The sequence below is a fragment of the Pseudoxanthomonas gei genome (assembly GCF_010119615.1).
GTDB lineage: Bacteria > Pseudomonadota > Gammaproteobacteria > Xanthomonadales > Xanthomonadaceae > Pseudoxanthomonas_A > Pseudoxanthomonas_A gei.
On sequence record NZ_QOVG01000002.1, the window covers coordinates 400,613 to 458,283 of the forward strand.

A 57,671-nucleotide genomic window follows, 5' to 3' on the forward strand; every position below is an offset into this window, starting at 1 on the left:
AACGCTGGACACCCTGCGCAATCCCGCATTCCTGGCCCGTCGACAACAGCACACAAGCTTCAATGCCAGCGTCGCCTTGCAGGTACCGGCCGAAGCGGGCATCGAGGCCGGCATGGCCGCGTTCCAGAACGAAGCCAACTGGTATTTCCTGGGTGTGCGGCGCAAGGGGACAGGGTTGGAACTGTTCCTGGAAAAGAGCAGTCGCGAGGGCAGGCAGGTCGTGGCGACCCGGGGCCTGCCCGCGATGGATTCCTTGAAGTTCAAGGTCGAGGGAAACGAAGGCGACTACTCATTCGGCTTCGACGCCGGGCACGGTTGGCAGTGGTTGAGCCAGCACCAGGACGGGACGGTGCTCAGCACCGATATGGCAGGTGGATTCATAGGTGCCGTCATCGGGCCGCATGCCCGCATCGCGTCCGGTAAATGACTGGCTTAAACATGCGATCCGGAAAGTAGCAGGTCACCCCTTGGCCAATCCTGCAGCGAGCGCCTCAAGACCTGTGAACCGCGGACAATAAGACCTCCGGCGATGAGCAAGGCGTCGCTTCAGCGCACGGGGTTGGGCTGGTCGCTGCCGCCATGCAGGTTGTCTGTCTGCCCGGCGATGTATTTCCGCAGCCACCGCAGCGCGGGGCGCTCGCTGCCGTCTTCGCGCACCAGGTTGGCGCCCTGCTTCATGCGCCAGAGGCCCGGCCGGAAACCCCACAAGGTGATGCCATGCACACCCGGATGTTCCCAGAAAACGGGGAAGATCCGCTGGTAATCCCGCAGCTGCGCTTCGTCGGTGGGACCGTCGACGTCCAGCTCGGTTACGTAAATCGGCAGGCCGCTCGAGGCCAGGCGATCAAGGTTGGCGCGGTGCGTCGACATCGGAGTCTCGGTGGTGGTGGCGAAGGCATGGCCCTGCACGCCTATTGCATCCACCAGTTTCTCCTTCATCAGCAATTCGATGATGCCCAGGTACCGCGTTGTATCGGCATCGCTGTTGGTGATGCTGTAATCGTTGATCATCAGCCTTGCGTGCGGGAAATGCTTGCGCGCCAGGCGGAAGGACTCGAGCACCCACTCCCAGCCACTGGCGCCGTTCCCGCCCAGCGCTTCCAGGTAGTGTCCGCCGCCCTCATCGTCCTTGGCAGGAGGATCATGCAGCGGTTCGTTGACCACTTCGACGAAATCCAGTTCCGGGTAGCGCGCCGCAACGGCAGCGAACCACTCCTCGATCTCTTCGCGCTGCTCCTGCGGGGGTAGCTGCTCGATCCACTCCGGCTGCTGGTTGCCCCAGACCATGACATGCATCTGGAACGGCATGGCATGGTGTTGCGCGAACTCATAGGCCTGGTCCAGTGCGCTCCAGTCCATGATGTCGCGCCGCACTTCAACATTTCCCCACTTGCCGCCGTTTTCCGGCGTGACCTTGTTCCAGTAGTCGGCGAACCCGTGTACCTGCTCCGCGCTGTAGGCGCTGCCCAGGAATTTGCCATTACCGTCAGCCAGCGGCGCGCCATAGACGTGGGTGGCAAACAACAGCGCGGCCACCGTGCTGGTCAGGATCTGTTTTTTTTTCATGTCGGGTTTCCCGTCAGTGTGTCGGTTGCAGGCAAGGAGAGTGGGTTCGCGGCGCGATGCGCTTCGACACCTGGCCCCTGTAAGGCTCTATGGCACTCGCTGTCATCGGACGCTTGGGTTGGCGGCAAAATATTTCCCTTCGTTTCGTAACGGCGTAACACGCGCTGGCATTGCCTTGGAACCGTCCTAGATCCATGTTGCTGCGCAGCGTGCAGCCCCGCAATGATAGCGCTAACATTTTCTCCGGGATGCGCAGTATCGGGGCAATATCGTGTGCAAGTACAGTCGCTTGGCGGGGACCGGACACGCGGACGAAGTCAGCTGAAGGGAGTGTTGCCGGTGAGGGCAGAAGCAGCCAGGATCCTGTCCACGAGTGTTGGCCTCGGCCTGCAGTTGCGCAGGGTAGGCGATGTTCCATCTCCCAGGTTTTCAAGGCCCGCATCGGTGCTCCCACACCGTGCGGGCATCCATAGCGCGCCAGGCCCAGCGGCCCGGTTGAACCTCCTTGCAGGAATGAACCGGTGCCCATGAATACAGTTGCTGAAACCCTGTCGGCCAGGGAAAAGATCGGCTACAGCCTGGGCGACCTGGCGGCCAACCTGATCTTCCAGACCTTCATCACCTTCCTCGCCTTCTTCTACACCGACGTATACCGGATACCGGCCAGCACCGCGGCCAAGATAATTTTTACCGGTGGACTGCTCGGCGCATTCGTCTTCACCCCAGTGGTCGGCCTGATCGCCGATCGTACCCGCACGCGCTGGGGCAAGTTCCGGCCGTGGATCCTGTGGACCGCAATCCCCTTCGGCGTGCTTTCGCTGCTGGCCTTCAGCACGCCCGACCTGGGCCCACAGGGCAAGGTCTTGTACGCAATGGCCACCTACACCCTGCTGGTCATGGTCTACGCCGCCAATAACCTGCCGTATTCGGCGCTGAGCGGCGTGCTGACCGGCAACATGGCCCAGCGCAACAGCCTGTCCTCATATCGCTTCGTGGCGGTGATGGTCGCGCAGTTCGTCATCCAGGTGCTGCTGCTGCCGCTGGTGCTGATCCTGGGCGGCGGCGACAAGGTGCAGGGTTTCCACAACACCATGGCGCTGTTCGCGGTGGTGGGCACGGTGTTCTTTCTGATCACCTTTTTCACCACCCGCGAGCGCATCGTTCCCGCGGCCGGGCAGAAGTCCAGCATCCGCGAGGACCTGACCGACCTCACCCGCAACAAGCCCTGGCTGTTGATCCTGGCGCTGACCATCCTGGTGTTCATCAACCTTGCCCTGAAAGGCGGCATGTACGTCTACTACTTCAAGTACTACCTTGATGCGGGGCAACTGGCGCAGTTTCTTGAGAACGTCGGTTTCAACCGCTTCATCGCCGGACTGAACGCGGCACTGACCGGCGTCGGGTTGAGCGGGTTCCAATGGCCGAAGGACCCGCCGACTTCGGCCTTCAGCCTGTTCAATGCCGGCGGCATCATCTTCATGATCATCGGCATCGGCTTCTCCAAGCGGCTCGCCGACCGCTTCGGCAAGCGCGACGTGTTCGGCGCCGCTCTGTTCGTCTCCACCCTGTGCCTGCTGGCGTTCTGGTTCTATTCGCCGTCTTCCATCGGCCTGGTGGTCGTGACCTACATCCTGCATGGTTTCTTCTACGGCATCACCATCCCGTTGCTGTGGGCGATGGTCGCCGACGTAGCCGACTGGTCGGAGTGGAAGAACAACCGCCGCGCCACTGCGATCACCTTTTCGGCGGTGCTGTGCGGATTGAAGATCGGATTGAGCATTGGCGGGTCGCTGGTGGCCGGCATCCTGGCGTATTACGGCTACAGCCCTGACCTGGCCGCGCAGTCACCCGAGGCGGTGCATGGCATCAAGCTGGCGATCAGCGTGTACTGCTCGATACCCTTCCTGGTCTGCGTGGCCCTGCTGTTTCTGTACGAAATAGACAAGACCATGGAATCGCGCATAGAGCAGGAGCTTGGCGCGCGCCGGGCGCAGGCCGCCGCGTGATTTGCCGACGGCTTTCCGTGATGGAGGCAACCCATGTCCGATGAATTCTCCCGTGCCCAGCTCAAGGCCCTGGCCGAGAAAGCCATCTCGCAACCACTGGTCTGCCATATCTATACTGCCGACCCCTCGGCCCATGTGTTCGGGGGAAAGGTCTATATCTATCCATCGCATGACATCGATGCCGGCATTGCCTTCAACGATGAAGGCGATCACTTCGGCATGCAGGACTACCATGTCTTGCGCATGGATTCACCCGAGGGCCAAGCGGTCGATTGCGGCGTTGCCCTGCATATCAGGGATGTGCCCTGGGCCGAACGGCAGATGTGGGCGCCTGACATCGCGCAGCGCGATGGCCGCTACTACTTCTACTTCCCTGCCAAGCGCGCGGACGGCATTTTCCAGATCGGAGTCGCCGTGGGCGATGATCCCGAAGGCCCGTTCGTGCCGGAACCACTGCCCATCGAAGGTAGCTACTCGATAGACCCGGCCGCCTTCGTTGACGACGATGGCAGCTGCTACCTTTATTTCGGTGGCATCTGGGGCGGGCAGCTGCAGAAGTACCGTGACAACCTGCATGACCCCTCGCACCTCGAGCCCACCGACGGAGAGCCCGCGCTCGGGCCGCGCGTCGCGCAACTGGGTGCGGACATGAAGCAGTTCGCCGAAGCGCCTCGTGAAGTCAGTATCGTCGACGAAAGCGGGCAACCGCTGCGCGCCGACGACCACGCGCGGCGGTACTTCGAAGGTCCGTGGATGCACAAGCATCAGGGCCGCTATTACCTGTCCTATTCGACTGGCAATACCCACCTGCTGTGTTATGCCATTGGCGACAATCCTTACGGGCCATTCGTGTACCAAGGCGTGGTGCTGCAGCCGGTGGTCGGCTGGACGACGCACCACTCCATCTGTGAATTCCAGGGTCGCTGGTACCTGTTCTATCACGACTCACTTCTGTCCGGCGGGGCGGCCCATCTGCGCTCGGTCAAAGTGACGGAGCTCCACTACGACGACCAGGGCAGGATCCGGACCATCGATCCCTATGGCGGCTGAGTCCAGGCCGGCACCCGCTACGGATGCAATGGCCCCGCTCGACACCGGGCCGCTCATCGAGATCCGTCGTGGGTCGCTGGTTGTGGCCATCGCACCTCAGGCAGGCGGGCGCATTGCGCAGATCCGCCGCCAGGGCGTGGATCATCTGGTCGGCCATGGCGAATCCACCGCGGCCGTCATCGCCTGGGGAAGCTTCCCGATGGTTCCGTGGGCCGGGCGCATTCGCGAAGGCCGCTTCGGCTTCCAGGGCCGGTCGTATCAACTCCTGCGCAACCTGGGCTCCCACGCCATCCACGGTGTCGGCTTCGCAATGCCCTGGAGTGTGACCAGACAGGAAGCCGCATTTGTCGAACTGGCGCTGAGCCTGCCGCAGGATGAGTCCTGGCCTTTCGGTGGAAGCGCACAACAGCGCCTGGCCGTGACCGCAGACCGGCTGGAGATGACCTTGTCGGTGCGGGCAGGGCGCTTGCCCATGCCTGCCGTCATTGGCTGGCATCCCTGGTTCCGCAAGCCCGATCGCATGTCGTTCTCGCCAGCGCATATGTTCCCGCGCGATGAGCAGGGCATTGCGACCCTGCCGTTGCAGGAACCGCTCCCCGGACCCTGGGACGATTGCTTCATCAACCACGACCCGGTGTTGCTCGAGCTTTCAGGACAGCAATTGCGCCTGAGCTCCGATTGCCAGCACTGGGTCGTCTACGATGCCACTGCCGCCGCGACCTGCATCGAACCACAGAGCGGCTCTCCCGATGCCTTCAACCTGGCGCCTGCGACCCTGGAGCCCGGGACGGCCATCGAACGGAAGTTCCTGATCGAATGGCTGTAAGGCCGACAGCCGCGGCAGGCGTTTCATGGAAAAAGTCCGATCAGGTTTCAGGCAAGGCTGGCGTTTCCAGGCTCCGGCCAGCGACGAGGATTGCCGGGGCCTACTCGACCTGCTGCGGAAGCAGGACGAGCTTTCCAATGGCCTGCCTTGCCAGCAGGGCATCAAGCGCTTGCGATGCCTGGGACAACGGGTAGCGCTTTGAAATCAGCGGATGGATGCTGCGTTCTCGCAACCAGGTGAACAGCAGCGCCATGTTCTCCGCGTTCAGGGCCGGCTCGCGCCGCACGAAATCGCCCCAGAACACCCCGACCAGCGCGCTGCCCTTCAGCAGCAGCAGGTTGGCCGGAATCTTCGGGATCTCGCCAGCGGCAAAGCCCACCACCAGGTAACGCCCGCGCCAGCCCACGCTGCGGAATGCAGGCTCGGCAAGATCGCCGCCGACCGGGTCGTAGACCACGTCGACGCCGCGGCCTTCGGTGATTGCCTTGATCCGTTCGCGCAGATCCTCGCTGGCATAGTCGATTGTCTCGTCGGCACCCGCCGCACGCGCCGCCGCCAGCTTCGCGGCCGATGAAGCGGCGGCAATCACGCGCATGCCGAGCAGTTTGCCGATCTCCACCGCGGCCAGTCCCACGCCACCGCCGGCGCCCAGCACCAGCAAGGTTTCGCCGGGCTGCGCCTGGGCGCGATCCTTCAACGCATGCAGCGAAGTGCCGTAAGTCAGCACGAAGCTGCCGGCCAGTTCCAGGTCCTCATCGCTGATGTTGGCGGGCAGCGGAATCGTATTGGCTGCATCGACCACGACTTCCTGCGCATAGGCACCATGGGAAGTGATGCCGACGACAAGATCGCCCACCTGCAGGCCTTTTACCTCGCTGCCGACGGCAATGATCTCGCCCGACAGCTCGCCGCCCGGGGAGAAGGGAAATTCCGGCTTGAACTGGTACTTGCCCGCCACCATCAACGCATCGGGAAAATTGACCGCGGCGACGCGAGTTCGCACCAGTACCTGCTTGGGTCCGGGCACGGGCGAGGGCAGGTCACGCAGTTGCAGCGACGAGGGAGTTCCCCAGGCTTCACAGACGATGGCTTTCATGACGGCTCCGACAGTTCGTTGATGTTGCGTAATCGCGATTCCGGGTTCAGAACTTGCCTTCGGTCATGGCATGGACCTTGTCGCGCAGCGCCACCAGGCGTGGCCCGAAATCGTTGACGAGCTTTTCCCGGGTCATCACCGACACGCGTCCGCTGCAGTTGAAGGCCAGCACGCGGCTGCCGTCGGCCGACACCATCGGCACGCCGATGGCGAACACCTCCGGGTTCCAGTCGCCCATCGAGAAGCAGAATCCGTAGTGCTCGTAATCCTTGCGCGCCTTGACGATGCCGTCGCGCAGCTTGGGCCAGTAGCCCGGCTCGCATTCCTGTTCCAGGCGCCTGAGGTGATTTTCGAACACGTCGATCGGCCGGGTGGCCAGGTCGGCGCGGCCCAACGCGGTTGAGCCGTGCGGCACGCGCGCGCCTGCGGCCAGGTTCATCTGGAAGGTCGGGTCGCCCTGGCACACCTCCATCAGCACCATGCGGTCGCGGTCGCGATCGCCGGTGGCCAGCATCACCGCCGATTGGGTGTAGTCGGCCAGTTCGCGCATCAACGGCCGCGCGATCGCCACGACGTCATTGCCCTTCATGAAGGCATGGCCCAGCGACAGCACCGCCGTGCCCAAGGAATATTTTTCCTGGGCGGCCGAGTAGTTGAGATAGCCCAGCGCCGCCAGGGTGAAGGTGAAACGCGACACCGTGGCCTTGGGAAGGCCGGTCTCTCGAGAAATGTCCTGGTTGCCCAGGTACTGCGCTCCCTGCTCGAAGCAGCGCAGGATCGAAAACGCGCGCGAGACCGAGGTGACGAACAGCGGATGCGATGCGTCGATGGGATGGTTGAAGGTTTCGAGGCTGCGTTTCGGGTTGCCCATGGTGTGTTCCGTATCAGTGGCGCTGCCCAGGCGCGTGCCTGGGTCGGCCGGTAAGGCTCAGGCGGGCGCCTGCACTGCGTGCCTGGCCAGTTCCAGCCGCGCGATGGTGCCGCGATGCACTTCGTCAGGACCATCGGCGATGCGCAGCGTGCGCACGCCTGCATACATGGCCGCCAGCGGGAAATCCGCGGTGACGCCCGCGCCTCCGTGGGCCTGGATGGACCAGTCGATGATCCGGCAGGCGATGTTGGGCGCGACCACCTTGATCATCGCGATCTCCGCGCGCGCGCCCTTGTTGCCTACCGTGTCCATCATGTAGGCCGCCTTGAGCGTCAGCAGGCGCGCCTGCTCGATCATGCAGCGCGACTCGGCGATGCGTTCGTGCCACACCGACTGGTCGGCTACCCGCTTGCCGAACGCCACGCGCGATTGCAGGCGCTGGCACATCAGTTCCAGCGCACGCTCGGCCACGCCTATGGAGCGCATGCAGTGATGGATGCGTCCCGGCCCCAGCCGCCCCTGCGCGATTTCAAAACCCCGGCCTTCGCCCAGCAACAGGTTGGCGGCAGGCACGCGCACCTCGTGCAGCGCGATTTCCATGTGTCCATGCGGTGCGTCGTCGTAGCCGAATACCGGCAGGTGCCTTATCACCTCAATGCCCGGGGTATTGGCGGGCACCAGCAGCATCGATTGCTGCTGGTGGGTTGCGGCGGCCGGATCGGTCTTGCCCATCACGATGTAGAGCGCGCAGCGCGGATCACCGGCGCCGGAGGCAAACCATTTGCGCCCGTTGATCACGTACTCGTCGCCCTCGCGGCGCATCGAGCACTGGATGCTGGTGGCATCCGAAGAAGCGACTGCCGGTTCGGTCATCAGGAAGGCCGAGCGGATGTCGCCCGCCAGCAGCGGTTCCAGCCATTGCTGTTTTTGCGCTTCGCTGCCGTAGCGCTCGATGGTTTCCATGTTGCCGGTGTCGGGTGCCGAGCAATTGAACACCTCTGGCGCCCACATCACCCGCCCCATGATTTCGCACAGCGGGGCGTACTCCAGGTTGGACAGGCCTTGGGGCGCGCGTTCGGACCTGGGCAGGAACAGGTTCCACAGTCCAAGCGCGCGCGCCTTCGGCTTCAGCTGTTCGACGACCTGGAGCGGCAGCCAGGGAGTGCCGGCTGCATGGTTGCGTCCAAGCTCCTCCAGGTACCGCGGCTCTGCCGGCGAAATGGATTCGTCGAAGAAGCGCTGCAGCCGCGTGCGCAGGTCGTCGACTTTGGCGCTGTAGGAAAAATCCATCATCACTCCCATCTGCCGCAAACTGGAAGTTCCATTATCCGGAACCTGATTCTGATAGCTAGCTTTCATCCTAGGTCGCACCATCAGGTCTGGCAAGCCCGAAATATGAGCTTGTTGCGTGCGTGGCAGTGCAAGTACGATGGTTGGGCGACATTGCACAAGTTCCAATGTGCGGAACTATAGGGATGGTTTCTGATGCCGAAGCTGCACGTGCTGCTGAAGAAGGAAGAAGTCGATTCCGCGCGCCTTGAGGGCAAGGTCGTGATCGTCCTGGACGTGCTGTTCGGGACCTCCACCATCGTCCACGCGTTTGCGCAGGGAATCGTGTCCCTCTGGCCGGCGCGCGATGCCGCCGAGGCCCACCGCATCGCTGCAAACCTCGACCAGCCGATGCTTGCCGGCGAGTTCCTGGCCGCCACCCTGCCGGGCTTCGCCCCGCCCACGCCGCTGGCATTGGCGGCCTGCGGCCTGCGTGGTGCCACTGTGGTGTACGCGACCACCAATGGCACGGCGGCCCTGGCCAACAGTTCCAATGCAGCCTTCGTCTATGTGGGCGCACTTTTGAACGGCGCCGCCCTGGTGGCACGCGTCACGCTCCTGCACCCCGACGCGCAGGTGCTGATCGTGTGTTCCGGATCGATGGAGCGCTTCAACCTGGAGGATTTCTACGGCGCCGGCCACCTGGTCGCCCACTTCGAGCGCCGCGGCAACTACGAGTTCACCGATGCGGCGCAAGCGGCGCTGTTGCTCTACCACGGCTGCGCCGCCCGCACCGCCCTGGGCGCATCCAGGGTGGGGCAAATGATGCTGGCGCAGGGTCTGCAGCATGAAGTCGATTGCGCCGCCCGGCTCGACGTGCTGGAGGTGGTGCCGGAGCTGCGCGACGGCTGCGTGCGGCTGGCGGCATGACCACTTTCGTCCTTCTGCAGTCACCCATGCAATCCCGTTCGCTACTTCCCGTTCGTCCAATCCCGTTTGCACCTGCCACAGGAACTGCACATGTCAGTCAGTCATGAAACCCGCGACGGCGTCGCCATCGTCACCCTGCAGAACCCGCCGGTGAATGGACTGGGCCTGGCGACGCGCCGCGGCCTGGTCGAAGCACTGGCGCATGCGCTTGCAGATGCCTCGGTAGAAGCCATCGTGGTCACCGGCGGTGCGCGTGCGTTTTCCGGGGGCGCCGACATTCGCGAATTAAACCGGCCCGAATCCGGCATGGAGCCCACCCTTCCCACCGTGATTGCCGCATTCGAGAACAGCAGCAAGCCGGTGGTCGCCGCGATCGAGGGGCTGGCGCTGGGCGGTGGCCTGGAACTGGCGCTGGGCATGCATCACCGCGTTGCCGGTAGCCGCGCGCAGATCGGGCTGCCGGAAGTGAAACTCGGCCTGCTGCCGGGTGCCGGGGGCACCCAGCGTCTGCCGCGCGCGGTCGGGCTGGAGACCGCGGTGAACATGATCATCTCCGGCGCACCCGTCGCTGCAGGCAAGCTGGCACAAAGCCGGTTGTTCGATCGCGTAGTGGATACCGACGTCGTGCAGGCAGCCATCGAAGTGGCCAAGGAAGCCGCCGCGTCCGGCGAACTGCACAAGGTGCGCGACTGGACGGTCGAGCACCCCGAAGCGGCCGTATTCCTTGCATCGGCGCGCACGGCGGTCGCGGCGGCATCGGCCCACTATCCGGCGCCACTCAGATGCCTGGATGCAATCGAGGCTGCGGTGAACCTGCCCTTCGACCAGGGCATCGAGACCGAACGGGCGGCTTTCGCCGATCTGATCCAGACCCCCGAGTCGAAGGCACTGCGTCATGCCTTCTTCTCCGAGCGCGCAGCGGGCAAGATTGCCGATGTCGGTGCGGATGTGGCGGTGCGCGAGGTCAAGCAGGTCGGCGTGGTCGGCGCCGGCACCATGGGCGCGGGCATCAGCATGAACTTCCTCAACGCCGGGATTCCGGTGACCTTGCTGGAAACCAGCCAGGACGCGCTGGATCGTGGCCTGGCCACCATCCGCAGGAACTACGAGGGCAGCGCGAAGAAGGGCAAGTTGACCGCCGAACAGGTGGAGCAGCGCATGGGCCTGCTGACGCCGACGCTCGAGTATGCAGACCTGAAGCACGCCGACCTGATCGTCGAGGCGGTGTTCGAGGAATACAGCGTCAAGGAATCTGTGTTCAGCCAGCTCGATGCGGTTGCCAGGCCAGGCGCCATCCTGGCCAGCAATACCTCCACCCTGGATGTGGATCGCATCGCCGCGTTCACCGGGCGTCCGCAGGACGTGCTGGGCCTGCATTTCTTCAGCCCGGCCAATGTGATGAAGCTGCTGGAAGTGGTGCGCGGCAAGGCCACGGCAAAGGACGTGCTGGCGACCGTGATGGCGCTGTCGAAGAAGATCGGCAAGACCGCCGTGGTGTCCGGCGTGTGCGATGGCTTCATCGGCAACCGCATGATCGAGCAGTACAGCAGGCAGGCAGGCTTCCTGCTCGACGAAGGCGCGCTGCCGCAGCAGATCGACCGGGCCATGGAAGCCTTCGGCTTCGCCATGGGCCCGTTCCGCATGGGCGACCTGGCCGGCAACGACATCGGTTGGGCGATCCGCAAGCGGCGTTACGTGGAAAAGCCGCACATGACCTATTCGAAGACCGCCGACCTGCTCTGCGAACTGGGCCGCTACGGCCAGAAGACCGGCGCGGGCTGGTACGACTACAGGCCTGGTGATCGCACCGCGCATCCATCGCAGTTGGTCAACGAGTTGATCGAAAGGCATTCCACCGATATCGGCCTGGTGCGCCGTGCGATCAGCGACGGGGAAATTGTCGAGCGGCTGGTCTACGCACTGGTGAACGAAGGCGCGCAGCTCCTGCAAGAGGACATCGCATCCAAGGCCTCGGACATCGACATCGTCTACCTGGCCGGGTACGGCTTCCCGGTCTGGCGTGGCGGCCCCATGTTTTACGCCGATACAGTCGGCTTGGACAAAGTGGTGGCCGCGATGCGCCGCTATGGCAAAGGCCATGAGGGCGCGGCGTGGGAACCGGCACCGCTGCTGCTGCAACTGGCAGAGGCCGGCAGGACATTCAACCCATGAGTGCGGCGCTGCATTGCAATCGGACACAACGGTCGGTCTCCACTTGGCCCAGGACGTCGCACAGGGCTGGATCGCAAGACAGAAACCCGCGCCTGCCCATTTCATCGAACCGCTAAATTCAGCCCCGGAGCCCGCATGGATCTCGATTTCAACCAGGAAGAACAGGCGTTCCGCGACGAGGTCCGGCAGTTCCTCGCCCGTGAACTGCCTGCCGACATCCGCGAGCGCATGAGCCGCGACGATGCCAGCCAGATCAAGCAGGACATCGTGCGCTGGCAGAAGATCCTGCACGCCAAGGGCTGGGGTGCCCCGGGATGGCCACTGGAGTTCGGCGGCACCGGCTGGAGCAAGACCCGCCAGTACCTCTTCGAGAACGAATGCGCGATGGCCGACGCGCCTGCGCAACTGGCCTTCGGCATCAAGATGGTCGCGCCGGTGATCATGCGTTACGGCAGCGCCGAACAGCAGCAGCGGTTCCTGCCGCGCATCCTGGCGGCCGAGGACTGGTGGTGCCAGGGCTATTCGGAAACCGGCTCGGGTTCGGACCTGGCCTCGTTGAAGATGAAGGCACGGCGCGACGGCGACGAGTACGTGCTCGACGGCCACAAGGTCTGGAACACCCTGGGCCAGTTCGCCGACTGGATCTTCTGTCTGGTGCGCACCGACCCGGAAGCCAAGCCGCAGAAGGGCATTTCCTTCCTGCTGGTGGACATGAAATCGCCGGGCATCAGCGTGCGGCCGACGCGGTTGCTCGACGGCACCTTCGAAGTCAACGAGATCCGTTTCGATGAGGTGCGTGTGCCCGTCGCCAATCGCATCGGTGAGGAAAACCAGGGCTGGACCTATGCCAAGTTCCTGCTCGGCCACGAACGCACCAACATCGCCGGCATCGGTGCATCCAGGCGCGAGCTGCTTCGGCTCAAGCAGGATGCCGCCGCGGTGCTCAAGGAGGGCCGCAGCCTGCTGCAGGATCCGGTGTTCGGCAACAAGGTCGCGCAGGTGGAAATCGAGTTGACCGCCCTGGAGATCACCAACATGCGGGTGATCTTCGCCGAAGCGGCCAAGCAGGCGCCAGGACCGGAAGCCTCGATGCTGAAGATCCGCGGCACCGAGATCGCCCAGCGCATCTCCGAACTTCAGGTGGAACTGCTGGACGCCGATGCGCTGCGCTTCGAGCATGGCCATGACGCCTCGCGCGCCACGGCGGCCTATCTCAACCTGCGCAAGCTCAGCATCTTCGGCGGATCCAACGAGATCCAGCGCAACATCATCGCCCACATGATCCTCGGGCTTTAGTCACACGCATCAGGAGCTGGCCATGGACTTTGCCTTCAATGACGAACAGCAGATGCTGCTGGACACCACGCGCCGCTTCATCGCCGGGCGCTACAGCTTCGAACAGCGCAACCAGGTGCTGGGCTCGGCGGACGGATGGTCGCGCGAGGTGTGGGCGCAACTGGCCGACCTGGGCTTGCTGGCCATCAACATCCCTGAAGAACAGGGCGGCATCGGTGCCGGGCCGCTGGGAACCATGCTGGTCGGCAATGCCATCGGTGAAGGCCTGCTGCTGGAGCCATTCTGGTCCAGCGCAGTGGTCGCCACGCACGCCATCGGGACGCTGGCTTCGTCGGCACAGCGCGCTGCACTGCTGCCGGCATTGGCCAGTGGCGAGTCGATCGCGGTACTGGCCCATGACGAAGCGGGTACCCGCTTTGACGCAATGAACGTCGAGATGACCGCGGTTGCCCGAGGCGATGGTTGGGAACTGCAGGGCAGGAAGTGCGCCGTCTACCATGCGTCCGCCGCCAACGTTTTGCTGGTGTCGGCGAAAGTGGGCAGCGAACTGGGGGTGTTCATGGTGCCGTCCGATGCCACGGGAATGCAGCTCAGCGCGTTCACCACCGTGGACGGGCAGGCTGCGGCGGACGTGGCGTTCGACCAGGTGATGCTGGGTGCCGAAGCGCGGCTCGGTGGCGATGCACATGAGACATTGCCGGCGGTACTCGACTACGCACTGGCGGCGCTGTGTGCAGAAGCGTTCGGCGCCATGGACCGCATCCTCGCCGCCACCATCGCCTACAGCCGCGCGCGGGTGCAGTTCGGCGCGCCGATCGGCAGCTTCCAGGCTCTGCAGCACCGCATGGCCGACATGTTCATGCACCTGGAGCAGGCCCGCTCCATGTCCTACCTGGCCGCATCGCAATGCCTCAATCCCGATGCGCAGGCACGTGGCCAGGCGCTGTCCGCGGCCAAGGCGCTGATGGGCCAGGCCGCGCGATTCATCGGCCAGCAGTCGGTGCAGTTGCACGGCGGCATGGGCATGACCGACGAGCTGGATGTCAGCCATTATTTCAAGCGCCTGCTGGCGTTTGAATTGCGCTGTGGCAGCAGCGACCAGCATCTGGAAAATTACCGCTCCGGACTGCGTGCCGCCTGACTGGAAAGCCGTTGCGCAGGCCTTCGATGACGCCCGCTTTCGCGCAGTTGGTCTATCCTCGGCGCCTGGTGCAGGAGCAGGTCCATGAGCGAGCGCAAGGTTCCGGGAGTCGACGATTACCAGGGTCCCGCCGGTGGCTGGGGTTCGCTCGCTGCGGTGGCGCGCGTGCTGAAGGGGCAGATGGCGGTGGGTCGCGAGACCGCGGCGCTGCGACGGGTCAACCAGCCGGCAGGCTTCGATTGCCCGGGCTGTGCCTGGCCTGATCCCAGGCACACCTCATCCTTCGAGTTCTGCGAGAACGGCGCCAAGGCGGTGTCGTGGGAAGCGACCGGCAAGCGCGCCACGCCCGGGTTCTTCGCCGCCCACACCTTGTCCGAATTGTGGGAGTGGAGCGACCACGCGCTGGAGGGCGAAGGCCGGCTCACCCATCCGATGGCCTATGACCCGGCCAGCGACCGCTACCTGCCGACCAGCTGGGAAGACGCCTTTCAAGCCATTGGCGCCGGACTGCGCGCGCTGCCGCATCCGGACATGGCCGAGTTCTACACCTCGGGCCGCACCTCCAACGAGGCCGCGTTCCTGTACCAGCTGATGGTGCGCGAATACGGCACCAACAATTTCCCGGACTGCTCCAACATGTGCCACGAGGCCACCAGCGTCGGCCTTCCCGATTCGATCGGCGTCGGCAAGGGCACGGTGACGCTGGAGGATTTCGAACACTGCGACGCGCTTTTCAGCTTTGGCCACAATCCGGGCACCAACCATCCGCGCATGCTGGGCACGCTGCGCGAGATATCGAAACGCGGCGTGCCGATCATCGCGGTCAATCCGCTGCGCGAACGCGGGCTGGAGCGCTTCACCTCGCCGCAGGATCCCGGCGAAATGCTCACCAATCGCTCCACGCCGATAGCGCAGACCTATTACCAGGTCAAGATCGGCGGCGACGTGGCCCTGCTCAAGGGCATGATGAAGTGGCTGCTGGAAGCCGATGCCGTCGACCTTGCGGCCGGCGGAAAGGGTGTGCTGGACCACGACTTCATCGCCGGACACACCACCGGCATCGAGGGCTTGCGAGCGGACCTCGCGGCCACGCGCTGGGACGACATCATCGAAGTGTCCGGCCTGGCACGCAGCGACATCGAGGCGGCCGCGCAGGTGTACGCGCAGGCCGAAAGCGTGATCCTCTGCTACGGCATGGGCATGACCCAGCATCGCTTCGGCACGCGCAACGTGCAGCAGATGGCCAACCTGATGCTGCTGCGCGGGAACATCGGCCGCCCCGGCGCCGGCATCGCGCCGATCCGCGGCCACTCCAACGTGCAGGGCGACCGCACCGTAGGCATCACCGAGAAGCCGACCCAGGCGCTGGTCGATGCGATCCAGCGCACCTATGGCTTCGAGTTCCCGCTGACCCACGGCCACGATGCGGTGGAGGCGGTGCGGGCCATCCGCGATGGCCGTTCCAAGGCGCTGGTGTGCCTGGGCGGCAACCTGGCGGTGGCGATCTCCGACCCGGAAACCACGTTCCCGGCGATGCGCAAGCTCGACCTGGTCGTGCACATCGCCACCAAGCTCAATCGCTCGCATCTGATTCCGGCGAAGCAGGCCTTCCTGCTGCCGTGCCTGGGCCGCACTGAACTGGACCTGCAAAATGGTGTGGTGCAATCGGTGACGGTGGAAGACTCGATGTCGATGGTGCACGCCTCGCAGGGCGGGCTGAAGCCTGCTTCCGAACATCTGCTGTCCGAGCCCGCCATCGTCGCCGGCATCGCGCGCGCCACGCTGCCCCGGACGAAAGTGGACTGGCAGGGCCTGGTCGCCGACTACGGCCGCATTCGCGACGACATCGAGTCGGTGTTCCCGATCTTCCAGGACTACAACCGGCGTGTGCGCGAGCCCGGCGGCTTCCGCCTGCCGGTCGGTGCCTCGGTGCGCGACTGGGGTGGCCCCGACAAGAAAGCGAAATTCCTGGTCTCGCCTGGCCTCAACGAGGACCTGCGCAACAACGACGCCGGCGTGCTGACCATGACCACGATCCGCTCGCACGACCAGTACAACACCACGATCTACGGTTTCAGCGACCGCTACCGTGGCATCAACGGGCGGCGTGACGTGGTTTTCATGAATGCCGTGGACATGGAAGAGCGCAAGCTGGTGCATGGCGATCGCATCGACGTGGAAGCATGCGGGTCAGCCAGTGCAACGCGCTCCGTATCGCGCAGCGTGCGCGGTTTCATCGCGGTGCGATACGACATCCCACGTGGTTCCACTGCCATGTATTACCCCGAAGGCAATTGCCTGGTGGCGCTGGACAGCCACGACCCGCAGTCGGGTACACCCGCCTACAAGTCGATCCCGGTGCGAATCGTCGCGGCCCGCGATCCAGAAGCAGATGGTGGCGGCTGATCCCGTCGCCGGCGCTGGCGTGGCAAGCCGTGCCGTGCTGGAGGTGCGGGCCGGTGTCGCCGAGCCGAAGCTGGACCTGCTGGCAGAGGAGGTCCCGGTCGGCGTGCATTACGACGGCATCCCGTTCGCGGTGATGATGGCTTCGCCGGGAAACCTGCTGGATTTCGCGCACGGGTTTTCGCTGACCGAGCGTGGCATCGCTTGCGGCGGCATCGTGGAAGTCGACGTGCGCGATGTGCTGGAAGGCATCGTGCTGGACATTCGAACCACCGATCCCGCTTCGGCCATGATGTCTTCGGACCAGACCCGGCTGATGCCAGGCCGCAGTGGTTGCGGCATCTGTGGCAGCCGCCTGCTGGAGGAGGTGGTCAGGCAACCGGCCGCGGTCGGCGAAGGCGTCGTGCTGGCAGCGCAGGCACTGGAAGTCGCGTTGGTTGCTTTGCAGGACCGGCAACCCTTGAATGCCGCCACCGGCGCGATCCATGCGGCGGCCTGGTGCAACGTTTATGGCACGGTAGTTGAGGTGCGCGAGGACGTGGGCCGCCACAACGCGCTGGACAAGCTGATCGGCGCGATGTTGCGCGCAGGCATCGATCCGGCCACGGGTTTCGCACTGGTGACCAGCCGTGCGAGCTACGAGATGGTCACCAAGGCCGCGATTGCCGGTATCCCGCTGCTGGCCGCGATTTCCGCGCCGACGGCTTTGGCGGTCGACCTGGCGCAGTCGTGCGGGCTGACCCTGGCCGGCTTTGTCCGTCCCGGAAGGCATGTGGTGTACAGCCATCCGTGGCGGCTGCGAGTTCGGCCGCGGCAAGCAGCGGAGCATGCTTCTTGAGACCTGTCCGAGAACAAGTTTGCGTGTGTGCCGGCTTCGGGCTTTGCCCCCTTTGGCAAAGGGGGCTACGGGGGATTTGCTCTTGATCTTGCTTAGTGAGCAAGAGCAAATCCCCCTCAATCCCCCTTTTCCAAAGGGGGAGGCCGAAGCGCCAGGTCCGCACGTTCCTGCGGCGTGTTGATATTGCGCAATGATCCATCCGCGGGTGCAGCAAGCAGCAGCGTGGCGACCAGGGCCAGGGCATTGCGCAGGCCATGGCGGCCGCTGCCTGACTCCCGCGCCAGCGCCTGCAAGGCTGCGGGTTCCCATACCGCGCACAGCGGCTCGGGCTGGCCATCCTCTTCACAGCGATAGGCAATGGCTGCGTGCCGGCCGTCACGCGCACGTACCAGCGCGGCCAGGGTCGACGGCTGCAGGAGCGGCAGGTCGCAGGCCACCACCAGCCAGGCAGCTTCGGGACGCGCTGCGTGCGCCGCAAGCAGGCCCGCCGCCGCTCCAATGCCGTCCACTGCATCAACAAGTGCGGGTAGCGCGTTGCGCACGGGTTCTTCGCGCTGGTCGGCACGCAGGGACACGAAGCACTCCTGCACGCTGGGCATGAGCCGCTGCCAGGTCGCCAGCACCTGCGGCCCGTCACCGTAAGCGATGAGCGCCTTGTCCTCGCCCATCCGCATGCTGTGGCCGCCGGTCAGGACCAGGCCATGCAGTACCGGCAACGGCTGGGCCATCACGCTCAGCCCTGTTCGCGGACGATCTCGAGCACCTGCGGTCCATAACGCTCGAGCTTGGTGCCGCCGATGCCGCCGACCCGTCCCAGGTCGTCCAGGCTTTCGGGCCTCTGTTCGGCGATGTTGCGCAGGGTACTGTCGTGGAAGATCACGTAGGCCGGCACGTTCTGCTCGCGCGCCAGTTGCGCGCGCAGGTCGCGCAAGGCGCCGAACAGGGAAAGATCCTGCGGCTGCACCGACACGCCGGTGCGCGGGCCGCGGTCGCGTTCGCGCGCCTTCTTGCCGGCAACTTCCTTTCGCAGGACCACGTTCTGGCGGCCGGTGAGCACCGCGCGGCTTGCATCGGTCAGGCGCAGTCCGCCGAACGCCTCGGTGTCCACTTCCAGCAGGCCGGTGGCCACCAGCTGGCGGAACACGCCGCGCCACGATTTGGCGTCCAGGTCCTTGCCGATGCCGTAGGTGCTGAGCTTGTCGTGGCCGAACTGCTGGATGCGCTCGTTCTCGCTGCCGCGCAACACGTCGATGAGGTGCACGGCCCCGAAACGCTGGCCGGTGCGATAGACGCAGCTCAACGCCTTCTGCGCAGCCAGGGTCGCGTCCCAGCTGGCGGCTGGCTGCAGGCAGTTGTCGCAATTTCCGCAGGCATTCGGGTAGGTTTCACCGAAGCCCGCGAGCAGCACCTGGCGGCGGCACTGCATCGATTCGCAATAACCCAGCAGCTGGTCCAGTTTACGGCGTTCCAGTTGCTTGCGTTCCTCGCCGGCCTCGGACTGCTCGATCATCTGCTTCAACAGCACCATGTCGCCCAGGCCGTAGCAGAGCCAGGCCTCGGCCGGCTCGCCATCGCGGCCGGCGCGGCCGGTTTCCTGGTAATAGCCTTCCAGCGACTTGGGCAGGTCCGTGTGCGCGACGAAACGCACGTCGGGCTTGTCTATGCCCATGCCGAAGGCAATGGTGGCCACCATGACCACCCCGTCCTCGCGCAGGAAGCGCCGCTGGTTGCCGGCGCGCACTTCGGCATCCAGTCCGGCGTGGTAAGGCAGCGCCTTGAAGCCCAGGCCGGCCAGCGTCGCGGCGGTTTCATCGACCTTGCGCCGCGACAGGCAATAGACGATGCCGGCCTCGTCGCGGTGGGTGGCCAGGAAATCCAGCAGCTGCCGCTTGCCGTTGTCCTTCTGGGCCACGTTGTAGCGGATATTGGGCCGGTCGAAGGAGCTGACGAACCACTCGGCATCCTCCAGCTGCAGCCGCTCGGCGATCTCGCGCTGGGTCGGTGGATCGGCGGTGGCGGTCAGGGCGATGCGCGGCACTTCGGGCCAGCGTTCGTGCAGCACGGTGAGCTCGCGATACTCGCGCCGGAAGTCGTGGCCCCACTGCGAAACGCAATGCGCTTCATCGATGGCGAACAGTGCGATCGACGAACGATCCAGCAGCGACAGGAAACGCGGCGTCAGCAGGCGCTCCGGCGCCACGTACAGCAGGTCCAGCTCGCCGGCCAGCAGCGCGCGCTCCACCCGGCCCGCGGCTTCGGCATCCAGGGTGGAATTCAGGAACTCGGCGCGCACGCCGACCTGGCGCAGCGCCTCGACCTGGTCCTGCATGAGCGCGATCAATGGTGAGATCACCAGGCCCACGCCTTCGCGCAGCAAGGCCGGCACCTGGTAGCACAGCGACTTGCCGCCGCCGGTGGGCATCAGCACCAGCGCGTCGCCGCCGCCAATGATGTGTTCGATGATGGCCCGCTGCGGCCCACGAAAATCGGCGTGGCCGAAGATTCGCTGCAGCAGGTCCTGGGGTGATTCAGTCATGCAATCAGGGTACCAGCGCGGTCAAGTGAAGGACCAAGGAAAACGCCCGGACAGGCCGGGCGTTTTCCTGAATCAAGGCGGTGGAAACCTTACTGCAGCAAGGAGCGCAGCATCCAGGCGTATTTCTCGTGGGTCTGCAGGCGCTGGGTCAGCAGGTCCTCGGTGGGGGCGTCGTCGGCCTCGTCGGCGATTTCAAGCGCCGAGCGCGCGGTGCGGCACACCGCCTCGTTGCCGACCACCAGCTGGCGGACCATCTCGTGCCAGTCGGCGCTGTTGGTCAGGCCCGGCTCCTCGGGAATCGAGGACAGGGCAATGAATTCGTGATAGGAGCCAGGCGCGTTGAAGCCCAGGGCGCGGATGCGTTCAGCGATCTCATCCAGCGCGTTCCACTGCTCGGTGTACTGGGCCTCGAACATGTTGTGCAGGGCGTTGAACATGGAGCCGGTGACGTTCCAATGGAAGTTGTGGGTCTTCAGGTACAGGGTGTAGCTGTCGGCCAGGAAACGCGACAGGCCATCGGCGATCTTCTTGCGATCGCCCGCATCGATCCCAATATCGATATTGGGTGCGGTCGGCGCGGCTGAAGCCAGCCTGGCCTCGGCGGCAGTGGATGGCTTGGCCGAAGTGCCCTTAGGCGCGGTCTTGCTCCCGGTCTTGCTCTTTGCTTGCTTGCTGGCCATCTGGACACTCCTTGAGGTGGGATAGGCGACAATGATCAAGGTAACGCATGTCGTGTAATCAAAAGATTCACTGCCACCGATCGATGGGTACTGCAGCAATCGAAAACAAGGACCTCGCCGCCGCGCGCCGTGCCATCGACGGAGCGCTGACGCGCGACCGTGGGCGCCTGCATGGGCTGTGGTCGCGCTGGCAGGGCAAGCCGGCCGATGCCGCGACCCGCGCTGCTTTCGAGCTGGCGCTGGCCCAATCCAGCGCCAGGGTCACTGCCCGCGCTGCTTCGGCGCCCAGGGTGACTTTGGACGATTCGCTCCCGATCGCACGTGAAGCCGAAAAGATCGTCGAGCTGATCCGCGCCCATCCGGTGGTGGTGATCGCAGGCGAGACCGGTTCCGGCAAGACCACCCAGCTGCCCAAGCTGTGCCTGGCTGCCGGCCGTGGCGTCGCCGGCATGATCGGCTGCACCCAGCCGCGGCGGATCGCGGCGCGCGCGGTCGCCCGGCGCGTGGCCGAGGAGTTGGGCACGCAGATCGGAAGCGGGCCGGCAGGCGGCGCGGTCGGCTTCCAGGTCCGCTTCAATGACCAGGTCGGCGACGACACCCGCATCAAGTTCATGACCGACGGCATCCTGCTGGCCGAGATCGCCTCGGACCGGTGGCTGTCAGCCTACGACACCATCATCGTCGACGAGGCCCACGAACGCAGCCTCAACATCGACTTCCTGCTCGGCTTCCTGAAGCAGCTGCTGCGCAAGCGGCGCGACCTCAAGGTGATCGTCACTTCGGCCACCATCGACACCGGCCGTTTCTCGCGCCACTTCGACGACGCGCCGGTGATCGACGTGGAAGGGCGCACCTTCCCGGTCGAGGTGCGCTACCGCCCGCTGGAAGGGGAGGGCGATGCGGAAGGCGAAGGACGGCAGGGTGATCGCACGGTCAACGACGCCATCGTGGCCGCCATCGACGAGATCACCCGCCAGGATCCACGTGGCGACGTGCTGATGTTCCTGCCGGGCGAACGCGAGATCCGCGATGCGCACCAGGCGCTGGAGCGCCGCAAGTACCGCGACACCGAAGTGACGCCGCTGTACGCGCGCCTGTCCGCGCGCGACCAGGACAAGGTGTTCAATCCCGGCATCAGGCGCCGGCTGGTGCTGGCGACCAATGTCGCCGAGACCTCGCTGACCGTGCCGCGCATCAAGTACGTGGTCGACCCTGGCTATGCGCGCGTCAAGCGCTACAGCCCGCGGCAGAAGCTCGACCGCCTGCATATCGAACCGGTGTCGCAGGCCAGTGCCAACCAGCGCAAGGGTCGTTGCGGGCGTATTTCCGACGGTATCTGCTACCGCCTGTATGCCGAAGCCGACTTCGAATCGCGGCCCGAGTTCACCGATCCCGAGATCCGCCGCAGCAGCCTGTCCGGGGTGATCCTGCGCATGCTGGCGCTGGGCCTGGGTCGCATCGAGGACTTCCCGTTCCTGGAGCCGCCGGACGAACGCGCGATCGCCGACGGCTGGCAGCAGCTGGTGGAACTGGGTGCGGTGGGCGGCTCCGAACGTGGCAGCGACAAGACCCTCACCACCATCGGCAAGCAGATGTCGCGCCTGCCGGTCGACGTCAAGCTGGCGCGCATGCTGGTGGCTGCGCAGGGCAATGGCTCGTTGCGCGAGATGATCGTGATCGCCTCGTTCCTGGGCATCCAGGACCCGCGCGAACGCCCGCCCGAGGCACGCGAGGCCGCGGACAATGCACACGCGAAGTTCGCCGACCCCAAATCCGAATTCATCGGTATCCTCAAGCTGTGGCAGGGTTATCGCGAGGCCCATGAGGAGCTGACGCAGTCGAAGCTGCGTGACTGGTGCGAGCGCCATTTCCTCGGCTTCCTGCGCATGCGCGAATGGCGCGAGCTGCATCGGCAGCTGCTGCTGATGTGCAACGAGCTGGGCTGGGAGCTTGATGAGGTTTCCGCCACGGCAAAGCCAGATGAAGCGCTCCCCCCTTTGGAAAAGGAGGGCAGGGGGGATTCGCTCTCCGCGCGGAAAGCAAATCCCCCTCGATCCCCCTTGTCCAAAGGGGGAAGACAAGCAGGCGAAGCTGATCGCCTGGCCGCGGAGATGCCGCATTCCGCATACGTCTCGCTGCACCGCGCGCTGCTCGCCGGCCTGCCGACCCAGGTCGGCCACAAGACCGAGAAGGGCGATTTCCTGGCCCCGCGCCAGCGCCGCTACCACCTGTTTCCCGGCTCCACGTTGGCGAAGAAGCCACCGGCGTGGGTGCTCAGTGCGACGTTGCTGGACACCGCGCGCGTCTGGGGCATGACCAATGCCGCCATCGAGCCGGACTGGGTGATTGCCGAATTGCCACACCTGCTGGCGCGCAAGCATTTCGATGCGCACTGGTCGCGCGCGCAGGGCCATGTGCTGGCCTCCGAGCAGATCAGCCTGTTCGGACTGGTGCTGGCGCCGAAGAAACCGGTGCATTACGGCCGCATCGCGCCAGTGGAAGCGCATGACCTCTTCGTGCGCCAGGGCCTGGTGACCGGCGAAATCAACACCCGCGCCAGTTTTGTTGCCGACAACCTCAAGGTGCTGGAGCAGGCGCACGAGGAAGAAGCCAAGCTGCGGCGTGCCGGCATCGTTGCCGATGAGGACTGGCAGGCGCGCTGGTACCTGGACCGCATTCCGTCGGACCTGCATTCGGCGGCCGGGCTGGACGCCTGGTACAAAAAGCTGGCGCCGGAAGCGCGGCGGGCGCTGCACTGGTCGCTGGTCGACCTGTTGCCAGGCGAGGGCAGCGAGGAAGACCGCTTCCCCAAATATTTTCCGCTTGGCGATGCGCGCCTGCCGCTGCACTACAGGTTCGAGCCGGGCGCAGTTGACGACGGCGTGACCCTGGAGGTGCCGCTGCACCTGCTCAACGCGCTGGATGCCGCGCGCCTGTCGTGGCTGGCGCCCGGCTTCATCGGCGAGAAGGCTGCCGAACTGATCCGCAGCCTGCCCAAGGCGATGCGCCGCAACTACGTGCCGGCGCCGGATTACGGGCGCGCGTTCGCCGAGGCGTTCCCGCAGCCCGGCGCCGATGACATCCGCGGCGAACTGGGGCGGTTCCTGTCGCGTGCCACCGGCGTGCCGGTGGCGGCGCTGGATTTCGACGAGGCCGCACTGGAGCCGCACCTGCGCATGAACCTGCGCCTGCGCGCCGACGATGGCCAGGTGCTGGCCGAATCACGCGAACTGGAAACATTGCGCGCCGGCTTCGGCGATCGTGCCGGCCATGCCTTCGCCGCGCGCGCCGGGCGCGAGATGGCGGCCCGGGGCTTGCGCGAGTTCCCCGCCAATGCGATTCCGCTGCAGGTGCCTGGCGAAGCCGGCGTGCCTGCCTATCCCGCATTGGTGGACGAAGGCGAAAGCGTGGCGTTGCGGGTGTTCGCCGACCGCAGCGAAGCCGATGCTGCACATCCGCAGGGCGTGCGCCGTTTGCTGGACATCGCCCTGGCCGACAAGGCCAAGCAGGCGCGCAAGCAGCTGCCGGTGTCACCCAAGACCGGGCTGCTGTACGCGGCGATCGAATCGCAGGAGCGCCTGCGCGGCGATCTGGTCGAGGCCGCGCTCAATGCCGTGCTGGCCGAGGGCCTGGGCGACATCCGCGACCGCGCGGCTTTCGAGCGCCGCAGCGAGGAGGCATCACGCAAGCTTTTTCCCGAAGCAATGGAACGGTTGAAGCTGGCCGAAGCCATCCTCTCGGCCGTGGCCGAACTCAAGCCGCAGCTGGAATCAAAGCTGATGGGCTGGGCCGGCGGCAATCTCGATGACCTGCGCCGGCAGCTCGCCGCGCTGGTCCATGCCGGTTTCCTGCGCGATACGCCGGCCGACGCACTGGCGCAGTTCCCGCGCTATCTGAAGGCGATGCGCCTGCGTGCCGAACGCGCGCTGCGCGACCCCACCCGCGACCAGGCACGCATGCTGGAGTTGAGGCCCTTCATTGACGCGCTGGAGCAGACATCACCCGGCGGCAGCGCGAATGCGGCCGCGTGGCAGGCCCTGCGTTGGGACCTCGAGGAATTGCGGGTGTCGCTCTTCGCGCAGGAACTGGGCGCGCGCGCCGGCATTTCGCAGAAGAAACTCGCCCAGCGCCTGGCAGCATTGCGCAGCTAGCGGGTGCAGCCGGCGTCATTGCCCCTGGACTGCCGCAAAGGGCGGGCGACTGCAGTGCAGGCCGCTGGAAAACAAGGCGGACTGGCCGCCGTGTTCTCGCGCCTGCCAACGGTTATTTGATGCGACGGACCTTGGCGGCGGTGTTGTAACCATCGATCCGCATGAACCAGTTGTTGAACATGCCCGGCTTGATGGTGACCTTGGCGTCGGTCCGCTTGACCCCGGCCAGCGAGGCCGGTTCGATCTGTTCCCAGACCTGGCCATTGGCGAGCGTGTACTTGCGGCCATTGGCGAACCCCTTGAACTCGCCGACGATGGTGCTGGCGATGGGTTCACTGGTTCCAAAGTCGAAGAACCCGCGGTTCTTCTCGGTCACTTCCTTGCGTCCTTCTTCCTTGGCGGCTTCGGTGGCGACCTCGACCGCCTTCGCGGTTTCCTGGCCGACCTTGTGCTGCAGCCAGTTATTCAGCGCTGCCAGTTCCCGCGCGCTCAACTTGTCCAGGCCAGCGGCCTTGAATTCATCGGCGCTCATCTGCTGTTCCACGTTCGCGGCCTGCGGCGTGGACTGGCTCCATGCCAGCGGGGCAAAAGCCAACATCAGCACGGCGAACGGGATGCGAAGTGATTTCATGGTTGTTCCTCTGGGCGCAAGGCCGCTAGTGTAGACACAACTTCCGGAAAACCACCGCCTTGGACACCTCCCCCACCAGCGCGCTGCGGCCCTGGCTGCAATCCCGTTCAGCCGAGGCCTTGCCTGCCGAACTGCGTTCAGCCCTTGCCGATCCGGCCCTTGCAGCGGCCGTGGCGGTCGGCATGCCGGACCCGGTCAAGGTGCTGGTGGACACCTTGGACATACTCACCGCGCTGTCGGCGGACGGCGATGTGCTGGCGGCCGCATTGCTGTTCGGCATGCCGGCCCTTCAGCCCGTGCTGAAGCCGTTGCTGGATCGCCAGCCCGGCATCGCCGGCCTGCTGGACGGCCAGAACGCCGCGGCGCAGGTCTGGGCCCTGCATGCCGAGCGCGCCGTGCCCGGCAGCAGCGAGGGCCTGCGCCGCCTGCTGCTGTCCATCGTCCATGACATGCGCGTGGTCCCCATCCTGCTGGCGCGGCAACTGGCGCGGATGCGCGTTGCCGCCAGCCTGCCCGTGGGCGAGCGCCGGCTGCTGGCCCAGCTCACCCGCGACATCCATGCGCCGCTGGCCAACCGCCTGGGCATCTGGCAACTGAAATGGGAGCTGGAAGACCTGGCCTTCCGCCACCTAGAGCCCGACACCTACCGCCAGCTCGCGCAGCAACTCGATGAAAAACGCGCCGGCCGCGAGCGTTACATCGAGTCAGTGAAATCCACCCTGCGCGCCGCGCTGGCCGAACATGGCATCGAGGCCGAGATCAGTGGGCGGCCCAAGCACATCTACAGCATCTGGCGGAAGATGCAGAAGAAGCAGGTGTCGATGGAGGAACTCTACGACCTGCGGGCGCTGCGCGTGGCGGTGGCCGATGTCGCCGCCTGCTACGCCGCGCTGGGCGTGGTGCATGCCACGTGGTTGCCGATCCCCAGCGAATTCGACGACTACATCGCCCGGCCCAAGCCCAACGACTACCGTTCGCTGCATACCGCGGTGATCGGCCCGGAGGGGCGCACGCTGGAAGTCCAGATCCGCACCCACGAGATGCACGCCCAGGCCGAACTGGGCGTGGCTGCGCACTGGCGCTACAAGGAAGGCGGCAGGGAAGGCAAGGGCAACGAAAACAGGGGCGCCAGCAAGGCCTTCGACCGCAAGATCGCGTGGATGCGCCAGTTGCTGGAGCAGAGCGGCGAAGGGGGGCGCGGGCAAGGCGGCCGCGATGAAGGCGAAGCACTGGCCGGCGAACTCGACGCGCAACTGGCCGAAGAACGCATCTACACGCTGACCCCCAAGGGCGAAGTCATCGACCTGCCGCGCGGCGGCACCGTGCTCGACTTCGCCTACCACGTGCACACCATGGTCGGGCATCGCACCCGCGGGGCCAAGGTCAACGGCCGCATCGTGCCGCTGGACCACGCGCTCCGCAGCGGCGATCGCGTGGAGATCCTGACCGCCAAGACCGGCGAGCCGCGCCGCGACTGGCTGCTGACCAGTAATGCATTCCTGGCCAGCGGGCGCGCGCGCGACAAGGTGCGCGCCTGGTTCCACAAGCTGGACCGCGCCCGCAACGTGCAGGCCGGTCGCGAGGTGCTGGAGCGTGAGCTCAAGCGGCTTGGCCTGAACAACGCCGACCTGGCGCCGATGGCCAGGAAATTCCATGCCGAGAACATCGACGAACTCTATATCCAGGTCGCACTGGGCGATGTGGGGCCCAGCCAGATCGGCCGCGCCTTGCATGAAGAGCTCCGCGCCGCCAGCGAGCCGCCGCCATCCAGCCCGGTGCGGCGGGTGCCCAGGCGTGCGCCGGCGCCTTCGAAATCGAAATTCACCGTGCAGGGCGTCGGCAATCTGTTGGTGCAGCTGGCGCGTTGTTGCCAGCCGGTGCCGGGCGAAGCCATTGCCGGCTACCTCACCCGTGGCCGCGGCGTCACCGTGCATCGTGCCGACTGCCCCGCATTGCTGCGCCTGGCGGGCACCAGTCCCCAGCGCGTGTTGCCGGTGGAGTGGGGTGTGGCAGGCGGAGGCTATGAGGTCGACGTGCAGTTGCGTGGACTCGATCGCAAGGGCCTGCTGAAGGACATCACCACGCTGATCGCGCAGGAAGATGCCAACGTCACCGACATCCAGAGCGACAACGTGCGCGGCAGCGGCCAGGTGCTGTTGCGGCTGCGCCTGAAGGTCGCCGACTACGGCCAGCTCTCGACTCTGCTCGGCAAGCTGGAGGCGCTGCCGGGGGTCGAGGAAGCGCGACGTTCAGGCTGAATGCTTATGCTGGCGCGGTGATGCGCGAACCCGACAATCGGCCCGGTGGCAGGGTGGAACCGGTGGCCGACTGGCTGCAGGAAGTGGAATTCCGCCGGCCGCCGCCGCGTCGTCTGCCGGCATGGCGCGATCGCCGTCATTGGCGCTGGATCGCCGCGCTGCTGGTGATGCTGGCGCTTACTGTTGTGGTATTCCGCCACCCGCTGGCCAAGCTGGTGTGGCCGGACATGCGCGTGCAGCGGCTGCTGGATGACGCCGAACTTGCCATGCGCCAGGGCCGCCTGAGCAACCCCGATGGCAGCGGCGCGCGGCAGCGCTTCGAAGCAGCCCAGGCACTGGATGCCGACCGCAGCGAAGCCCGTGACGGACTCTCGCGACTTGCGCTGGCCGCCGTCGCGCAGGCCCGCGCCCAGCTGCAGGCCAACCGTCTTGACCAGGCACGCCAGTCGCTGCAGCTGGCGCGTGAACTGCAGGTGCCGCAGGCCGAAGCCGACGCGGTGGCCGAGCAGCTGCGGCAGCGGGAATCCGCCCATGCGGGGCTGGACGAACTGGTGCGTCGCGCCGAAACCGCGCGGGCTGCGGGGCAACTGCAAATCGCATTGCCCCTGTACCAGCGCGTGCTGGCCCTGCAGCCCACCCATACCGCGGCGCTGGAAGGCCGCGAGGACGCACTCTCGGAACTGTTGCAGCAGGCACGACGCGCCATTGCCGACGGTGAGCTTGCCAGGGGCGCCGGCCTGGTGGCACAGGCCCGTGAACAGGATGCCGGCCACGTCGACCTGCCGGAGGCGCAGGCCCAACTGGCCCGCGCCGCTGACCTGCGTCGCAGCCGCGCCGACGCCGACCTGCGCCGGCAGAAGCTGCAGCCGGCCCTGGAGGGCTACCGGCAGGTGCTCCACGCGGTGCCCGGCGACCCCGCGGCCGCGCAGGGCATCGAGCGCGTCGCCACGGCCTACGCGCAACGGGCGGCGCGGGAAGCGGCCGATTTCAGGTTCGACGCGGCGCAGGACTCGCTTGCCAGCGCGCGTGACATCGCGCCGCGCGCTGCGGTGGTGGTGGAAGCCGAACAGGCCTTGGTGCGCGCGCGCCAGGCACAGTTGCGGCTGGTTTCCCCGCTGCCTGGGCGAGAGCGCCAGCGCCGCACGCAGGCCCTGCTGGCGTCGATGCAGGAAGCCGAGGCGCGCGGCGAGTGGCTGACCCCGCCGGGTGAAAGCGCCTACGACAAGCTGCGCGCCGCCCAGGCGATCTCTCCGGCGGACCCTGCGGTGCAGCGCGCCTCCCGGCGCCTGCTGCCGGCGGTGCGCGCGTGCCTGGAAGACGAGCTGCGCGCCAACCGCATACGCCGCGCACGCGCCTGCTACGACGCCTGGCAGGCCCTGCAGCCCCGCGATGCCGGCCTGGCCGGGGCGCGCAGGCAGCTGGCCTCGAAATGGATCGCCGTGGGCGACGAGCGACTGGGGTCCGGCGATGTGGAGTTCGCGGCGCTGGCCCTGCGCGAAGCGCAGGCGCTGGATGCCGCTGCGCCGGGACTCGATGCGTTCGCTGCACGCGTGCACAGCGCGCATCAGGGCGACCGCTAGGACGCGAAGAACACCTTGTCCACGACTTCGCGCGCCGCCTGCATGGAGAAATGGCGCGCCACGTTGTCCAGGCCATTGCGCGACAGCAGGTTCCACAAGGCCTCGTCCTGGTACAGCCCGGCCACCGCATCGGCGAAGCCCTGCGGATCATCGGCCACCAGGACGTCCACGCCATCAGCCAGGTGCATGCCTTCCACCGCGGTCGTCGTCGCCACCACCGGCTGGCCGTGCGCCATGCTCAGGTTGACCTTGCCCTTCACCCCGGCGCCATAGCGCAATGGCGCCACCGCGATACGCAGGCTCTCCATCATCGGCACCAGGTCCGGAACGTGCCCATGCACCACCACGCCCTCCCGCCCGGCCAGTGCGCGGACCGCGTCCGGCGGATCGCTGCCCACGCAATGGAAAACCACGTCCGGCAGCCGCGCCCGCAGCAACGGCATCACTTGACCTGCGAACCACACCACCGCATCCACGTTGGGCGGGTGGCGGAAGCCGCCAACGAACACCAGGTCATGGCGCTGGGCGAACGAGGCGCCGGCGCCGGCGACCTCGTGCAGGTTCGACAGCAGTTCGATATGCGCTGCGGGGGCATCGGCCGCAAGCAGTTCGCGCTCCATGGTGCTGACCACCAGGGTGACGTCGGCGTCGGCAATGACCTTCAGTTCGCTGTCGCGGGTGCGCAGGGCGGCCGCGCGCAGGCCTGCGTCGCCGGCCATCTCGGCGCCGCGCGCCTCGCGCAGGTAATGCAGGTCCACGCTGTCGAACACGATCCGGGCCTGCGGGGCGTGGCGCTTGACCAGCGGCAGGAACTCGCTGGCCACGTAGTGCCGCGACAGCAGCACCACGTCGAAGCGAGGTCCATGCTCGCGCAGCCACGCCGGCGCGCGCGCGGCGAACGGTGCGTACCACGCCTCCACGCCCAGCTGTTGCAGGGCCTCGGTATAGCGGCCGCCGTGCTGGCGGTTGGCCGCAAGGAACACCACGTGCGCGCCCTGTTCGCGCAGCAGGCGCATCAGGTTGAACATGCGCAGGGAGCCCGAGTCATGGTCCGGCCGTGGTGTCAGCGCATCGACGATCAGGACCTGGCGCCGGTAATGCTGGCGCGTGAGTTCCACCACTGGCGCCTCATGGTCCGGATGGCTTGGCAGTGCGTGGCGCCAGCGCGCCTCGAACTTCTCGCGGTTGCGCACCTGGTAGGCCTTGATGCCGGCGTTGGGATCGGTGCCGGCGGTGATGCCTTCCAGGTGCACTACTTTCGAGGCTGGCTGGTACAACACGTCGTGCCCCAGCGAGCGCAGGCGCAGGCCCAGGTCGGTGTCCTCGTAATAGGCGGGCGAGAAATGCGTGTCGAAACCGCCGGCTTCGGCGAACAATGCCGCAGGCACCGCGATCGCCGCGCCGGAGCAATAGTCGACCTGGCGCAGGTAGGAGAACGCAGGATGCAGCGGCGACTGGAAACGGCCGAGGTTGTCGGCGCGCCCGTCATCGCGCACCACGCCGCCGGCTTCCTGCAGGCGCCCGTCCGGATAGATCAGCTGCGCGCCCACCAGGCCGGCGCGCGGCTGCGTGCGAAAGGTATCCAGCAACGCATCCAGCCAGCCGGGCTGCGGCACGGTGTCGTTGTTGAGGAATACCAGCACTTCGCCGCGCGCGCGCGCCGCGCCGTCGTTGCAGGCCGCGATGAAGCCGCCGTTCTGGGCCCGGCGATGGAAGTGCAGGCCTGCCACTTGCCCCATCCACGCCTGGGTCTGGTCGCTGGAGCCGTCATCGATCACCAGGATTTCGCAGGTCGCAAGGGGCGGGTGTTCGGCCAGCGCGCGCAGGCAGGTCAACGTGTGCGCGACCTGGTTGTAGACCGGAATGATGAGGCTGGCCCGCGGCGCCTCGCTGTCGGGTACCGCGAAGGGCGCGAAGGGCGCGTCCTGCGGGAAGTACAGCGCCGCGCGCTGGGTCAGGGGCACGCGTTCGAACTGGCGCTTCACCCGCGCCCAGGTCGCGCGCCAGCCACGCGCCCGCAGGCTGGTGGTGCCACGACGGACCAGCCCCAGCGCACGTTGCCATTGGAAGCGCAGATCGGCCAGGGAAATCGACATTGAGCTGCAACTCCGGCTGAGCGAAAGGCACCTGCATGCACTCGCTGCAGGGCGGGCTGCGCTAGACTCGCCCGAATTCCCATTGTCGCATCCCCGTGCCGCGCTACGACTACGACGACCAAGACGACGACATCGACGATCTCGACCAAGCGCATCCCTGGCGGCAGCGACTGGTCACCTGGGCACTGGCCGCACTGGGCCTGGGGCTCGGTTTCCTGATCCCCTACACGTTGTACCTGAACCACCAGGTCAGCCAGCGTTTCGGTGCCCTGCAGTGGCAGTTGCCGACCCGTGTGTATGCGCGGCCGCTGCAGCTGGCTTCCGGCGTGGCCATGGATGCGCAGACCCTGAAGACCGAACTGGACGCGGCCTCGTATCGCGATGACGGTGCCGGCCAGCGGCCAGGCACCTATGCGAAGGAAGGCGGGCGCTTCACCATTGCCAGCCGCGGCTTCACCGACGTGGACGCCACGGTGCCCGCCCGCCGCGTGCAGGTCTCGCTGTCTGGCGGCCGCGTTGCCGCCGTGCGCGACCCGGACCGCAAGCAGAACCTGGAATCGGCGCGCCTGGATCCGGCGCGCATCGCCACCCTCTACGGACAGAAGCAGGAGGAGCGCCGCCTGGTGCGCCTGGAGGAAGTGCCCGAGCTGCTGGTCACCGGCCTGCAGGCCGTCGAGGACCGCGACTTCAATACCCACCATGGCATCGACCTCAGCGGCATCGCCCGCGCCTTGTGGGTCACCGTGCGTTCGGGCGGCGAGAGCAGGCAGGGCGCCAGCACGCTGACCCAGCAGCTGGCGCGCAGCGGCCTGCTGGGCATCGGCAAGGAAGTCACGGTCAGCCGCAAGTTCAACGAGATCCTGTTCGCCCTGATCCTGGAGGCGCGCTACGACAAGCGCACCATCCTGGAGGCGTACATGAACCAGGTGTACATGGGCCAGCGCGGCAGCCAGGCCATCCATGGCGTGGCCGCGGCGTCGGAATTCTGGTTCGGGCGCGAACTCGATGCGCTGACCACCGAGCAGATCGCGCTGCTGATCGGCATCGTCAAGGGTCCGTCCCACTACGACCCGCGCCGCAATCCCGAGCGTGCGCTGGCCCGCCGCAACCTGGCCCTGGACAAGCTGCATGAAACCGGCCTGGTCCCGGACACCGAATGGAAGCGCGCCCGCAACGCGCCGTTGGGCGTGACCAAGACCCCGGGCATGGCCGCGGCCAACCGCTTCCCCGCCTATGTCGACCTGGTGCGCCGGCAGCTGGCGCGCGACTATCCGGAGAACCTGCTGCAGGGCGCCGGCCTTAGCGTGCTCACCGGCATGTCGCCCTCGGCCCAGGCCTACGCCGAAGGCGCGGTGGCGCGCACGCTGAAGTCGGTGGAAAACAAGCGCCGTCCGCCTTTGCAGGCCGGCCTGGTGCTGACCGACGTGCATGACGGCGATGTGCTGGCCGTGGTCGGCAGCCGCAACGTGTCGCAGCCCGGCTTCAACCGCGCGGTGGAAGCGCAGCGTCCGGTCGGTTCCCTGCTCAAGCCCTTCGTCTACCTGCTGGCACTGGCCCAGCCGGACAACTATTCGCTGGCCAGCTACGTCGATGATGCGCCGGTCACCGTGCAGCTCGGCAAGGGCAAGCGCTGGACCCCGGGCAATTCCGACAACCGCAGCCACGGCTCGGTGCGGCTGGTCGATGCGCTGGCCCACTCCTACAACCAGGCCACCGTGCGCATCGGCATGAAGGTCGATCCGGAACGCCTGTCCAGCCTGATCCGGGTGCTCGCCGGCATCAAGTCCGATCCCAATCCCTCGTTGATCCTGGGCGCCACCGACCAGAGCCCGTATGCGATGGCGCAGCTGTACCAGTTCCTCGCCTCCGGCGGCGAGATCCAGCCGCTGCATGCGGTGCGCGGCGTGCTCGACCGCAACGGCAGGCTGCTCAAGCGCTACGACAAGACCCCGGCGCCGGCACAGGAAGGCGACTCCATCGCCGCCCACCTGATCAGCATCGCCCTGCAGCAGGTGGTCAGCAACGGCACCGGTCGCCAGTTGCTCGGCGACGGCCTGGGCCGGCTGCAGTCGGCCGGCAAGACCGGCACCAGCAACGATGGCCGCGACAGCTGGTATGCCGGCTACACCGGCGACCACCTTGCGGTCGTGTGGATGGGCAACGACCAGAACGAACAGACCGGCCTGTATGGCGCCACCGGCGCAATGCGGGTGTGGTCCGGAATCTTCTCGCGCCTGCCCAGTGCACCGCTGACGGTCTCGGGCAAGGGCCTGGACTGGCAGTGGGTCGCCGGTGGCAATGCCACCGATGCCAGCTGCCCCGGTGCGCGGCAGCTGCCGTTCGTGGCCGGTTTCGCGCCCGCCTACGCGCCCTGCGTCATCCAGCAGTCACCCGACGACTACGGCACCGAAGGCGAAGGTGAAGGCGAGGGTGGTGGTGGCTGGCGCAGCTGGTTCGGCCTGGATCGCGACAAGGAAGCGCCGCCCCCGCCCCCGGAGCCGGCGCCGCAACCGCAGCCGTAAACCTGTGATCAAGATGAAGCCGTCCACGAAATCCGCGCTCCTGGGACTCATGCTGGTGCTGTCCGGCTGCGCCGGCACGCCCGGCGCACAGGCGCCAGGCCCAGTTGCGACGCCCGCGGTCGCGCCCGAAGTGCGCCTCGCCAACGTCATCGCCGCCGCCAAGGGCGCCGATGACCGTGAACTCGCCGTGCAGCCATTGCGCGACCCGCAAGTGCAGGACCTGCGCGAGGATTCCACCGCTGCCATCGCCGTGCGCAACTACGGCGCGGCCGCCGAAGCGCTGAACCAGGCGCTGCTGATCGCGCCCGATGATCCTGCGATCCTGCAGGAGCGCGCCGAAGTGGCCCTGCTGCAAGGCGAAAACGAACGCGCCGACACCCTGGCCAGGCGCGCCTTCGAGCTGGGTTCCCGGGTCGGCCCGTTGTGCCGCCGGCACTGGGCCACCATCGAGCAGGCCCGCCTGGCGCGTGGCCTGGCGCAGGACGCCCAATCGGCGCACGTGCAGATCGCCGCCTGCACCGTGGCCGGCCTGCTGCGGATGTAGGGCGTTCGCCCGGTAAACTGGCTGCCCCCCACCCACCCGTGTGGAGCCGAGCTTGCTCGGCTGTCCCGCGCCCCATGACACCAAGGCATCGGACCACGCGCGCAAGCCATCCGGGCCGGCCCGGACCTCCACGCGGTGGCTTTCCTGCCGCTACAGCCAACCACAGCCAGCCCTCCCGCGTTAACGGACAGGGAGCTTTCAACAGGATCGTCCTTCCCCCCAATGTCCCAACTCGCCCAAGCCAGCCGTGACGCCCTCAGCGAGGGTGGGGCACTGTCCAGCCAGCTCGACAACTTCGTGCCCCGCGAGGCGCAGCAGCGCCTGTCCACGGCGATTGCCGACGCCTTCGAAAGCCGCGAAGTGCTGCTGGCCGAGGCCGGCACCGGCACCGGCAAGACCTTCGCCTACCTGGTGCCGGCGTTGCTGTCGGGCCTGAAGACCATCATTTCCACCGGCACCCGGGCCCTGCAGGACCAGCTCTACCACCGCGACCTGCCACGCGTGCGCAATGCGCTGGGAACCGGCCTGAAGTCGGCCCTGCTGAAAGGCCGCGCCAACTACCTGTGCAAGTACCGGCTGGAACAGGCCAAGGGCGAGCCGAAGTTCACCACCCGCGAACAGATCTCGCAGTTCCAGCGCATCGTGGCCTGGGGCGGGCGCACCCACTTCGGCGACATGGCCGAGCTGGAAGCGCTGCCCGATGATTCGCCGCTGCTGCCCATGGTCACGTCCACCAACGACAACTGCCTGGGCACCGACTGCCCGTTCTGGGGCGACTGCTTCGTGGTGCAGGCGCGCCAGCGCGCCCAGTCGGCCGACATCGTGGTGGTCAACCACCACCTGCTATTGGCCGACCTGGCGCTGAAGCAGGAAGGCTTCGGCGAAATCCTGCCGGGCGCCCAGGCCTTCGTCATCGACGAGGCCCACCAGCTGCCGGAACTGGCGGCGAATTTCTTTGGTGAGAGTTTCGGCATGCGCCCCCTGCAGGAACTGGCGCGCGACTGCCTGGCCGAATGCAAGGACATCCCCGGTGCGCTGGCCACGCTGCAGGTGCCGGTGCGCGCGCTGGAGCAGGCCTTGCGCGAACTGCGCGCCGGCATGGAAGGCCTGCCCAACCGCGGCACGCGTTTCCGCGCGCTGGCCAAGCCGGAAGTGCGCACCGGTTTCGACGCCTTGACCCAAGCGCTGGCGCACCTGATAGAAGCGGTCGTGGCGATGGCCGACGCGTCGCTGGGCATCGATGCCTGCGCCTCGCGCGCCAAGGACGCGGCGACGCGGCTGGAGCGCTGGCTGGAAGACAGCACCACTTCGGGCGAAAGCCAGGTGGTGGATTTCGAAAGCGGCGCGCCGCTGGCCACCAGCGACGTGCTCTGGTACGAACTGACCCAGCGTGGCTTCCGCTGCCAGCGCACGCCGCTGGACGTGTCAGGCCCCTTGCGCGAACACCGCGAAAAATCGCAGGCGGCCTGGGTGTTCACTTCGGCCACGCTGGCGGTGAGCGGCGACTTCGAGCACATCGCCACGCGGCTCGGACTGGCCGACCCGAACACGCTGCTGCAACCCAGCCCCTTCGACTGGCCGAAACAGGCGCTGTGCTACCTGCCGCAGAACCTGCCCGAACCCAATACCCGCGGTTTCGGCACCGCCCTGATCGCCGCGCTGTATCCGGTGCTGCAAGCCTCCGGCGGCCGCGCCTTCCTGCTGTTCGCCTCGCACCGCGCGCTGCGCGAGGCCGCCGAAACCCTGCGCGATGCGCCGTGGCCGCTGTTCGTGCAGGGCGAAGCGCCGCGCGCGACGCTGCTGGAAAAGTTCCGCGCTTCCGGCAATGGCGTACTGCTGGGCGCGGCCAGTTTCCGCGAAGGCGTGGACGTGGTCGGCGATGCGCTGAGCGTGGTGGTGATCGACAAGCTGCCGTTCGCTGCGCCGGATGACCCGGTGTTCGAGGCGCGCCTGGAAGCGATCCGCCGCGACGGCGGCAATCCCTTCCGTGACGAACAACTGCCGCAGGCGGTGATCGCGCTCAAGCAGGGCGTGGGCCGGCTGATCCGCAGCGAGACCGATCGCGGCGTGCTGGTACTGTGCGACCCGCGCTTGACCGGCAAACCCTACGGCAAGATATTCCTCGATTCATTGCCGCCGTTCGCGCGCACGCGCGAAGTCGCCGACGTGGAACGCTTCTTCGGCGTCGAACCTTCCGCGCCATTGCCCTCGCAGGACACCGAACAGGACTGGTATGAAGCTGCTCGCTTTTGAAACCGCCACCGAGGCCTGTTCCGTTGCCCTGTACCTGGACGGCGAGGTGATCGAACGCCATGAGATCGCCCCGCGCCTGCATGCCGAATACGCGCTGCCGTGGGCCGAAGCGCTGCTGGCGCAGGCCGGCATCAAGCGCACGCAACTCGATGTCATTGCCGTCAGCCGTGGCCCCGGCGCCTTCACCGGCGTGCGCCTGGCCATCGCCCTGGCCCAGGGCATCGCCCTGGCCCTGGACCGGCCGGTCGTCACGGTGTCCACGCTGCAGGCCATCGCCGTGCAGGCGCAAGGCGCGCGCATCCTCGCCGCGATCGATGCACGCATGGGCGAGGTCTATGTCGGCGCCTTCGAACGCGATGGCGATGACCTGGTCGCAGTCTCCACCGAAATCGTATGCGCCCCGCAGGCAGTCACGCTGCCGGACAGCGAGGGCGGCTGGCACGGCGTCGGCACCGGATTTGCAGCCGTCGAGGGTGCACTGGCAGCACACCTTGGCAACCAGCTCGCCAGCATCGACGCCAGCGCGCTGCCCCATGCCGCCGATGTCGCGCGCCTCGCCGTCGCCGCCTACGCGCGCGGTGAAGCGCTCGCCCCCGAACGTATCGAACCGGCCTACCTGCGCAACAACGTCGCCCTGACCCTGGAAGAGCAGAAGGCGCTGCGCGCCTCGCGCTGATCGCCCATGGCCGATCAAGCCTGGCGTGCCTCCGCTACGGCGTGGCGATCCTGAGGAAGCTGGCCTCGAACTCGTCCCCGGGCACCGGCTGCCCGTACAGGTAACCCTGCGCCTCGTCGCAGCGCAGCAGTTTCAGCAGGCTGTACTGCTCCTCGGTTTCCACGCCCTCGGCAACCACTTCCAGGTTGAACGAATGGGCCAGTGAAATCATCGTCGAGACCAGCGACAGCGCCTGCGCGGAATTGCCCATGTCGTCGATGAAGGAGCGGTCGATCTTCAACGCATCCACCGGCAGCTTGGATAGATAGCCCAGGGAGGAAAAGCCCGTGCCGAAGTCGTCGATGGCGATCCGCAGGCCCATCTTGCGCAGTGCATGCAGGGTCTCGATGCTCTGCGCCATGTCGGTCATGATCATGCTTTCGGTGATCTCCAGTTCCAGGCCGGCCGGCGCCAGCGGATCAACCGAAAGCAGGCGGCGCAGGTCATCGACAAAGGCCGGGTCGCGCAACTGCATGGGCGATACGTTGACCGCGATGCGCACGGCCGGCAGGCCGGCGCGATGCCAGCGCAGGTAATCCTCGATGGCGCGCTCGATGGCCCAGCGGCCGACTTCGATGATCAGCCCGGTTTCTTCCAGGATCGGAATGAACTGCCCCGGTGGCGTCAAGGCCTGGCTGCGCGGGTCGCTCCAGCGGATCAGCGCTTCGGCGCTGACCACCTTGCCGCTGTGCACATTGACCTTGGGCTGGTAATGCAACACGAACTCGCGGTTGTCGAGCGCATGCCGCAGCTGGTTTTCCTGGCCCAGCTTGAGTGCGATCGAGTCGGTCATCTTCTGCGTATAGAACAGATGCCTGCTGCCGCCGGCCTTGGCGTTCTTGAGCGCGGACTCGGCTTTGCGGAACAGCTCGTGCGGCGTATCGCCATCATCTGGAAAGGTGGCGACGCCGAATTTGGCGGCGATGCGGAATGGCGCACCGTCGAGCAGGAAAGGCTGCTCGTGGAAGGCCTTGATCAACCGCTCCAGGTGGCGCGTGGCATCGCCGGCGCGTTCGGTGTCGGTAAACACCAGCGCAAAATGGTCTGCGCCCACCCTCGCCAGCAGGGTCGGGTCGGCTAGGTGCTGGCCCAGCCAGGCCGCTACCTGCCTGAGCAGGTCGTCGCCCGCATGCAGTCCAAGGCTGTCGTTGATGCTCTTGAAGCGCTCCAGGTCGACCAGCACCAGCACCGCACCGGCAGTGCCGCGCAGGCACTGGGCCACGCGCTCGAGGAACAGGCTGCGATTGGCCAGCCCGGTCAATGCGTCGTAATAGGCCAGGTAGTTCATGGCCTCGGCCTTGCCCAGGTTGCCTATGGCAAAACCGATGTCGTTGGCCAGGTCGGACAGCAGCCCGATCTCGGCCTCGTCGAAGTAGCCGACGTCGCCGGCGTGCAGGGCGAATACTGCGACCACTTCGCCGGCCACGATGATAGGCAGGGCGACCAGCGAGCGGATCGCGGACGAGTCGTAGCCCGGCCTGGGCACGAAGCGGGCGTCGCTCGCCAGGTCGTTGACGATCACCGGCTGGCGCGTGCGTACCGCGATGGCACAGGGGTGTACTTCATCGCCAAGCGCGACTGTCCTGCCGATCGCCAGGTTGCGGTCGCGGCAGCTGCCGGCCAATGCGGCCGGCACGATGTTGCCGCTGGCCGCGTCCACCCAGCCTATCCACGCCAGCAGGAACCCGCCGGACTCGACCGCGATGCGGCACGCATCCTGGAACAGTTCGGCGCGGTCGCCCACCCGCACGATCAGCGCGTTGATCTGGCTCAGTACCAGGTAACCGCGGTTGAGGCGTTCTATCCGTTCCTCGTCCAGGCGCCGGTCGGTGATGTCCTGGCAGGTGCCGCTCACGCGCACTGGCTGGCCGGACTCGTCGAACAGCACCTGCCAGCGCTCTTCCAGGAACTTGATCCGCCCGCCGGGCAGCAGCAGGCGGTGGCGCGTGGACGAAGGCTCGCGCAAAGGCAGCGAGGCCTGCAGGTCCAGGTCGAGCTGGCCGCGGTCGTCAGGGTGGACCCGGGCCAGGAAATCGGCATGGGTGACCGGGGTTTCCGGCTCCATCTCGTGGATCCGGTAGGTTTCCCGGGACCAAACCACCTCCATGGTCGCCAGGTCGGTTTCCCAGCTGCCGACCTTGGCCACGCGCTGTGCCGCCACCAGCCGCGAGCGCTCGGCGAGCAATTGCCGGGCGGCCTCGCGCTGGTCGGCCTCGCTGGACTGCAGCGCAAGCTCGTGCAGCTTGCGGTCGGTGATGTCCATGTGCATGACCACGACGCCGCTGGCGGGCTCCTGGCTCATCGGCGTTGCTGTCATCTGGAACCATCGCTGCTCGTGCGGCGAATGGCAGGAATACATGGCTTCGAAGCGCGGTGCCGTGCGTTCAAGCACCGACTGCAGGCCATCGGCAATGCGGGTGGCGCCGTCGGAATGGTCGCCGTGGGCTTGCAGGCAGACCTCCAGGTAGTTGGCTCCGACCTCCGCCGAAGAGCCGCGCAAGCCGTTGCTACGGCCGAACTGCCGCCACGATTCGTTGATCGCCACGATGTAGCCGCCCGCGTCGAGGAGGGCGATATTGGCCGGCAGGCTGTTGAGGATGGCAGTGCGCCGGTTCGCATCGACGCGCCGCACTTCCTCCTGTGCGCGCTGCAGCATGAAAGTGCGGCCCTGTTCGTCGGTGAGCGCGTCGACCTGCCCGGCGGTCAGCTCGTACAGGCGGTCTTCGGCCTGGCGCAGCGCGAGCAACAGTTCCTGGATCTCGTCGGAGGGCATCGCGACCGGGGACAGGGGGACGTTCACTCAGGCGACTCGAGTCCCAGCGTGCGCAACACGGTGGTCGTCTCGCTCAGGTTGCCCACCAGCCGGCGCGTGGGCCCCGGTTGCAGGACCAGCAGGGTCGGGGTCATGAATATCTTCTCGCTCAGTGCGCGATTGGGCTGGGCGAATACGTCGACCACTTCGATCTCGTGCATCTGCGGCAGGTGCGCCTTGCAGATCGCACGGAGATTGGCCAGGGCCTGTACCGAGTTGGTGGCGTGGTCGGCAACGAACAGCTGGAATACGAAACGGACGCTTTGCTTCATGTGCTTGCTATTCCTGCCCTGTCGCCGCGTCGGCACCGCGCAGTTCGCGCATCATCGTGCGCCCGCCCTTCAGTTCGCGCTCCTGGCTCTCGGTGGTGCGGGTCAGCAGCGCCTTCTCGACCTGCTTGGCCACCAGCACGGTCTGCAGCGAACGCAACCTGACTTCCAGCTCGGCTTCCTCGGCGTCCAGCTGCACGCGCTTGAGCTGGCCCTGCACGTCGGCCATTTCCTGGGCGACGCGGGCGGCGCTTTCCTTTTCCCAACGCATAGTGCCCATAAGCACTTCGCCGCCGGCGGTGTAGATGTCGGCCAGCGTCACCCCGGTGCTGCTCAGGATCAGCTCACGGACCTGGTTGGAGTGCGAGGTGCCGCGCGACTTGATGATCGACATGCCGCGGTTGCGTTCACCCGCCTGCACCAGGTAGTTCAGATGGATCCAGGTGTCGGCCAGGGTCGACACCTGCAAAGGCGTGCCGCCATTCATCTGCCCGGCCATCTCGTCCAGCAGCGAGGTGCAGACCATGGTGATGCCATCGGACTTGGTCCAGTCGATCAGTCGTTCGGCCACGCCGTGCGCGGTCAGCTCGTTGCCGGCCTTGGAAAGAGTGGACACCGGGTCGATGACCAGGCAGCGCGCCTTGTGTTCCTTGGCAATGGCCTTGATGCGGACCAGCAGGCTCTCGGCGCTGCCGGTGATGGTGCGTGCCGAGACCATGCGCAACACGCCGCTCTCCACGTGCGGCCCGAGCTGGATGCCCACCGATTCCAGGTTGCGGATCACCTCGCTGCCATCGGAGTCGAAGCTCACGAACAGGGTCTGCTCGCCACGCAGGCAGGCCGCTTCGGCGAAAGTGCCGCTCAGCGTGGTCTTGGCCGTGCCCGGGAAGCCGGTGATCAGCACACTGGCGCCGCGGTAGTAGCCACCATCCAGCATGGTGTCCAGCCGCTCGATGCCGGTGGTGACCCGTTCGCTGGTGTGCTGGGCATCGCTGCCGCCCAGCAGGCGCGAAATGGCCACGTCGAAGCCGTTGGAACCGATCACGAACGGAGATTCGTTTTCGTTGAAGGCCGAGCCGCGGTATTTCTGCACACGCAGGTTGCGCTGCGACACGCCATGCTCCACCGACTGGTTGAGCACGACCGCGCAATCGACCATGAACTGCATGAAGCCGAAGGTGCTGCCGTCTATGGAGCTGGACGGGTCGCCGCCGGCCTTGGCGGTGATCAGCGCGGTCAGTCCCTGGGCGATCAGCCATTCATGCAGCCGGTAGACCTCGCGGCGACGGCTGGCGTCGTCCGGAAGCAGGGCCAGCAGGATGTCCAGCGCATCGAACACGATGCGCCGCGCGCCCATCGCGGAAACCTGCGCGCCCAGCCCGGCCAGCATCCCGGTCAGGTCGAATGCGCCGGTCTGCACCGCATCCGGGCTGGGGATGCAATCCAGGAAGTACAGCTGTTCGGCCGGCAACGCATCCAGTGCCCAGCCGAAGCCCCGGGCATTGGTGCGGATGCGATCGGCGGTTTCCTCGAAGGCCACGAAGATGCCCGGCTCCGCGCACAGGCGCGCGCCATGGGCCAGGAAACCCAACGCGAAGATGGTCTTGCCCGAACCCGGTCCGCCCAGCAGCAAGGTGGTGCGGCCGACGGGCAGTCCGCCGCCGGTCAATTCGTCGAAGCCGGCAACGCCGGTGGGCGCCTTGTACAGGGCCGTGAGGAAGGGTGCTTCAGCGGACATGCGCTCGCCTGAGTACGTTCAGGGCGACAGGCCGAGATGAAAAAGATGCTGGGCTTTTTCGCGGCCGGCCACAAGGCCGTATCGCCACACCGACGCGCGTTTAGCGTGACCCAGCCGACAGTTTGCACAGGAAGACGTTCTCCCTAGCCGTGTGGACCCCGTGCTTCAGATGGATGAACGAATCAGCTGCATGAACGCAGCAGCAGGTTCAGGCCGACGGTGAGCGCAATCGAGAGGAGGATACTGAGCAGGCAACCGCTGCCCTTTATAGATCGGATGGCCATGGGTCATTGTTGGTGCAGCGCGTTGTCGCCAGGTGACGGGCAGCCGTTTGCTGGACTGCCCTGTTAGCCACGTCGTCACGCTCCGGTTTCGGCTGCATAACGACCGGCGGCCTAGCTTGCCTTGGCCAATCCTGGCTTCCAGCACGAGCGCATACGATGCCCAACACCGACAAGAACCAGTCCGGCGGCCATAGCCATCCGCAGAAGGACAATGAAAACAACAACGACAAGGGTGACACCGCCCGCACCACGGATTCCTCCAGCGGCGAAGTGCTTGGCACCGGTGAAAAGGTGAAGTCGCACGAGGGACCGAAGGAAAGCTTTGGGTCCAAGGGCTCGAAAGACAACCACTGATCCTGCGCGGGGATGCGCCCCGTATCCGGGGCCATGCCTGCGATATTCCGGCGCATTGACGACATGCGTCCGCGGCCGGTCAGGCCACCGGACCGTCTCCTGCCCGGTAGGCCGCCTGCTTGAGCATGTCCACCAGCCTCTCCGCCTCTTCACGGCTGCCGGCATTCCGCCGCACCGAGTCGACCTCGCCCGCGAACCAGTCCCAGAACTCCGCCTCGGCCTCGAACGCGGCGCGCATGCGCGGCACGTGGCTGGCGATTTCGACGACCATCGAGGAGAGGTTGCCGGGCCGGCGCACCGGCGCGGTGTTCACGAAGATCCTGTTTGCGCTGCTTCCCATGCAGCAAAGTTGCCAACACCAGCGTGAAGGCTTCGGTAAGCCCGTGGTGGCCGTGTCCAAGGCCGCCTTGCGGATCCGGCACGCAGGCCAGCGGCCCGGTGCACGGATGCCGCCCCGGCATCGCAGGCGTCGCCCCAAGGCAGCGCGCGTCAACGCATTCTCAGGCCCTCACGCCGAAGTCAACAGCAGGAATGCCCAGTACACGCCGATGCCCATCTGCACGGCAAACGCGGTAAAGCGCAGGGTGACCGCGGCGGCGCTGACCGATGCCAGGTGCACAAGGGACTGGAAGACGCGACTGGCAAGCAGGACATAGGCGAGCGAATCGGTCAGCGCCGTCCTGTCGGTGGCGATGGCCACGAGCAGCAGGCCGCCAAAGAGAGGCAGGCCTTCAAGGCAGTTGGCGTGTGCCCGGGCCAGCCGTTGCATGAAAGGCGACAGGCCGGCGTTGTCGGCAGTGAAGGCGTTGGCGGCCACCTTGCCGCGCAGGACGAGCTGCGAACGGATGACTTCCATGAGCACCAGCAACAGCAACGTCCATGAAATGAAACCGGTCAGTGCGATCGCGCTTGGAGAGGTCATGGCAGGACTTCCTGAGGAGGTAGGACGCGTTACTGGCGAGCGCAGCTCAACTCGCCAATTGGAATTGCCAGCGGCTGCAGCGGATGAGCCGTGCTTGCGGGTGAATTCACTTCCTTACCTTGCTTAGCCTGACGACTGAGTCCGGTTCACGGGGGCAGGTTGGCCAACCCATGCCGCAACCCTGTTGCGTTCCTCGAGCACCAGCGCCGAACCCTTGGCAAGGTCCTCCGCATTCCTGGAAATGAAGAGCGGCTCAGTTGCCTCCACGCGTATCCGGATCGATTCGATCGCCGGGATGTGGCTTTCCCAGGAAATGAAGTCATCCCACTCCAATGGGTAGCGAGGCTTGTCATCCAGGAACCGGTCCAGCAGCCCCACCAGCTCCTGGAGATCGGTTGGCCCGGCCTGGCGGACATGGACATGACTTGAGCGACGCAGCCAGTGCCTGAGCATCTTCAGCATGGTCGCCTCATTGGTATGGAAATGAATCGTCACGCTCCAGCTCACGCAGCCTCTGCTCGATCCTGTCCCTGTCCAGGCAGCGGGCCACCGCGGGCCACTGCCTTGCGGCAACCAGGCGCCAGTTGCCGATGCCGATGGCAAGTCCTGCGACAAGCGCGCCGGCGGTGGTGAACAAAGCCAGCAGTGACTGCGACCGCAGAACGCCCAGAACAACGGCGACCACAAGGAAGGGAATTGCCAGGCCGACCGCCTGCCGCGTGATCATCGATCGCCAACGGTTGTCGATTGGCTCGTTCAAGCCGGCCAGCATCGAGACCAGCACCTGCTTTTCCTGGCGCCGGGTGAGCGGTCGAATCTTCATCTGGTGCCTCGCGTGGCCGGCGCGGCGCGGGGCGTCAACACGGCCAAGGCAATCGCCACGAGGAGCAGCGCCGGGACGTCCCCTGCCAAGTGTCCCATCTGCCCGGGCTGGGTGACCGCCTGCACGGCCATGATCGCGGCGTGGACGGCGCTGGAGCACGCGGTGAACCAGATCAGGCTCAGGTTGGCCAACGGGTCACGCGCGGCCAGCAGCAGGAACACGCCAAGCGTGGCGTAGATGCCGACGAGCATCATCGGGTAGTCCGAGTGGCCGGCGTGCCAGGTCCAGCCGGAGGGCCAGAACAACATGAGCGGGTAGAGGGCAAGGCACGCGAGTCCACTCACGACCAGGACAACGCGCAGGTACCTGAGGCGATCAATGTTCATGACGGACTCCTGTGGCAACCAACCTCTGGATCAGGCCCGTTCGGCTTGAATGTAGTGTCAGGCAGCAAGTCGCACCAACGCCATGGCAAGGATGGCGAGGAAGACCAATGCGGGAAGTGCAAATCCGCTGCTCGCTACGATCCATAACGGGTAACGGGTAAAGCGTGCGGCCAACAGGGCACAAAGCGCGCCGTTTGCGAACAGCAGTACCCAGCCTCGCGCGGCAGGCAGGTCCTTGCTGCTGAAGCTTACGTCGGATGATCCGATCCATAGGAGGAAGATCAATAGAGACAGTCCTGCCAAGGCAGGGATCGCCAGGATGCCGGACATGAATCCGACAGCGACGCGCAGGGCGCGTTTGCGCGGCACTTGCCGAACGGCGAGGTTGCTGGTGGGTGGACTGTAGGGATTCTTCATCTACTGCCTGAGGCCTCGCTTGAACGGTTGGTCAGCGTCATTGCTGCAAGTCGTCGCTGCTTACAAAAGACTGCGTTTCCGGGCTGAACACAAAGTGCCTGGCGTTGCGGTCGCTTGCATGAACGGCTATCGCCCCATGCCATACCTGCCAAGGCGCTGCTCCAGGGTGCCCGCGTGCAACTCGAACAGGTGGTTGTCGAAGTCATGGAAGTACAGTGACTCACCCTCTCCCTGCACACGGCCACGAGGCGCCAGGATCTCAACGCCGAGCGCCTGAAGGTTGGCCTGGTATGCAGGGAGATCAGACTGGCTGACTGCGAAGGCGACGTGTTGGTAGGAGCGCTCGGCGGGAGGATCACCCTCCATCGCCGCCAGCCAGATGCCACCCAATACAAAGAACTTCTCGCGGGACAGCGAGTAATTGTTGCCTGCGCTGTCGTAAGCCTCTTTCGCCCCAAGTCCCTTGCAAAGGAACTCGGCCATGCGATCAAGATCGCGGACGATGAATGTGATGTGGCTGATACCGTCCATCGCCGGTGGCACCTGTTTTAATCCGGCCTGCTGCAGGTCGGTCTGAATGAATTGTCAGCGGTCACCCGACCCGGCCGCTCCGATAGATGCCAGCCACTTGCTGCCGCTGTCGGCAACCTGCTGGTCATGTTGGACAATCCGCTTGATGCAGTCTCTCGCAGCCTCCACAAGCCCAACGCGCTCGAGCGCCTTGGCCCGGAAATAGAGCGCGTCCATGTCATCGGGATGTGTTTCAAGCCGCTTGGCCGTGCGAAGGAGTATCTGGTCGTACTTTCCTCGCGACAGCCACTCCTTGTAGTCGGGTTGCCATCCAGTACCGCAGCCGAGCAGCCGGCACGCTACGTTGGCAACAACACAGCAGCTGCAGGCCGAGGATGGCGAGGAGCAGGAGCTTGATCTGTGCGAGGTCGGATTCCATGGTTTCTCAGTGACAGCGAACGCCTGGATGAATTATCAAGTAGTGGTCCGGATTGGGCCAGCTGCCAATAGGTATAAAGCCAGTACTGCCAGAATGAGCCAGCAAGACCAATACAGCCATTTTTTCCCGGCGGGTCAATGCGTTACCCGTAGCTACCTCCAGCCGATGTCGATAGAGCATGGCCACCGCATGCACCGCCACACCGCCTGACAAGAGCATAAGTTTGAATGGCACCAGCCAGGATTGGAGGAACAGCGCAATGCCACCAGCGGCCACGCAAGCCCCGATAAGCGAGAGAAGCTCCGCGTTCTTCAATCGGTGGCGAGCATCTTTCATGCGCAGCCTAACGCCTGACTCAAGCCGGCCATATGCAGATTCGGATTCAATGAATTATTAGGTCTCATTGACGGAAATCCTTGGCAGCCGATTATCCCCAACGCCCAGATAAGATCGGTGACTTGGTGCGAATATAGCCCAATGCGTGCACTCAGGTGCCGCCCTGATGTGGGTCGACTTGACTGAATTGTCAGTGCCAATAGATAAAGCATGCGCTAGCCGATCCATGTAATTTGGCGAGGCGCGCAAGCTAATGAAGAAATGGTTTCCTCCAATTCGAACAAAGGCTATGCGCTCATCGTTGTCCCGACCGATGGATGCCTCCCATGTCGACGCGCCTTGCCTTGCTGCTCCTCCTCGCGATCCTGGCCGCTGGCTGTCGCACGCCCGGCAAGCCCTTGGTGCAAGAAGTGGTGCTGCCGACAGAAGTCGTCGTGCCGCCCACTACCACGCGCGGCGAGTTCACGATCGAAGCCGACAAGCTCGACACCTGGAATGCGGTCGGCCAGATCGCGGTGCGCACGCGGGGAGTCGAATACCAGGGTCGCGCACAGATGCTGGACCTCTACGTCCTGCGCTACCGCGGCGAGGAGTTCGTGGTCCTCACCAAGGCGCTGCTGGCGTCCGCAACGATCACGCGCCTGACGACCAGGGTCACCGCCACCACGCCGGCCGGCAAGCCGATCGACAGCGACGCGGTGGCGGACCTGCTCGCGCTGTTGCAACGGGAACTGCCGGCGGAGATCGAAAGCGTGCGTGCGCGGCAGGCAGAGGAGAAGAAGACGAAGGCCGGGAACGTGAAGAAGAAAAAGAAATCCTGAGTGCGCGGGCTTCGGCCCTCCACTCCTCCAGGCCCTCGAATTTCGTCATCAGTCCTGCCGAGTGCCTCTGCGCCGTGTTGCATGGCTGTTGCTGGTTGGTTACTTGCCACAAGTCGGGGCCAAAGTGCGGTGTGTCCGCTCGATCCACCTACAGTCGGGCTCTTAGATAGTCGAACAGAGTCCGTACCAGGTTGACCGCAAGCCTGGCCTCTTCCTGCATTGACACCTGATCCTGTCCGGGGATCGGCGCCACGTTCCGCAACCCGCCGAGCGCGGTAACGGCCTCAGCCAGGGACGTCAATGCATTGCCGACCTGGGGCTCGTGCTGGTCAAGCCTCACCAGGTCCGGATGCCCGCTGCGCAATGACTTGAACAGTTGGGCGACGCTTGCATCGTCAGCAACCGGCAGACCAGCCCGGGAACAGGCATCACGCAGATACCCGTGAATCGCCGTATGGACCTGGTCCACACCGCCGACCGCGCCATTGGTGCCAAGTGGGTTGTGGGCATCCTTCAACGCCTGGTCCACGGCGTCGCCCGCCGACACCGGCTTCTGGGAACGGGCAGCTTGCTGTTGGCCCAAACCAAGTGCCTGGGCAGCTTCCGGAGCATTCGAATGCAGCCATGTACTCACCCTGGGGAGACAGGCTATGTCGTGGAGGGCGCTGGGCCTCTCGGCCTGGAGGTGTCTGAGGAACTGTGCGACGAAGTAGCCGTAGTCATCGTCGCGGAGGCGCAGCGATTCCTGCAGGCGCTCTTCCGGATCACCCAACTGCGGCATATCAAGTGCCAGGCCCAGCGTGGCCCATGCAGAAGCATCAAAGGTATTTTCCAGGGCCTCGGTCAGGGCCAGGAGTGTCCTGCTCGACAGAGCAGAAGTGGGCGAGGGGAGTGGATCGTTCATGCCCCTAAGGTAAAGCCTCCGCCGCCACGGACCTAACCCCTGGTGCCCGTGCTGGCCCGCTGTCACCGTCCTCCCGCGTGCCGATATGTCGTCTGATGTGGTCAGTCGACATCCGCTTGCGACCCTGAGCGACATCGGGCGCGGTGCAGTAGTAATGCCGGGGGAAATTATGTGACCGCCATGGCGTTCCTTGCAGATGAATCGGGAGAAGTCGAAAAAGTGCCTGGAGATCAGCCGGCGCAAAACGGCTCGCTCATCAAGGTCTACTGTCACCTCGGTAGGAAGCGGCGACTGCGACAAGCCTGCGATAGTCGACGAATGCTGCGAATTGGCGAGGTAGCAGATCGATTCAGACCGCAACTATTACCGCCGGCCACCTCTTAACAATCCATCTACATATCCCAACCTCAGCTAAAGGCGGATCATGGCTTCGGCAAAAAAAGGCCGTTATATTCCCGACTCCCCCGACGAAGGAGAAATGGAATGTTTATGACCAAGCAACATCTGGTGATGGCGCGTACGCTCGGCGTGGCGCTCGTCGCCACCTTGGGTCTTGCCTCCTGCGCCACCTATAAAGAAGACTTTGCACGTATCAACTCACGCCTCGATCAGCTCGACACGAAGGTACAGAGCGCGGCCCAGAGCGCCGAATCCGCCAATCAGTCCGCGCAGCAGGCCAACCAACGTCTGGATCAAATCGAAGGTCGCGTCCAGCAGCTCGAAGCGGCGCCGGGCCGCAAGCCGCGCGGGTAGTCGCTTTTTGCACAATTTGCGACGAACGGTCTGAACCGTGATCCGGTGGCCTTCGCTGGCCACCGGTTTCCTCATCTTCATCCCGTCTTTGTTCCAAGGAACCATCCCATCAGTAACTGCATACACCCTGTAATCCGGGCCGTTTTTGCTGCGCTGGCGATGGCGCTGGCGTTCACGAGCTTCGACGCCGCCAGCGCCGAGGAAGCCGCCGGCAAACCGGTCGCCGCCGTCGACCAGCTTCCGCAAGGCCAGGATGTGTCCGGCACGGTGATTGAGCTCGCGGGCTGGGTTGTCGCCGCCAAGGACAGCCAAGGCTATCCGTTCGCGGTCATAGACAAGGCCGCCGCGCAGATACTCGTGTTCGGCGGCGACGGCCGTCTTCGTGGCGCCGCACCTGGGCTCTTTGGTTCGGCGATCGGCGATCATGCGGCACCTGGCGTCGCGGGTCTGGCGCTTCGCGAGATTCCGGGCCGGGATCGCACCACGCCTGCGGGTCGCTTCGTGGGTGGTTTCGGTCCTTCAATAGACGCGGGGCGCGTGCTGTGGGTGGACTACGATTCCGCGGTCTCCATCCACCCCACCGCTACTGGCGTGCCGGCCGAGAAACGCCCGGAACGCCTTGCATCGCCGTCGCCCGACGACAACCGCGTGACTCATGGCTGCATCAACGTCTCGCCCGAGTTTTACGAGCAGGTCATCCGTCCGACGTTCGAGCGGGGCGGGGTGTTCTACATCCTGCCGGATGCGACGCCGATGGAGGAGACCTTCCCGGAGTTCGCGCAAAGTCTCGCGACCAAGCAACGCAACGGCGGAAGACGCGCACGCGCCGCCCGCAAGTGAAAGGAACGTCGACGTATTGCCGCTGGTGTGCGAGGCAGCGCAGCGGGTTTGCCGAGTGAAGAGGTCTGACAAGTCATCCAAGCCGGAGCGGCTTCACGGCTCAGCCTGATTCTGGCGTGGGTCCCTGTCCGCTCGTGTTCGATGGCGGTCGCTCGCCTCTCCGGGTAACGACGTCGGACCAACGTCCCCTTCCGGCCCGAAGCGGACATCGGATCACCAACGCATTACTCGCGTCATACCGCCAGCCCGGCATCGCCTTCCACGACCGTTTTCCGCATGCGGGGGCGCTCGCCCGCCTGCCAGAGCGGCACCTCGAAGCGGACGCGATAGCGCAGCGACCCGCCGTCGTCGGTTGCACTGCGTGTGATCGGGCGCGGGATGCAGACGAACTCGGTCACCATCGCGTCGGCGTCGACGCGCACGGTGGCGTAGCCATGCCCACCCATGTCGACGAACTCAAGGTGCGGGGCCAGGTCCGGGTTGCGCACTGCATGCGCCTTCGCCAGGTCGCCACTGCCGGCGTATTCCAGTGCCGAGCGCACGCCGTGGTGGAGCATCAGGTTGGCGGTGCACTGCGGCGGCCCGCCGTTGATCTCGGCGATGTACAAGGGACGCGTTGGATTGTTTTCCTTGTTCTGGTTGTACTCGTTGGCCTCGGCCATGCCCGGGGAAATCAGCGAGCCGCCCACGAAGCTGACGCCCACCGGCTCGAACGCGGCAGGCGGCAAGGCCGCGGCCGCGTAGCCCGCCCAGAAGCTGTGGCGATCGCCTGAGACGATGGCAAATCCGGTGATGCCGGCATCGCGCACGGCATCGAAGATCTCGGCACGCTCGTGGTACATGCCGCCCCAGTCGTAGGTGGCCAGGAGGCCGTAGCCGGCGCCTTTCCACCGGCCCATCTCCGGCGGCAGGTTCTGCGGATCGACGCGCTGGTCGAGCGCGCCCAATGAATTGCCCCAGATCTTCCAGGTGGCGGTCGCGCTGCGCAGGCGTTCGAGGAACCAGGCTTTCTGCTTCGCCCCCAGCATCGTCTGCGGGGCCGCGCCGGCAACGTAGTTGTCCACGCTCCTGTCGCCCATCGTGAGCTTGGCCGGCGGATGGCCGTTGGCGTAGTCGCGGCCGGCGTCAAGCTGCGCCCACAATTCCTCCGGGACGAAGCCCAGGGTGTCGCCTTCGAACAGCGGGTTGATCTCGTCGTGATTGCCCGGATCGCGCGAGCGGAAACTGCGGTTGTCGGTGATCAGCAGGTCGATGTGCCGGCCCCAGCGCAGGGTGCGGTACGCGATCAGGCTGTTGATGGCGGCGAGGTTGTTGGCCTCGGTACCCAGGCCATCGTCGTCGAATCCGGTGATCTTGGTGTCGACGACGTCGGGCGCATCGAAGCTGTCGAGCTTCGCCCCCGGCGGCAACACCCGCGCCGGCTGGTATTCAAACCAGGCCTGGTTGGCTGCCACCTTGAGCGTCTGCGCGGGCACCCAGCCCTCTGTGCCCGCGAATTCCTGGATCGACTGCCAGCCGTTCCAGGAGAACTCGTGGTTGTCCCAGATGCACACGAACGGCCAGCGTGCGCGCGCATCCTGCAGATCCGGATCCTGCAGGTAGGCGTGGTAGAGGGTGCGGTAGTCCTCCAGCGAGTCAGGGACCCAGAAGCGGTTCCTGGCGACCGTCTTGCCCTTGGGGAACCTGATCGGGAAGGTGATGGCGCGGTCGTAGCGCTTGCCGTCCTTGACCTGCTCGGGGTACTGCACCACTTCGTAGACGAAATCGCCCAGGTGCAGCACGAAGCCGATCCGCTCCGCGGGCGCAGCGCGCTCGTCTTCCCAGATCATGCGCCTATAAGCATTTAGGTATCCCTCGGGGATGCTCTGGCAACTGACGAAGGCGAAGCGCGCCGGCCGCGGATCGTCGCGTGCGGGCGCCGTCAGCGTGCGGCCGATCCTGCTGCCGTTGCCTTCCTCGTCGACGAAGCGGTACCAGTATTCGCGGGCCGGCAGCAGGTGCCCGACCAGCACGCGGCAGGTCCAGTCGGATGCGGCCTGCACCTTGGCCGACGTGGTCGCGATCACCCGTGTGAACGCCGCATCCTCGGCCACCTCGACGGTCAGCATTGCGCTCTCGCGTCCGTCCGCATACGGGCGTCGCGTCCACAGCAGCACGCTGTCGGTGTCGGGATCGCCCGAGGCCACTCCTTGCGGAAACAGGTCACGCCGCTCGCGCCAGCCGCTCGCTGACGGGCGCACGGCCGCGCAGCCCCAGGCCAGGGTCGCGCCCAGCGCTGCGGCGAGTCCAAGGAACTGGCGGCGCTTGAGTGTTGACATGCCGATCCACCGCTTGCGGTTGTCGATGTGCCGCCACGCTAGACCTCGAACATGGGCCGGGAACGTGCCAGAAGTACCGCGGAAGCCAAAGCGCGCCGGGTCGATTCGAGTCGACTTTCCGGGGCGTGCGGGCGTAGAACGCACGGGTCAGGCAAGCCATCGAATGCCCGCGCCAGCGGCCCGGGTTAAAATGATCGTTTATCGAAAGAACCGTCATGGCCGGGGGCCATGAAGGGCTTTCATTCTTGCTTCCCAAAGGAGTGAAGATGAACAGGCCTTTTGTTTCGCTGTGTCCGGAGATCACCCGGGCAGACGCGCTGACCCTGATGGACTGGCTGGAAGACGAGTGCGTCACCCGCCACCTCAGCGATTCGCGCCATGTCTCCCGGTTCGTCGAACAGGTCATCGGCCGGGTCCAGTTGCCGATCCTGACCCATCTTTTCAACCAGGGCGGCCGGTTCTTCATGGCCTATGACCGGCATGACGCGCGCGTGGGTTTCGTGCGCCTGGTCAAGAGCGGACCGGATTGCGAGATGGTCCTGGTCATCGGCGACCGCCACAACTGGGGCCGCAAGCTCGGGGCCGCCGCGATCCGCGAAGGCATGAAGCTCGCCTTCCTGGACATGCGGGCCGAGAAGCTCATTGCCAGGATCCACCCGGACAACGCGCGTTCGCTGAAGGCTTTCGAGCGCTGCGGATTCCTGCCTGAAAACCAGACGCCTGCCCTGACGTCCTTGGCCATGAACTCGGAGCGCTATCGCCGGCTCCTGCGCGAAGCCCCTGCAGGTCATGCCGCCGAGATCCACATCACCGAGATCGACAAGGACCGGCTCAGCACTCTGGTCGCATTCGCGCAGGATCCGGCTGTTTTCGAGCTGGAGCATGAAATCGAGCGAGCCATCGTCGTCGATCCCGAGCAGGTGCCGCGTGATGTCGTCACGATGAACTCAACAGCTTTGCTCCAGCTGGATGACGAAGAAGTCGAAGTGACGCTGGTCTACCCCGAGGACGCGGACCGCAGTGCCGGGAAACTGTCGGTTTCCTCGGGCATCGGCACCGCAATCCTGGGCTACAGGGAGGGCGATGCCCTCGACTGGCGAATGCCGGACCGGACCCGCCGCATTCGCATTGGAAAAGTGCTTTACCAACCGGAAGCCGCGGGTCATTTCCACCTGTAGGTTGGCCCCGCCGTGCATTTTGCCATGTCCGCTTCCGACCCGAAGCGGACATGCAGTGGCTGATTCTCAGATCCGCAAGGCCTCGATGACGAGCGCGAATGCGGGTGAGTGCTGTCGTCGACTCGGGTAGTAGAGGTGATAGCCCGGGAACGGCGGGCACCAATCCTGAAGCACCCGAACGAGTCGTCCATCCTGAATGTGCGGCTCGAACTCTTCTTCTGGCAGATAGGCGACACCCACGCCATCCAGCGCTGCAAGCACGATATGCGGCGACGTATTGAAAACGGCCTGCCCTTCGACTCGCACGTTCAACTGGCGGCCGCGACGCTCGAATTCCCAAACATAAAGACCACCTGACGGGAACCGGATGTTGATGCAGTTGTGCCCAGTGAGATCGCCTGGCACTTTCGGGATCGGGTGCTTCTCGAAATAGGCCGGCGAAGCCACCGCAGCCATGCGCAGCTTTGGAGTGATCGGCATCGCGATCATGTCCTTATCGATGCTTTCCCCCATGCGCACGCCGGCGTCGAAACGGTCCGCAACGATGTCCCGGAAGCCGTAGCTGACGTCGAATTCGATATGGATGTCCGGATAGCGCTGCATCACCGGCAGCAATTTCGGAAGCAGGATCGTCCGCAGGACGTGGTCGCCGCTCGTGATGCGCACGGAACCAGCGGGTTTGTCCCGCAGTTCCGTGAGCGCGTCCAGTTCTGCTTCGATCTCGTCAAAGCGATTGCCGATGGCGCGGAGCAGCCGCTCCCCGGCCGGAGTGGGCGACACGCTTCGCGTCGAGCGCGTGAGCAGGCGGATCTCCAGCCGCTCTTCCAGCGCCTTGATGGCTTGGCTCAGGGCGGACTGGGATACGCCAAGCACGGCCCCGGCGCGCGTGAAGCTGCCCTCGCGAGCGACCGTCACAAAGGCCACCAGGTCGTTGAGGTTGCGTCGTGCCATGCCTGAATTCTGGCATGCCCTATTCATTAAGGAAACTAATAGGGCTTACAAGCATTGATCAGCTAATCAAACGGATCGCGCGCGAGCAGAATGCTCCTCGACCCTGATCCAAGGGCAGGAGAAATCGCCATGAATCTCAAGCAATTCGGACGCCGCGCGTTCCTGCCGCTCGCCTGTCTGGCCGCCCTGGCCGGGGCCTCGCCGGCCTTCGCGCAACCCCCAACTACGACATATGGAGCCGCCCCCATGCAACTGACCCAGGACTGGGACAAGGTCTTCCCCCGGAGCGACAACGTCGATCACCGCAAGGTGACCTTCAAGAACCGCTACGGCATCACGCTGGCGGCGGACCTGTACCAGCCCAAGAACGCCCGCGGCAAGCTGGCGGCGATCGCCGTTGGCGGACCCTTTGGCGCGGTGAAGGAGCAGTCCTCGGGCCTCTATGCCCAGACCCTGGCTGAGCGCGGCTTTATCACCCTGGCGTTCGATCCGTCGTACACCGGCGAGAGCGGCGGCGAGCCGCGCAATGTTGCCTCGCCCGACATCAACACCGAAGACTTCAGCGCCGCCGTCGATTTCCTCGGGCTGCAGGCGAACGTGGACCGCGAGCGCATCGGCATCATCGGCATCTGCGGCTGGGGTGGCATGGCGTTGAGCGCCACGGCGATCGACAAGCGGGTCAAGGCCGTCGCGACGAGCACCATGTACGACATGACGCGCGTCATGTCGAAGGGCTACAACGACAGCGTCACCCTCGAGCAGCGCACGCAGTCGCTGGAGCAGCTGGGCCGGCAGCGCTGGATCGACGCCGAAAAGGGTGCGCCTTCGTACGGGCCTCCCATGAACGAGCTAAAGGGCGGCGAGGCGCAATTCCTGGTCGACTACCACGAGTACTACAAGGCTCCGCGCGGCTTTCATCCGCGCTCGGTCAACTCGAACGGGTCGTGGACCGTCACTAACCCGCTGTCCTTCATGAACATGCCCATCCTGACCTACATCAAGGAGATCTCGCCGCGCCCGATCCTGTTCATCCACGGCGAAAAGGCGCACTCGCGCTACTTCAGCGAGACGGCCTATGCGGCCGCAGGCCAGCCGAAGGAATTGGTGATCATTCCGGGTGCCAACCACACGGACCTGTACGACCGGGTGGACGTGATCCCCTTCGACAAGCTGACCACGTTCTTTACGCAGAACCTGGCGGCGAAGTAGAGCCTGCGCATGAGCCTTTCCATCACCCTATCGCCTGAGTTCGAAACTCTCGATGCGCCGGCTCCGCCGGTGCACTGGGGCGGCGTGTTCGCCATGTCGCTGTGCGTGTTCGCACTGATCGCCTCGGAGTTCATGCCCGTCAGCCTGCTCACGCCCATGGCCGCCAGCCTGGGCGTCACCGAGGGCCAGGCCGGTTATGGCATCGCCATCTCCGGCGCCTTCGCGGTGATCACCAGTCTGCTAATCCCCGCGCTGGCGGCTCGCATGGATCGCAGGAAGCTGCTGCTGGCGCTGACCGCCCTGATGGCGCTGTCGGGAGCGGTCGTGGCCTTGGCGACGAACTACCTGGCCTACATGGCTGGCCGGGCGCTGATCGGTATCGTCATCGGCGGCTTCTGGTCGCTGTCCGCCGCCACGGCAATGCGCCTCGTCCCGCCGGCGCAGGTGCCGCGGGCGCTAGCCATCTTAAACGGCGGAAATGCGTTGGCGACAGTGATCGCTGCGCCCTTGGGCAGTTACCTGGGTGCGCTGATCGGCTGGCGCGGCGCATTCTTGGCCTTGGTCCCCGTCGCGGCAATCGCGTTTGCCTGGCAGTGGATCAGCCTGCCGGCAATGCGGCAGGAAGGCCCTGCGGGCACCGGCAACGTACTGGGGCTGTTGCGGCATCGCGTGGTAGTGCTGGGCATGGCCGCGTGCGGACTGTTCTTCATGGGCCAGTTCACGCTGTTCACCTACGTGCGACCGTTTCTTGAAACCGCGACCCGTGTCGACGTCTCGACGCTCTCGCTGTTGTTGCTGGGAATCGGCGTCGCCGGCCTGGTGGGCACCACCCTCATCGGGATGGTGCTCAAGCGTGGGCTGTACCCTGTGCTTATCGGCATTCCCGTGCTGATGGCAAGTTTGGCCCTGCTGCTCATTCCGCTGAGCGCGTGGGTGTGGCCTGTGGCCGGACTGCTCGCGCTGTGGGGCCTGGTCGCAACCGCCGCACCGGTCGGTTGGTGGAGCTGGATCGCGCAGGCCTTGCCGGCCGAGGCCGAGGCCGGGGGCGGCTTGATGGTGGCGGTGATCCAACTCGCCATTGCCTTGGGCTCGACGATGGGCGGCGCGCTGTTCGATCACATCGGGTACCAAAGTACGTTCATGGCCAGCGCAGCGGTGCTGCTAGTGGGTGCGTACCTCACCGCACTAACCGGCCGGATCTCGCCGGAGGCCCAACCGTGACACGCTGGGCCGGGTTGGCCGCTTTGGTAGGTTTGGCCCTTCTCGTCGGCGTTTGCCAGGCGAGCCGACCCGCGGCGCAGGCACCGGTCGCTACAAACTCCAAATCGGAGGACGCGCGGATGTGGATGACCATTGGCAAGAGACGCTTCGCCATCACGCTGGCCGACACGCAGGCTGCGCGGGCTCTTGCCGCCCAGCTGCCCCTGTCGCTCGACATGGCCGACCTCAACGGCAATGAAAAGCACGCCGATTTGGCGCAGCCACTGCCTTCTGCAGCGACCCGGCCGCGCACCATTCACGCCGGCGATGTAATGCTCTACGGGACGCGAACCGTGGTCGTTTTCTACGAGACGTTTCGGTCAAGCTACTCGTACACGCGCCTGGGCCACGTGGACGACGCTTTCCAGCTGCGCGCCGCCTTGGGTTTAGGGAAGGCCCGCGTTTCGTTTTCGGCCCACGACGTGGCCACTGCACCAACCTCTGGAGTCAAAGCCATGGAAATCGTTCGAAAAGGCACTGTCCCCTCCGTGCCGGGTCCGGCGGAATACTTCACCGGAAACGTCCGCATCGACATGCAGTTTCAACGCACAGGCGAATCCCGTGTGGCCGGCGCCATCGTCAGTTTCGAGCCGGGTGCGCGCACCGCTTGGCACACCCATCCGCTCGGCCAGAACCTGTTCGTAATCTCCGGCAAGGGCTGGACCCAGTGCGAAGGCGAGCCGATCGTGGAGATCAACGCCGGCGACATCATCTGGT

General features: G+C 65.7%; 48 protein-coding genes (2 of these 48 running past the window's edge). 25 read left to right on the forward strand and 23 right to left on the reverse strand.

Annotation, left to right across the window (positions count from 1 at the left end; all coding sequences use genetic code 11):
• Nucleotides 1–427, forward strand: partial view of a glycoside hydrolase family 43 protein gene (locus tag DT603_RS04695; RefSeq protein ID WP_425500933.1) — the end only. It extends 1,298 nt beyond the left edge of the window; only the last 427 of its 1,725 coding nucleotides appear in the window; its start codon lies off the left edge, out of view; the stop codon is at nt 425–427.
• Between the two features lie 119 nt (nt 428–546).
• Here DT603_RS04695 and DT603_RS04700 read toward each other — a convergent pair whose 3' ends face one another.
• Nucleotides 547–1,566 (reverse strand): endo-1,4-beta-xylanase, encoded by a 1,020-nt coding sequence (locus DT603_RS04700; RefSeq protein ID WP_162348683.1) that lies wholly within the window; start codon nt 1,564–1,566, stop codon nt 547–549.
• 527 nt (nt 1,567–2,093) lie between these two features.
• On the opposite strand from DT603_RS04700, the gene DT603_RS04705 reads away from it, so the two are divergent.
• Genes DT603_RS04705 through DT603_RS04715 form a run of 3 tightly spaced genes read left to right on the forward strand, consistent with a single transcriptional unit; the run spans nt 2,094 to nt 5,448 of the window.
• On the forward strand, nt 2,094–3,572 hold the full coding sequence (locus DT603_RS04705) for an MFS transporter (protein WP_162348684.1): 1,479 nt from the start codon (nt 2,094–2,096) through the stop codon (nt 3,570–3,572).
• 33 nt (nt 3,573–3,605) lie between these two features.
• Nucleotides 3,606–4,622, forward strand: coding sequence for a glycoside hydrolase family 43 protein (locus tag DT603_RS04710; protein WP_162348685.1), 1,017 nt, complete (start codon nt 3,606–3,608; stop codon nt 4,620–4,622).
• A gap of 28 nt (nt 4,623–4,650) precedes the next feature.
• Complete coding sequence (locus tag DT603_RS04715) at nt 4,651–5,448, forward strand: aldose 1-epimerase (protein ID WP_246191559.1); 798 nt, start codon at nt 4,651–4,653, stop codon at nt 5,446–5,448.
• A 100-nt stretch (nt 5,449–5,548) separates the two neighbouring features.
• Here the strand turns inward: DT603_RS04715 and DT603_RS04720 are convergent, their stop codons facing one another.
• The 3 genes from DT603_RS04720 to DT603_RS04730 are packed head-to-tail and all read right to left on the reverse strand — an operon-like array spanning nt 5,549 to nt 8,705.
• Nucleotides 5,549–6,544 carry an NADPH:quinone oxidoreductase family protein gene (locus tag DT603_RS04720; RefSeq protein ID WP_162348687.1) on the reverse strand — a complete coding sequence of 332 codons (996 nt, stop codon included), beginning with the start codon at nt 6,542–6,544 and terminating at the stop codon, nt 5,549–5,551.
• 46 nt (nt 6,545–6,590) lie between these two features.
• A complete protein-coding gene (locus DT603_RS04725) occupies nt 6,591–7,415 on the reverse strand; it encodes an IclR family transcriptional regulator (RefSeq protein ID WP_162348688.1) in 825 nt (274 codons plus the stop codon).
• 57 nt (nt 7,416–7,472) lie between these two features.
• Nucleotides 7,473–8,705, reverse strand: coding sequence for an acyl-CoA dehydrogenase family protein (locus DT603_RS04730; protein WP_162348689.1), 1,233 nt, complete (start codon nt 8,703–8,705; stop codon nt 7,473–7,475).
• A gap of 195 nt (nt 8,706–8,900) precedes the next feature.
• On the opposite strand from DT603_RS04730, the gene DT603_RS04735 reads away from it, so the two are divergent.
• The 6 genes from DT603_RS04735 to fdhD all read left to right on the forward strand — a co-directional run bounded on the left by DT603_RS04735 (nt 8,901) and on the right by fdhD (nt 17,464).
• Nucleotides 8,901–9,614 carry a 2-phosphosulfolactate phosphatase gene (locus tag DT603_RS04735; protein ID WP_162348690.1) on the forward strand — a complete coding sequence of 238 codons (714 nt, stop codon included), beginning with the start codon at nt 8,901–8,903 and terminating at the stop codon, nt 9,612–9,614.
• A gap of 90 nt (nt 9,615–9,704) precedes the next feature.
• A complete protein-coding gene (locus tag DT603_RS04740) occupies nt 9,705–11,786 on the forward strand; it encodes a 3-hydroxyacyl-CoA dehydrogenase NAD-binding domain-containing protein (RefSeq protein ID WP_162348691.1) in 2,082 nt (693 codons plus the stop codon).
• A gap of 135 nt (nt 11,787–11,921) precedes the next feature.
• Nucleotides 11,922–13,082, forward strand: coding sequence for an acyl-CoA dehydrogenase family protein (locus tag DT603_RS04745; protein WP_162348692.1), 1,161 nt, complete (start codon nt 11,922–11,924; stop codon nt 13,080–13,082).
• A 22-nt stretch (nt 13,083–13,104) separates the two neighbouring features.
• A complete protein-coding gene (locus DT603_RS04750) occupies nt 13,105–14,223 on the forward strand; it encodes an acyl-CoA dehydrogenase family protein (protein WP_162348693.1) in 1,119 nt (372 codons plus the stop codon).
• Nucleotides 14,224–14,307: 84 nt separating this feature from the next.
• Nucleotides 14,308–16,629, forward strand: coding sequence for an FdhF/YdeP family oxidoreductase (locus DT603_RS04755; protein ID WP_162348694.1), 2,322 nt, complete (start codon nt 14,308–14,310; stop codon nt 16,627–16,629).
• Nucleotides 16,619–17,464, forward strand: a complete 846-nt coding sequence (gene fdhD / locus DT603_RS04760) for a formate dehydrogenase accessory sulfurtransferase FdhD (RefSeq protein ID WP_343037717.1) — start codon at nt 16,619–16,621, stop codon at nt 17,462–17,464. Before DT603_RS04755 ends, fdhD begins: the two co-directional genes overlap by 11 nt.
• Before the next feature lie 116 nt (nt 17,465–17,580).
• Here fdhD and DT603_RS04765 read toward each other — a convergent pair whose 3' ends face one another.
• The 3 genes from DT603_RS04765 to DT603_RS04775 form a co-directional block, all read right to left on the reverse strand.
• Nucleotides 17,581–18,192, reverse strand: a complete 612-nt coding sequence (locus tag DT603_RS04765; protein ID WP_211368275.1) for an NTP transferase domain-containing protein — start codon at nt 18,190–18,192, stop codon at nt 17,581–17,583.
• Nucleotides 18,193–18,197: 5 nt separating this feature from the next.
• Nucleotides 18,198–20,000 (reverse strand): DNA helicase RecQ, encoded by a 1,803-nt coding sequence (gene recQ / locus DT603_RS04770; RefSeq protein WP_162348696.1) that lies wholly within the window; start codon nt 19,998–20,000, stop codon nt 18,198–18,200.
• 89 nt (nt 20,001–20,089) lie between these two features.
• Nucleotides 20,090–20,680, reverse strand: coding sequence for a Dps family protein (locus DT603_RS04775; protein WP_162348697.1), 591 nt, complete (start codon nt 20,678–20,680; stop codon nt 20,090–20,092).
• Nucleotides 20,681–20,763: 83 nt separating this feature from the next.
• Between DT603_RS04775 and hrpA the strand changes: the two genes are divergently transcribed.
• The gene (gene hrpA / locus DT603_RS04780; RefSeq protein WP_162348698.1) at nt 20,764–24,831 is read left to right on the forward strand and encodes an ATP-dependent RNA helicase HrpA; all 4,068 of its coding nucleotides are present in this window, start codon (nt 20,764–20,766) and stop codon (nt 24,829–24,831) included.
• Between the two features lie 112 nt (nt 24,832–24,943).
• Here hrpA and DT603_RS04785 read toward each other — a convergent pair whose 3' ends face one another.
• Nucleotides 24,944–25,462, reverse strand: a complete 519-nt coding sequence (locus DT603_RS04785) for a hypothetical protein (RefSeq protein WP_162348699.1) — start codon at nt 25,460–25,462, stop codon at nt 24,944–24,946.
• A 59-nt stretch (nt 25,463–25,521) separates the two neighbouring features.
• On the opposite strand from DT603_RS04785, the gene DT603_RS04790 reads away from it, so the two are divergent.
• Nucleotides 25,522–27,720, forward strand: a complete 2,199-nt coding sequence (locus DT603_RS04790; protein WP_246191560.1) for a RelA/SpoT family protein — start codon at nt 25,522–25,524, stop codon at nt 27,718–27,720.
• A gap of 167 nt (nt 27,721–27,887) precedes the next feature.
• Nucleotides 27,888–29,300 carry a hypothetical protein gene (locus tag DT603_RS04795; protein ID WP_162348776.1) on the forward strand — a complete coding sequence of 471 codons (1,413 nt, stop codon included), beginning with the start codon at nt 27,888–27,890 and terminating at the stop codon, nt 29,298–29,300.
• Here the strand turns inward: DT603_RS04795 and DT603_RS04800 are convergent.
• Nucleotides 29,297–31,396: a glycosyltransferase gene (locus tag DT603_RS04800; RefSeq protein WP_162348700.1), complete on the reverse strand. Its 2,100-nt coding sequence runs from the start codon at nt 31,394–31,396 to the stop codon at nt 29,297–29,299. The genes DT603_RS04795 and DT603_RS04800 overlap by 4 nt on opposite strands.
• Before the next feature lie 95 nt (nt 31,397–31,491).
• Here DT603_RS04800 and mrcB point away from each other — a divergent pair, with 95 nt between their 5' ends.
• The 4 genes from mrcB (at nt 31,492) to tsaB (ending at nt 37,391) form a co-directional block, all read left to right on the forward strand.
• Nucleotides 31,492–33,918, forward strand: a complete 2,427-nt coding sequence (gene mrcB / locus DT603_RS04805) for a penicillin-binding protein 1B (protein WP_162348701.1) — start codon at nt 31,492–31,494, stop codon at nt 33,916–33,918.
• A gap of 13 nt (nt 33,919–33,931) precedes the next feature.
• Nucleotides 33,932–34,462, forward strand: coding sequence for a tetratricopeptide repeat protein (locus DT603_RS04810; protein ID WP_162348702.1), 531 nt, complete (start codon nt 33,932–33,934; stop codon nt 34,460–34,462).
• A gap of 222 nt (nt 34,463–34,684) precedes the next feature.
• A complete protein-coding gene (gene yoaA, locus DT603_RS04815) occupies nt 34,685–36,715 on the forward strand; it encodes a DNA repair helicase YoaA (protein WP_162348703.1) in 2,031 nt (676 codons plus the stop codon).
• Nucleotides 36,696–37,391 carry a tRNA (adenosine(37)-N6)-threonylcarbamoyltransferase complex dimerization subunit type 1 TsaB gene (gene tsaB, locus DT603_RS04820; protein ID WP_162348704.1) on the forward strand — a complete coding sequence of 232 codons (696 nt, stop codon included), beginning with the start codon at nt 36,696–36,698 and terminating at the stop codon, nt 37,389–37,391. The genes yoaA and tsaB overlap by 20 nt, the downstream gene beginning before the upstream one ends.
• 34 nt (nt 37,392–37,425) lie before the next feature.
• Here tsaB and DT603_RS04825 read toward each other — a convergent pair whose 3' ends face one another.
• The 3 genes from DT603_RS04825 to kaiC are packed head-to-tail and all read right to left on the reverse strand — an operon-like array spanning nt 37,426 to nt 42,249.
• Nucleotides 37,426–40,230, reverse strand: coding sequence for an EAL domain-containing protein (locus DT603_RS04825; RefSeq protein ID WP_162348705.1), 2,805 nt, complete (start codon nt 40,228–40,230; stop codon nt 37,426–37,428).
• Nucleotides 40,227–40,514 carry a circadian clock KaiB family protein gene (locus DT603_RS04830; protein WP_162348706.1) on the reverse strand — a complete coding sequence of 96 codons (288 nt, stop codon included), beginning with the start codon at nt 40,512–40,514 and terminating at the stop codon, nt 40,227–40,229. The genes DT603_RS04825 and DT603_RS04830 overlap by 4 nt, the downstream gene beginning before the upstream one ends.
• A 7-nt stretch (nt 40,515–40,521) precedes the next feature.
• Nucleotides 40,522–42,249: a circadian clock protein KaiC gene (gene kaiC, locus DT603_RS04835; RefSeq protein ID WP_162348707.1), complete on the reverse strand. Its 1,728-nt coding sequence runs from the start codon at nt 42,247–42,249 to the stop codon at nt 40,522–40,524.
• Between the two features lie 440 nt (nt 42,250–42,689).
• On the opposite strand from kaiC, the gene DT603_RS04840 reads away from it, so the two are divergent.
• A complete protein-coding gene (locus DT603_RS04840; protein WP_162348708.1) occupies nt 42,690–42,887 on the forward strand; it encodes a hypothetical protein in 198 nt (65 codons plus the stop codon).
• Between the two features lie 79 nt (nt 42,888–42,966).
• Here the strand turns inward: DT603_RS04840 and DT603_RS04845 are convergent, their stop codons facing one another.
• The 8 genes from DT603_RS04845 to DT603_RS04880 all read right to left on the reverse strand — a co-directional run bounded on the left by DT603_RS04845 (nt 42,967) and on the right by DT603_RS04880 (nt 46,720).
• Complete coding sequence (locus DT603_RS04845; RefSeq protein WP_162348709.1) at nt 42,967–43,227, reverse strand: hypothetical protein; 261 nt, start codon at nt 43,225–43,227, stop codon at nt 42,967–42,969.
• 168 nt (nt 43,228–43,395) lie between these two features.
• Nucleotides 43,396–43,809 carry an MAPEG family protein gene (locus tag DT603_RS04850; protein ID WP_162348710.1) on the reverse strand — a complete coding sequence of 138 codons (414 nt, stop codon included), beginning with the start codon at nt 43,807–43,809 and terminating at the stop codon, nt 43,396–43,398.
• 123 nt (nt 43,810–43,932) lie between these two features.
• Complete coding sequence (locus DT603_RS04855; protein WP_162348711.1) at nt 43,933–44,271, reverse strand: hypothetical protein; 339 nt, start codon at nt 44,269–44,271, stop codon at nt 43,933–43,935.
• Nucleotides 44,272–44,278: 7 nt separating this feature from the next.
• Nucleotides 44,279–44,593: a hypothetical protein gene (locus DT603_RS04860; RefSeq protein WP_162348712.1), complete on the reverse strand. Its 315-nt coding sequence runs from the start codon at nt 44,591–44,593 to the stop codon at nt 44,279–44,281.
• A gap of 35 nt (nt 44,594–44,628) precedes the next feature.
• Nucleotides 44,629–45,018, reverse strand: a complete 390-nt coding sequence (locus tag DT603_RS04865) for a DUF6632 domain-containing protein (protein WP_162348713.1) — start codon at nt 45,016–45,018, stop codon at nt 44,629–44,631.
• Nucleotides 45,019–45,075: 57 nt separating this feature from the next.
• A complete protein-coding gene (locus DT603_RS04870; protein WP_162348714.1) occupies nt 45,076–45,435 on the reverse strand; it encodes a hypothetical protein in 360 nt (119 codons plus the stop codon).
• 126 nt (nt 45,436–45,561) lie between these two features.
• Nucleotides 45,562–45,966, reverse strand: a complete 405-nt coding sequence (gene fosX / locus DT603_RS04875; RefSeq protein WP_162348715.1) for a FosX/FosE/FosI family fosfomycin resistance hydrolase — start codon at nt 45,964–45,966, stop codon at nt 45,562–45,564.
• 424 nt (nt 45,967–46,390) lie between these two features.
• Entirely contained in the window at nt 46,391–46,720 is a 330-nt protein-coding gene (locus DT603_RS04880) for a hypothetical protein (RefSeq protein WP_162348716.1), read from the reverse strand.
• A gap of 326 nt (nt 46,721–47,046) precedes the next feature.
• Between DT603_RS04880 and DT603_RS04885 the strand changes: the two genes are divergently transcribed.
• Nucleotides 47,047–47,541: a hypothetical protein gene (locus tag DT603_RS04885; protein ID WP_162348717.1), complete on the forward strand. Its 495-nt coding sequence runs from the start codon at nt 47,047–47,049 to the stop codon at nt 47,539–47,541.
• A gap of 148 nt (nt 47,542–47,689) precedes the next feature.
• Here DT603_RS04885 and DT603_RS04890 read toward each other — a convergent pair whose 3' ends face one another.
• Nucleotides 47,690–48,445: an abortive infection family protein gene (locus DT603_RS04890; RefSeq protein ID WP_162348718.1), complete on the reverse strand. Its 756-nt coding sequence runs from the start codon at nt 48,443–48,445 to the stop codon at nt 47,690–47,692.
• Nucleotides 48,446–48,928: 483 nt separating this feature from the next.
• Here DT603_RS04890 and DT603_RS04895 point away from each other — a divergent pair, with 483 nt between their 5' ends.
• Nucleotides 48,929–49,198: a hypothetical protein gene (locus DT603_RS04895; protein ID WP_162348719.1), complete on the forward strand. Its 270-nt coding sequence runs from the start codon at nt 48,929–48,931 to the stop codon at nt 49,196–49,198.
• Between the two features lie 159 nt (nt 49,199–49,357).
• On the forward strand, nt 49,358–50,038 hold the full coding sequence (locus tag DT603_RS04900; RefSeq protein ID WP_162348720.1) for a L,D-transpeptidase: 681 nt from the start codon (nt 49,358–49,360) through the stop codon (nt 50,036–50,038).
• A 233-nt stretch (nt 50,039–50,271) separates the two neighbouring features.
• On the opposite strand, the gene DT603_RS04905 is transcribed toward DT603_RS04900, so the two are convergent.
• Nucleotides 50,272–52,356 (reverse strand): alkaline phosphatase D family protein, encoded by a 2,085-nt coding sequence (locus DT603_RS04905; protein WP_162348721.1) that lies wholly within the window; start codon nt 52,354–52,356, stop codon nt 50,272–50,274.
• A 266-nt stretch (nt 52,357–52,622) separates the two neighbouring features.
• On the opposite strand from DT603_RS04905, the gene DT603_RS04910 reads away from it, so the two are divergent.
• Nucleotides 52,623–53,534: a bifunctional GNAT family N-acetyltransferase/nucleoside diphosphate kinase regulator gene (locus tag DT603_RS04910; RefSeq protein ID WP_162348722.1), complete on the forward strand. Its 912-nt coding sequence runs from the start codon at nt 52,623–52,625 to the stop codon at nt 53,532–53,534.
• Between the two features lie 66 nt (nt 53,535–53,600).
• On the opposite strand, the gene DT603_RS04915 is transcribed toward DT603_RS04910, so the two are convergent.
• Entirely contained in the window at nt 53,601–54,485 is an 885-nt protein-coding gene (locus DT603_RS04915) for a LysR family transcriptional regulator (protein ID WP_162348723.1), read from the reverse strand.
• Nucleotides 54,486–54,614: 129 nt separating this feature from the next.
• On the opposite strand from DT603_RS04915, the gene DT603_RS04920 reads away from it, so the two are divergent.
• The 3 genes from DT603_RS04920 to DT603_RS16240 all read left to right on the forward strand — a co-directional run.
• Complete coding sequence (locus DT603_RS04920) at nt 54,615–55,694, forward strand: alpha/beta hydrolase (protein WP_246191562.1); 1,080 nt, start codon at nt 54,615–54,617, stop codon at nt 55,692–55,694.
• Nucleotides 55,695–55,703: 9 nt separating this feature from the next.
• Complete coding sequence (locus DT603_RS04925) at nt 55,704–56,915, forward strand: MFS transporter (protein ID WP_162348724.1); 1,212 nt, start codon at nt 55,704–55,706, stop codon at nt 56,913–56,915.
• Between the two features lie 125 nt (nt 56,916–57,040).
• Nucleotides 57,041–57,671, forward strand: the 5' portion of a protein-coding gene (locus tag DT603_RS16240; RefSeq protein ID WP_162348725.1) for a (R)-mandelonitrile lyase. 155 nt of this gene lie beyond the right edge of the window; only the first 631 of its 786 coding nucleotides appear in the window; it begins with the start codon at nt 57,041–57,043; the stop codon falls past the right edge of the window.

Bases quoted from the DNA above. Each gene is read 5' to 3' on its own strand.
- DT603_RS04795 (WP_162348776.1), top strand. From the start codon at position 27,888: ATGCTGGCGCTTACTGTTGTGGTATTCCGCCACCCGCTGGCCAAGCTG.
- recQ (WP_162348696.1), bottom strand. From the start codon at position 20,000: ATGACTGAATCACCCCAGGACCTGCTGCAGCGAATCTTCGGCCACGCC.
- DT603_RS04870 (WP_162348714.1), bottom strand. From the start codon at position 45,435: ATGAAGAATCCCTACAGTCCACCCACCAGCAACCTCGCCGTTCGGCAA.
- DT603_RS04740 (WP_162348691.1), top strand. From the start codon at position 9,705: ATGTCAGTCAGTCATGAAACCCGCGACGGCGTCGCCATCGTCACCCTG.
- DT603_RS04700 (WP_162348683.1), bottom strand. From the start codon at position 1,566: ATGAAAAAAAAACAGATCCTGACCAGCACGGTGGCCGCGCTGTTGTTT.
- DT603_RS04880 (WP_162348716.1), bottom strand. From the start codon at position 46,720: ATGAAAGATGCTCGCCACCGATTGAAGAACGCGGAGCTTCTCTCGCTT.
- DT603_RS04925 (WP_162348724.1), top strand. From the start codon at position 55,704: ATGAGCCTTTCCATCACCCTATCGCCTGAGTTCGAAACTCTCGATGCG.
- DT603_RS04710 (WP_162348685.1), top strand. From the start codon at position 3,606: ATGTCCGATGAATTCTCCCGTGCCCAGCTCAAGGCCCTGGCCGAGAAA.
- DT603_RS04915 (WP_162348723.1), bottom strand. From the start codon at position 54,485: ATGGCACGACGCAACCTCAACGACCTGGTGGCCTTTGTGACGGTCGCT.
- DT603_RS04920 (WP_246191562.1), top strand. From the start codon at position 54,615: ATGAATCTCAAGCAATTCGGACGCCGCGCGTTCCTGCCGCTCGCCTGT.
- DT603_RS04765 (WP_211368275.1), bottom strand. From the start codon at position 18,192: ATGGCCCAGCCGTTGCCGGTACTGCATGGCCTGGTCCTGACCGGCGGC.
- DT603_RS04840 (WP_162348708.1), top strand. From the start codon at position 42,690: ATGCCCAACACCGACAAGAACCAGTCCGGCGGCCATAGCCATCCGCAG.
- DT603_RS04865 (WP_162348713.1), bottom strand. From the start codon at position 45,018: ATGAACATTGATCGCCTCAGGTACCTGCGCGTTGTCCTGGTCGTGAGT.
- DT603_RS04800 (WP_162348700.1), bottom strand. From the start codon at position 31,396: ATGTCGATTTCCCTGGCCGATCTGCGCTTCCAATGGCAACGTGCGCTG.
- DT603_RS04850 (WP_162348710.1), bottom strand. From the start codon at position 43,809: ATGACCTCTCCAAGCGCGATCGCACTGACCGGTTTCATTTCATGGACG.
- DT603_RS04775 (WP_162348697.1), bottom strand. From the start codon at position 20,680: ATGGCCAGCAAGCAAGCAAAGAGCAAGACCGGGAGCAAGACCGCGCCT.
- DT603_RS04745 (WP_162348692.1), top strand. From the start codon at position 11,922: ATGGATCTCGATTTCAACCAGGAAGAACAGGCGTTCCGCGACGAGGTC.
- DT603_RS04750 (WP_162348693.1), top strand. From the start codon at position 13,105: ATGGACTTTGCCTTCAATGACGAACAGCAGATGCTGCTGGACACCACG.
- DT603_RS04845 (WP_162348709.1), bottom strand. From the start codon at position 43,227: ATGGGAAGCAGCGCAAACAGGATCTTCGTGAACACCGCGCCGGTGCGC.
- DT603_RS04830 (WP_162348706.1), bottom strand. From the start codon at position 40,514: ATGAAGCAAAGCGTCCGTTTCGTATTCCAGCTGTTCGTTGCCGACCAC.
- DT603_RS04785 (WP_162348699.1), bottom strand. From the start codon at position 25,462: ATGAAATCACTTCGCATCCCGTTCGCCGTGCTGATGTTGGCTTTTGCC.
- DT603_RS04855 (WP_162348711.1), bottom strand. From the start codon at position 44,271: ATGCTGAAGATGCTCAGGCACTGGCTGCGTCGCTCAAGTCATGTCCAT.
- DT603_RS04900 (WP_162348720.1), top strand. From the start codon at position 49,358: ATGGCGCTGGCGTTCACGAGCTTCGACGCCGCCAGCGCCGAGGAAGCC.
- yoaA (WP_162348703.1), top strand. From the start codon at position 34,685: ATGTCCCAACTCGCCCAAGCCAGCCGTGACGCCCTCAGCGAGGGTGGG.
- DT603_RS04735 (WP_162348690.1), top strand. From the start codon at position 8,901: ATGCCGAAGCTGCACGTGCTGCTGAAGAAGGAAGAAGTCGATTCCGCG.
- kaiC (WP_162348707.1), bottom strand. From the start codon at position 42,249: ATGTCCGCTGAAGCACCCTTCCTCACGGCCCTGTACAAGGCGCCCACC.
- DT603_RS04715 (WP_246191559.1), top strand. From the start codon at position 4,651: ATGGCCCCGCTCGACACCGGGCCGCTCATCGAGATCCGTCGTGGGTCG.
- DT603_RS04720 (WP_162348687.1), bottom strand. From the start codon at position 6,544: ATGAAAGCCATCGTCTGTGAAGCCTGGGGAACTCCCTCGTCGCTGCAA.
- DT603_RS04725 (WP_162348688.1), bottom strand. From the start codon at position 7,415: ATGGGCAACCCGAAACGCAGCCTCGAAACCTTCAACCATCCCATCGAC.
- DT603_RS04730 (WP_162348689.1), bottom strand. From the start codon at position 8,705: ATGGATTTTTCCTACAGCGCCAAAGTCGACGACCTGCGCACGCGGCTG.
- DT603_RS04755 (WP_162348694.1), top strand. From the start codon at position 14,308: ATGAGCGAGCGCAAGGTTCCGGGAGTCGACGATTACCAGGGTCCCGCC.
- hrpA (WP_162348698.1), top strand. From the start codon at position 20,764: ATGGGTACTGCAGCAATCGAAAACAAGGACCTCGCCGCCGCGCGCCGT.
- DT603_RS04810 (WP_162348702.1), top strand. From the start codon at position 33,932: ATGAAGCCGTCCACGAAATCCGCGCTCCTGGGACTCATGCTGGTGCTG.
- DT603_RS04885 (WP_162348717.1), top strand. From the start codon at position 47,047: ATGTCGACGCGCCTTGCCTTGCTGCTCCTCCTCGCGATCCTGGCCGCT.
- DT603_RS04905 (WP_162348721.1), bottom strand. From the start codon at position 52,356: ATGTCAACACTCAAGCGCCGCCAGTTCCTTGGACTCGCCGCAGCGCTG.
- DT603_RS04895 (WP_162348719.1), top strand. From the start codon at position 48,929: ATGTTTATGACCAAGCAACATCTGGTGATGGCGCGTACGCTCGGCGTG.
- DT603_RS04910 (WP_162348722.1), top strand. From the start codon at position 52,623: ATGAACAGGCCTTTTGTTTCGCTGTGTCCGGAGATCACCCGGGCAGAC.
- tsaB (WP_162348704.1), top strand. From the start codon at position 36,696: ATGAAGCTGCTCGCTTTTGAAACCGCCACCGAGGCCTGTTCCGTTGCC.
- fosX (WP_162348715.1), bottom strand. From the start codon at position 45,966: ATGGACGGTATCAGCCACATCACATTCATCGTCCGCGATCTTGATCGC.
- DT603_RS04705 (WP_162348684.1), top strand. From the start codon at position 2,094: ATGAATACAGTTGCTGAAACCCTGTCGGCCAGGGAAAAGATCGGCTAC.
- DT603_RS04890 (WP_162348718.1), bottom strand. From the start codon at position 48,445: ATGAACGATCCACTCCCCTCGCCCACTTCTGCTCTGTCGAGCAGGACA.